The organism is Campylobacter sp. US53 (assembly GCF_004378995.1).
GTDB classification, from domain to species: Bacteria; Campylobacterota; Campylobacteria; order Campylobacterales; family Campylobacteraceae; genus Campylobacter_D; species Campylobacter_D jejuni.
On record NZ_RYYH01000001.1, the window covers coordinates 230,685 to 288,355 of the forward strand.

The window sequence follows — 57,671 nt, forward strand, 5'->3', positions numbered from 1 at the left end:
CATTATAATCCTTATCAAAAGCACAAAAAATACCGACTTTATTATTTTCTAATAAAGATAAGAAATTCTTTCCACTTCTTCCCATGATAATCCTTTGTTTTTACCTTGTAATTGCGCATAAATATAACGAGCAAGTAAATCGCTTTCTATGTTGATTTTTCTACCTACTTGATAGTCTTTAAAAAGCGTTTCTTTAAAAGTAATAGGAATAATAGTAAGCCTAATACCATTTTTTAAAATTTCATTGATAGTAAGGCTTACTCCATCAACGCCTATACTTCCTTTTTCTACCATAAATTTCATAGCTTCTTTAGGTAAAGATATATGAAAATCCACTCCATTTTCATCTTTTTGAATCTTTTCAAGTATGCCGATAAAATCAATATGTCCTTGCATAAGATGTCCATCAATTCTATCGCCATATCTTAAAGCAGGTTCTATATGAACTTTATCTTTTAAATTTTCTATAGCTACATGAGTGCGACTTTCACGAGAAAGTTCCACTTCAAAACCTCCCTCATAAAGTTTTGTTACACTTAAACAAGCTCCATTTACGGCTATGCTATCGCCAAGATTTGGGCGATATTTTGCTTTTAAGCTTAAAGTATTGTTTTGATAAGATTGAACTTTAGCAATTTCTCTTATGAGTCCATTAAACATTTTTTACCTTAAAAAATCTTATTTAATAATTTATTCACCGCTTTATCAACTTTATCGCCCGTACTTTTAGCACCATCACTCACACCGCCACCTACTACATTTTTAATAGAATTTAACACACTTCCTGCATTTAAATTCACTTTAAGATTTTCCGTAGTTCCTGTAATACTTCCTTTAAAATTGGCTCTATCGAGTTTAATATCAAAAGGCAAATTTAAAGCTCCGCTTTTAGAATTTAAAGCTCCTGATTGTATTAAAATATAAGAACGATCTGCTTGCATATTAAGATCAAGTTTGATATTTTCTTTTTTAATCAAAGCTTTAGCATTAGCAGTGCGATAAACATCATTGGTAATATCTTTTAGTGTTAAAATTTTTAAAGCATTGGTAATAAGATTTGGTTTTAATTTACCCTCTTTTATATCCAAATTAACCTCTCCTTCTTCGCTTAAAAGATTGTAATTTGCCTTCACATCTGCCTTACCTTGATAAACATCCATAAAATCTAAACCTTGAGCTAGGCTACTTAAATCCACTCCATTTAAATCAGCAAGCAAAAGGTTATCTTTAAGTGTGCTTTGAAGCCTCCCTTCAAATAAATTTGGACTATTTACAACAAAATTTAAATTCTTATCAAAACCTACCTTTCCATTAAATTCTGCCTTACCTTTAAGTTTTCTATCCAACAAAAAGCCTAGTTTTGAAAAATCATTTATCTTTAGATTAAAATCCGAATTTAAAAGCATTTTGCTTATATCAAAACTTCCTTGTAGTTTTGTAAGATCAGCTAAAGATGAATTTAAAACAGAATCAAATTGAGCGATATTGTTTTTAAAATTAATTTTGGTATTTAAATCATAACTTGTATTGTTTGGAAAATTTTTATTTAAAATTTTACTTAAAGTTGTAGCATTTAAAATACCTTTAGCTTCTAAATTTGCTTTACCATTAAGGTTATTAAAATCGATATTATCTAAATTAATTTTTGCATTAACAATCCCACTGGCATAATTTGGCATACCTGCTATAACAAAAAGTTTAGATAAATCAAGTTTATCAATGTTTAAATCAAGTTTTTTGCCATTTGAATCAGCCTTGATTACACCATCTGCCAAATTTGCATTTGCATTTAAATTTTGTATTTGAGTGCCTATAATATGAGCTTTTGCAGTAAGATCTGCCTTACCTTGTAATTTTTGTCCTGCTATAGCACTAAACTGAGATAAGTCATCAATAAAAGCATTTAAATCTGTATTTAACTCACTATTTTTTAAATTATAAGTTCCTTGAAGTTTTTTGATATTAAGCAAATTTGAAGCAAGCAAAGCATTGTAAGCAATATTGCTATTTTTTGCATTTGCTTTAGCATCAAAACTAAAAATTGTATTTGGAAGCTCTATTTTAGCTATTTTTTTAAGCTCATTGGTGTTAATCTTTGCATTGTTTATTTTTGCTTCAAGATCAAAATTAGAAAAATCCAAATCTGCATTTAGAAGTTTAGCATTTAAATTTCCAGAAACCAAAGCTCCATATCCTGCAAGAGCTAATAATTTTTCCAAACTTACTTCATTAATATCTGCAAAAATTTTATTATTTTTCAAACTTGCCTTTACCTCTCCACCAAGTCCGATAACTTGAGCATTTAAACTTGATAAGGCATTATTTACAACACTTGTTTGACCTATCACACCCAAACTACCATTTAGTCTAGTTTTTGTAAGTTTTTCAAGCTTTACAAGAGAAGGAATACTTAAATTAAAATCAGTACTTAAAGCATTCTTGCTAATATCATAAAGAGTTTTTTGGGTTTGTAAGTTAAGATAATCATTGTAAATTTTACTTACAGCATAAATCTTATCTTCTTTAACATTGGCCAAAATTTCTGCTTTAGGATTAGAATTTAAAGGCAAGTCTAAAGAAAAATCTTTTTTTATCGCCTCATAGTTTATATAACTTGTATCAAGTTTTATGATGATATTTCCATCAGGTTTTAAATTCTGTGCTGAAATTTTTGCTTGAGCATTTAAAAAACCTTTAGCATAACTAGGGTAAGATAAAAGATGAAGTATTTCTTCTATCTTAAGATTTTGCGCATCTAAATTTAAAGCAATAGGGCTGTAATTATACATTCTTGCATTTAAAAGCACATTTGAACCTAACAAATAGCCCTTTCCATCTAAAGTAAAATCACTTGCTTTACCTTGAATTTTACCGCCAAAAGAAAGGTTTTGATTTAAATTTAAACCTAAATTTTTAGCATAATTTTGCTTTAAAGAAATAAGATAGTCAAGATCAAATCCAAGCTTAAAAGGACTCAAAGCTCCCTGAAGATTAAAATCTGCCATATTTGCGATATTTGCTTGCAATTCAAGGCTTGAAAAACGTAAATTAAAATGCGTGATATTTACATCTAATCCCGCACTTTCTTTGATCTTTTTTTGCACTATATTTGCCACTATATTATTACCAAAACTTGTGAAAAGTATGGTATAAATAGCAATCAAAAGCACAACAACAAAAGCTATAACTCCATAAAAAATCTTTTTCATTTTTATCCTTTAGTTTATTTTATAAAATAACTTTAGTCTATAAAACTAAACTTTTATAAATATTTTAATTTAAAGTATTGACAAAATTCATTTTTTATAGTATGATATTATCACTCTAAATAAAAGAGTGCTAAAATCAATATTTTTAAGGATGGACAAAAATGAATTTTCAACCTTTAGGAAAGCGTGTTCTAGTTAAACGCGTAGAAGAAACTAAAACAACAGCCTCAGGTATAATTATACCAGATAATGCTAAAGAAAAGCCTTTAATGGGTGAAGTAGTAGCAGTAAGTAAAGAAATCACTGATATTGCAAATGGTGATAAAATCGTGTTTGCTAAATACGGTGGAACAGAAATTAAACTTGATAATAATGAATATTTAGTTTTAAACTTAGATGATATCTTAGGAATTTTAAAATAATTTATAAAAAAGGATAAAAAATGGCAAAAGAAATTATTTTTTCAGATGAAGCAAGAAATAAACTTTATGAGGGCGTTAAAAAACTTAATGACGCGGTAAAAGTAACTATGGGGCCAAGAGGACGCAATGTTTTAATCCAAAAAAGCTTTGGTGCTCCAAGCATTACTAAAGATGGCGTAAGTGTTGCTAAAGAAGTAGAGCTTAAAGATAGTCTTGAAAATATGGGTGCTTCACTTGTAAGAGAAGTAGCAAGCAAAACAGCTGATCAAGCAGGCGATGGAACAACTACTGCAACGGTTTTAGCTCATGCGATTTTTAAAGAAGGTTTAAGAAATATCACAGCAGGTGCAAATCCTATTGAAGTAAAACGTGGCATGGATAAAGCTTGCGAAGCTATAGTAGGCGAACTTAAAAAACTTTCTCGCGAAGTAAAAGATAAAAAAGAAATTGCACAAGTTGCTACAATCTCAGCCAATTCTGATGAAAAAATCGGAAATTTAATCGCTGATGCTATGGAAAAAGTGGGCAAAGATGGTGTTATCACTGTTGAAGAGGCAAAATCAATCAATGATGAATTAAATGTAGTTGAAGGTATGCAATTTGATAGAGGTTATTTAAGCCCTTATTTTATCACTAATGCAGAAAAAATGACAGTAGAGCTTTCAAGCCCTTATATCTTGCTTTTTGATAAAAAAATTGCAAATTTAAAAGATTTATTACCGGTTTTAGAACAAATTCAAAAAACAGGCAAACCACTTTTAATTATCGCTGAAGATATTGAAGGTGAAGCACTTGCAACTTTGGTTGTAAATAAACTTCGCGGTGTTCTTAATATTTCAGCCGTAAAAGCTCCAGGTTTTGGCGATAGAAGAAAAGCTATGCTTGAAGATATAGCGATTTTAACAGGCGGAGAAGTGATTTCTGAAGAACTTGGAAGAACTCTTGAAAGTGCGACCATACAAGATCTTGGACAAGCTTCTAGCGTAATCATCGATAAAGACAATACAACCATAGTAAATGGCGCAGGTGAAAAAGCAAATATTGATGCAAGGGTAAATCAAATCAAAGCACAAATTGCTGAAACAACTTCAGATTATGATAGAGAAAAATTACAAGAAAGACTTGCAAAATTAAGTGGCGGTGTTGCAGTTATTAAAGTAGGTGCAGCAACTGAAACTGAAATGAAAGAGAAAAAAGATCGCGTTGATGATGCTTTAAGTGCTACTAAAGCAGCAGTTGAAGAAGGTATAGTAATTGGTGGTGGTGCAGCGCTTATCAAAGCAAAAGCTAAAATCAAACTTGATCTACAAGGTGATGAAGCAATCGGTGCAGCTATCGTTGAAAGAGCTTTAAGAGCACCTTTAAGACAAATTGCTGAAAATGCAGGCTTTGATGCAGGTGTGGTTGTAAATAGCGTAGAAAATGCTAAAGATGAAAATACAGGCTTTGATGCTGCAAAAGGTGAATATGTTAATATGCTTGAAAGTGGAATTATCGATCCTGTTAAAGTAGAAAGAGTAGCTTTACTCAATGCAGTTTCTGTAGCTAGTATGCTTTTAACCACAGAAGCAACAATTAGTGAAATTAAAGAAGATAAACCTGCTATGCCAGATATGAGCGGTATGGGAGGAATGGGTGGCATGGGCGGAATGATGTAATATCTGCTCTAACCTCTTATCAGCAAGGATTTTCCTTGCTGATTACCAATTTAATTTAAAAACACTCCCTTGATTTTCTACAGATTCACAAATAATCTTAATATCATTATCATCACAAACTTTTTTTACCAAAGAAAGCCCTATACCAAATCCTCCTTGATCGGTATTAAATCTTGTATACCTATCAAAAATATGATTTAAATTTGACTTTGAAATTCCACAACCTGTATCCGCAATACTTAAAAAATTGGCTTTTAAAATTATAGAAATTACTCCACCTTTTTTATTGTATTTAATAGCATTGCTTATAAGATTATCAATCAATTTAGAAATTTGACTTTTAGGAGCAAAAATATTTGCTTGATTTAAATCAAGCTTTAGTGTAATTTTTTTTTGCTCAAAAAATACTTTAAAATATTCCAATCTTTCTTCAAGTAGTATTCTTAAATCAAATTTTTGTTTTTCTGTTTCTAAGGTATTAGGGAAATTATAAAAAACAAGATCAGAATACACTTGAGACAAACTTTTTGCAGCAAGCTTAATCCTTGTAAATTTAGCATTATCTCCTAAATTTTGATGCTCAAGTTGTTCTATACTCATCAAAATAACACTTAATGGGGTATTGAGTTCATGGGTTGAATCTTTAATGAAACGATTTAGTGTGCTGATTTTATCCTCTAAAGGCTTTAGAGCAATTTTTACTAAAATATAAGATATTAAGCCCAATATGCAAAAAGCCATAATAGCAAAACCAAAAACTTTCGTTCTAATCCAAAAAAGATCTTTGCCAACATCTTCACCCTGTATTAAAATTTGCAAACCATCGTTAGTATTTACTTCTTCATTGCTAGCATGTCTTAAAAAATAATGATCTGCACTCATAGGAGCAAGGAAAAAAACCTTATTATCACAAATACCTCTACCTTTAAGCTCTATCTTTGCCTTTCTTAAATCAAAATCTATATTACTAAAAACAATCTTTTTAGCATCAAATATAGCAAATTTTAGTGCTGTGCTTTGAGCAATATTTTTTGCACTTATATCTATAGGAGTAAAGCGAGAATTTAAGATACTTATAACAATATTTCTATGATTTTCTCTCAAAGTGGCACCCTTTAAAACAACTAATTCTTCATATAATTTTTGATACCATAATGCAAAAAAAATAGTTAAAAAAATACCTGTAGTTGTTAAGTAGATTAATAAAATTTGCCTAATGACTTTTTTAGCCATAGCAATATCCCCTGCCTCTTTGATTTATAATTTTTTCTTTTCCTAAAATTTTACGTAAATTTTTCACATAAGCCCTTAAACTTAACTCACTAGGCTCCTCATCATAATCCCAGAGTTCTTCAAAAATTCTCTCTGTGCTTAAAAAGTTGTTTTTATTTTTAAGTAATAAAGACAAAAGCTTAATTTCTTTACTCGGTAAAGTCAAGGCTTTATTATTATGGTAAAGAATTTGTGTAGTAAATTCAAATCTAAATCCATCTCCTAAATCTTCAAAATCTTCATTTTTATGTGAAAAAGCTCTTTTAAGCAAAGCTTTAACCCTGATAGATAACTCGGCAAGTTCAAAAGGTTTTTTTATATAATCATCACAACCTGCATCAAAGCCTTGTTTTAAATCATTTGTTGTGTTTAAAGAAGTCATGAAAATTGCTGGGGTTTGCTTTCCGCTTTTTCTTAATTCTTTAAGCAATGAAAATCCATCTCCTAAAGGAACTTTTACATCTAAAATCCAAAGATCAAAATATCTTTCATAAGCCATATCTAAAGCTTCTTGTGCATTATCGCATAAAAATACTTCATATCCTTCATCGTTTAAAAACTCTTCAATGATCTCACTCAAGCTCAAATCATCTTCTAAAAGTAAAATTTTAGCAGCCATAATTTAAATCTTTCTAAGTTCAAATCTCTTAAATATATATCATTGTATCAAATTTCTTATCAATTATTTAATAAAATTTCATTTTTATTTAATTTATTTTTATCTATAATCCTTTTATACAAATAAATTTTTCCTTAAGGAGTTAAAATGCTTCCAAAATGGGATAACAGCTATAGTGTGCACAATGCTAAAATTGATGAACAACATAAAAAGCTTTTTGAACTTGCTGCAAAAGTTGAAGTTGTATCAGATAGATCTGTAAGTAAAAATGAAGTCAAAGAACTTTTGGCTGAATTTTTTAATTATATGAAAGATCACTTTAATGATGAAGAAAAATACATGCAGCTAATAGGCTATCCAAATTTAGAAGAACATCGAAAAATACATAAAGAAATCATCCAAACCATGATTAACTTAATCAAAGATATCAAATCAACCAATGATCTTAAAGAAAAACTTTATATAGTGGCTAAAAAGTGGCTTTTAGAACACATACTATATGAAGACATGAAAGTTGAAAAATGGAGAAGTTCTTCTTTGTCTACAGATGATGGTGGCGATGTTAGCTTTGAAGCAGCAGAAGATGAAGATAATGAGCATCCACAATTTTATCTTTATACCTGTAATTGTCCTGGTAAAATTCACGATGTTCCTTATAGCATTCATCAAAAAATAGAATTACAAGGTCATAAATTTACTTGTAAAACTTGTAAACAAGCTATAAAATTTTACAAAAAACATTCTTAAGGAGGATAAAATGAAACGCAATGTAAAAACTTATTCTTTTAGAATGCCTTTAGAGCTTAAGGAGCGTTTGGATAATTTAAGTAAAAATCTTTCTAAACCAAAATCAGCCATAGTAAAAGAAGCCATAGAAGCTTATCTTAATGAAGTTGAAGATTTTTCTTTTGCTGTTAATGCCCTAGAAGAACTTAAAGATGGGGATTATCAAAAGGCAAGTAAAAAAATAGATAAAATTGTCAAAAATCTCCAAGAAGATTCTAACGATAACGAACTTGGTGATTTTGATTTTGCTATTGAAGCTTTAGAAGAACTTAAAGATGGGGATTATCAAAAGGCAAGTAAAAAAATAGATAAAATTGTCAAAAATCTTAAACAAACAAAATAAAAAACTTTATCACAATTTTTTTTGTGATAAAGACTTATTAATTTTTATATTAAAATACATTTATGAATATTAAAAATGGAGTTAAAAAAGTGGCTCCGGATGTAGGATTCGAACCTACGACCAATCGGTTAACAGCCGACTACTCTACCGCTGAGCTAATCCGGAACATTTAAAAGTAAAATGTGATTATAGTGAAATTAAAAAACTTTGTCAAGGGTTTTTACACAAAAATGCATTTTTTATGTAAAAAAATTAATTTACTCCTTAACAATAACACTTTTTAAATTTCTAAAATAAAACAAATTTACCCCATCTTCATATAAATAATCAAGCTTCATTCCATGTGTTTCTAAAATAGTATTTACAATATAAAGCCCTAATCCAAAACTTGATTTTTGTTTTGATCCTTGAGTAAAAGCTTGAGTATAGTATTCTAAAGTATTGTTAAGCTCAGGACCACGATTTTTGAAACAAATATAATCATCTATAATATCAATTTGCACAAACCCATCTTCAGAATGTTTAATACCATTATCTATCATATTTTTAATCGCCGTAGTAAAAAGTTTAAAATCCACATTTACAAAAAAACTTTCTTCCATAAAAATACGTATATTGCTATCATCTCGCATTGCAATTTCTTTGGCTTCATCTAAAACATCTAAAATATTGTATTTTTTTCTATTTATAAAAGCAGCCCCTGAAGTAATTTGCTCAATAGCAGCAAATTCATTAATTAAAATTTCAAGTCTAGTAAAAACCCCATTTAAGCGCTCTTTATATTTATTATCTTCTATCATTTCTAAAGTTAAAAGCCCCTTAGTAATAGGAGTTTTGAGTTCATGCATAATATTTCTTAAAAAAAACTGACGAGATTGGTTTAGCTTTCGAATTTGAACAATGGCTTGATAAAAAGCTTCACTTACTTGTGAAATTTCATCCACCCCAGTGCTTACATCTTCTATATCATTAAGCTTTCCTTGGGCAAATTTATCAATTTGTTTTTTAAGTCTTTTAAGTGGTTTTAATTTTTTAAATATATAAATATAAAGCAATACAAGAATACAAATCACAGCTACAGCTATGGCTTTGATAATAAAATACCTATAGGTTTGATAATCTTGATCCTTATAAAGATAAACCTTTCCATCATAAATAATATTTAAATACACCTGTCTATTATAAGAAATAATCTCGATTAAGCCATTATTAACCTCAACCCTAGCTAAAACATCACCTCTAAAAAGAATTTTACGGATCTGCTTTGCTTCTGTTATCTCATCCATTTTATTATAATTTTTTGTCTGCTCTTCAAATTCTTTTTCACTGATAACTCCTGCAAAATTTAAGAGCCTTGCATTAGCTATCAAAGAATATTTTGTATTTAATTCTCTAGTATAATTTTGCTGATCGTATTCTATAAGCCACAAAAAGCCAAGTATAACACTAACCCCAGCAAAAATAAAAATAAAAGTTATAGTATAAAAAATCGAAGATTTATTCATTGAGTAAGCTTATAACCTATTCCACGTATAGAGTGAATATATTTTGGAGTTTTTGGATCATCTCCCATCTTTTGACGAATTCTACTGATAATAACGTCTATACTTTTATTGCTAGAATCCTCACTAATAGAAGAACAATTATAAACAAGCTCTTCACGACTTACCACTCCACCCTCTTTTTTAATCAAATAGCTTAAAATATCAAATTCAGCATTAGTTAAAGTAAGCTCTTGTCCTTTCATGGTAATAATATGCTTATATTGATCATAAACAAGATCTTTTACACTTTTTGCTATGGCACTTTTTGTATTTGAAATACGTCTTAAATGACTTTTAATACGTGCTTGTAATTCTTTTGGATTATAAGGTTTTGGTAGGTAATCATCTGCTCCAAGCTCTAAAGCATTAACCTTATCTGTAATATCATGTCTTGCACTTGAAATAATAATAGGCGTATCATACTTTTTACGAATCTCTTCACACACTTCAAGCCCATCAAGTCCTGGCAAAGAAAGGTCTAAAATGATAAGCTGATACTCTTTTAATGCGAGCTTAGAAAGGCCTATATAAGGCTCATGAGCTATATCAACTTTCATATCAAATTTTTCCAAATATTCAGCTGTAATTTCTGCTAATTCTAAATCGTCTTCTATCATAAGAATATTTGTCATAGTTTTCCTTTATTTTAAACTTAATTTTAATTTTAAACTAAAATTTATAACGAAAGGAAAATCCTTCCGTTATTTTTATTTAAGCACAAGCAAAGTCGCAAAACCATTGCGATATACCCAAACTTTGGTAAATTCTTTTTTATTAACTTGTTTTAAAGCTTGTTCTAAATCTTTTAAATTTTTAATTTCACTTTGTCCAATACCTATGATAATATCACCCTCTTGGAAACCAGAATTTTTTCCTTTGCTCTTTTCTTTAACACTATCAACCAAAACACCATTAACATCTTTTGGAATTTGCAAACGATCCTTAAGTCTTGGATCTAAATTTCTCAAACTCAAACCATCAATCAGATCACTTTGTACGCCTTTAGGATTTTCTTTTTCACCTTTAAGAGTAAAACTTGCTTGCTTATTTTCTCCATCTCTTTCGTAACTTAATGAAATTTTTTGACCAATCTCTAAAGTTCCTATATAATTTTTAAGATCAATAGGACTTTTTATAATCTTATCATTAACTTTAGTAACTAAATCTCCACGCTTAAGCCCTGCTTCATCAGCACTTGAACCTTTTTGAACATCAGTGATTAAAGCTCCTTCTTGATTTTTGTAAGCTTTTTTAGTATCACCTTGCAAAGCTGAAATAGTCACACCTAAAAATCCTCTATCGATCTTGCCTTTTTCAATAAGTTTTTTAGCTATATCTTTAACCATATTTGAAGGTATAGCAAAACCTATGCCGTTATTTCCACCGCCACGAGAAAGAATAGCTGAATTAATACCTACTAAATATCCACGACTATCCACCAAAGCTCCACCTGAATTTCCTGGATTGATAGAAGCATCTGTTTGTATAAAATTTTCATATTGATTTAAACCTATATTGTCTTTGTTTAAAGCAGATATTATTCCACTTGTAACACTAAAACCGACTCCAAAAGGATTTCCAAGTGCAAAAACAACATCTCCTTCCATTAAATCATCAGAATTTGTAAAAGTAATAGCTGAAAGATTATTAGCCTCTATTTTTATAACAGCCAAATCTGTTTTTGAATCTTTACCTATAAGTTTTGCTTTATATTCTGTATCGCTTCCTGGTAAATTCACTGTAATCGTATCAGCATCATCTACAACGTGATTATTTGTTACTATATAACCATCTTTTGAAATAATCACCCCTGATCCCAAAGAACTCACCACTTCTTTATCATTTTTTCCTTTTCTTTGAGGAAAATCAAAATCAAAAAATTGTTTAAAATAAGGATCATTAAAAAAATCATCCAGAGGACTTGGACGATTCGCTCTTGTAATAGTTTTTGAGGTGGAAATATTAACCACTGATTTTTTTGCATCTTTAATAGAATCATGATAAGAAAGCACTGCATTTCCAGCAGCAGGATTCACACGATTAGCCGTTGTAGTCGATTCGTTAAAATTAATACTTACAGCAAATAAAGCACTTGCTAAACTTAATGATAAAAAAATCTTTTTCATTTCATTTCCTTTTTGTTCTTAAAGATAAATTATCTCGTAAAATATTTTACTGTCTTCATAGTATAAAACCGAAAATTTACAAAATTGTAAATAAAACCTTGAGTGATAAAAATTTATAAAACTTGATTGACTTAGGCTAAAGTTTATGTTATAATTTAATCCTTTATATAATCAAGTAAAATTTTTAAGGAAATATAACATGAATAGTTTATACGAAACTCTTGGAGTTAGTAAAAACGCTAGTGCAGATGAAATAAAAAAAGCTTACCGTCGCCTAGCTAGAAAATATCATCCTGATATCAACAAAGAAAAAGGTGCGGAAGAAAAATTTAAAGAAATTAATGCTGCTTATGAAATTTTAAGTGACGAAAAAAAACGAGCTCAGTATGACCAATACGGCGATTCTATGTTTGGTGGACAAAGTTTTCATGATTTTTCAAGAAATGCTGGTGGGGTAAATTTAGACGATATTTTAAAAGATCTCTTTGGAGGAGGCTTTGGTGGACGCTCAAGAGGGGGTTTTAACGGCTTTTCTTCAAAAGGCTTTAGCAGTGGTTTTGGAGGATTTGGAGGTTTTGAAGAAGAAAATTTAGACAGCAATCTAGAGCTTCACATTCCTTTCGAAAAAGCTGTTAAAGGCGGGGAACATAGTTTTAATTTTCAAGGCGAAACCATTAAATTTAAAATTCCACACGGTATAAAAGAAGGCGAGAAACTAAGAATTCGCTCTAAAGGAAAACAAAGCAGAAATGGAGCTAGAGGCGATTTAATCATTATTGTAAAAATAGAAGAAAGTCCTATTTACACAAGAGAAGATGATGATTTATATCAAAAGGTTGATATTTCTTTAAAAACTGCACTTTTTGGTGGAAAAATAAATATAAAAACACTCAAAGAAGGCAAGGAAGAAGCGACAATTAACATAACGCCTAATTCAAAAAATAACCAAAAAATTCGTTTAAAAGGTTATGGGGTGCAAAATAGAAAAAGTGATATTTATGGGGATATGTATTTGATTTTAAATGTTGTTTTGCCAAATTTAGATACCCTTGATGAAAAATTTATAGAACTCTTAAAAGAAAAATTACCTTAAAGAAAGGAATAAAATATGGAACACCATTATGATGAACCTGTATATTTAATCAGTGTTGTGGCTAAAGTTTTAAGCATACATCCACAAACCTTAAGGCAATACGAAAGAGAAGGATTGATAGAGCCAAGTAGAACCGATGGCAAAATAAGACTTTATTCTCAAAGGGATATTGACCGCATTAAACTTATATTGCGTTTAACAAGAGACATGGGAATCAATCTTGCTGGAGTAGATGTTATCTTAAAATTGAAAAACCAACTTCACGAATTTGAAAATTTAATTGATGAACTACGCTTAGAATTAAGCAAACAACAAGATAAAGAAGCGGCTAGCAAAGCCGTTGTTAAGCATAAAAATAGCTTTGATTTGATTTTTTATGAGAAAAAATAAAAAATAATGGATAATTTTTTAGAAATTTTTTTAATCACCGTTGCTATAGCTATAGTTTTAAATGTCATATTTAAAAAATTTGAAATTCCAACTATCATTGGATATATAGCTGCTGGAGAAATCATTTCTGAAATTTATCATTTAAGTGGCAAAGGCGAAATCACCCATATAGCCGAATTTGGTATAGTGTTTTTAATGTTTACCATAGGGCTTGAATTTTCTTTTAAGCATTTAATGGCAATGAAACAAGAAGTTTTTTTAAACGGCTCTTTGCAGATGCTTACTTGTGGCTTTGTTTTTATGCTACTTGCTATAGGAATTTTAGGACTTGGAGATAAAAGCGCTACCATAGTAGGCTTTGCACTAGCGCTTTCTTCAACCGCAGTGGTGCTTAAAATTTTAAATGATAATGGCGATATAAATGAGCAATATGGCAGAAAAGCATTGGGAATTTTGCTTTTTCAAGATATAGCCGTTATTCCTTTGCTTTTACTTGTAGATATTTTTTCATCCAACAATCAAAACATAGAAAAACTCCTTTTTACCACTTTAATTTCAGCACTTATTTTAATCACTTTATTATTTTTCATAGGTAAATATCTAGTGGATAGAATTTTTAGACTCATTATCCACACCTCTTCTCAGGAAATTTTTATTAGTACTGTTTTATTTATGGTTATTGGAGCAAGTTTTTTAGCAAATTATTTTGGATTTTCTTATTCTTTGGGTGCTTTTATAGCAGGTGCTTTGATAGCAGAAACAAAATATAAACACAAAATAGAAGCGGACTTAATCCCATTTAGAGATTTGCTTTTAGGGCTTTTTTTCATAACTGTAGGCATGCAAATTCAACTTGATGTAGTGGCGCAAAATTGGTTTTTAATCATAGTTTTAACCCTTCTTGTAATGGCTTTAAAATTTGGCATAGTTTTTGGCTTTTTATTTCTTTACACTAAAAAAAGAGTAGCGCTTAAAACAGCTTTTGCCATAGCACAAATTGGCGAATTCGCCCTAGCAATTTTTTCTCTTTTACAAGCAAAAAATATGCTTGATATCAAAACTTCACAAATTTTAATTGTTGTTTCTATCTTAACCATGATTATCACGCCTTTTATTTTAAACAATATAAGAAAAATTACCAATGTTGTAGAAGATATAGCACTTAATACCAACGCTGTGCAAAATATTGACAGCAATATCAAGCTTAAAAATCATCTTGTTGTTTTTGGCTACGGACGCTTAGGACAAGAAGTCGTACAAAAAATCAAAAACACAGGTGTACCTTATCTTGTTTTAGAAAGTGATTTAAATTTAGTAGAACTTGGAGTTAGTCGGGGTGAAAATGTCGTTTTTGCCAATGCTGCTCAAGAAGAAACCTTAAAAATTGCCAATATAGAAGAATGTGCCGTAGCTATTATCACAGTTACAAATGAAGCTAAACTTGAAATTTTATGTCAAGTGCTAGCTAATTATCCAAAACCTATAGACACTATCATTCATGTAAATGGAACTTTGAAAAAGATGCTTTTTTCTAGCATAGATGAAAATATACGCATCATTCGCTCTGAAAAAGTAATCGCTAGAAATTTAGTTCAAGAAGCACTAGAATGCCGCATTCATAAAAATACCTAAGGAAGAATTTTGACAAAAAATGAAGAAAAAGCCTTACGCGTAAAATACCTAAGAAATCTTGAAAAATTTTTCAATGGCGCCATATCTGCGCTTAAAAAAGAAGATTTTGATAAAACTAAATTTGAAGAAAGAATGTTAAAAAATGCTAAATTTTTTAAAAAAAATCCCGCGGTAAATCTTAACTCAACCTATGCAAAAAATCTTGAATTTTTTGTCAATGCTTGTTTAGATTTTTCCAAAGAAAAAAGCGAGCTTTTAAATCTTGCCAATGCTTTAGATAAGCAAAAAAAACAAGGTGAGAAAAAAGAAAAACATAAAAATTATTTAAAGGATTATGAATGATTAATGTATTTTTTGATATGGATGGAACTTTAATAGATAGCGCAAATGCCATTTCTTATGCAGTCAATGAAATAAGGCAGGATTTAAACCTAGCCCCACTTTCAAGAGAAATCATTATGCAAACCATCAATACTCCCAATATTGACTGGGCAAAAGAACTTTATAATATAGAAAATTTCCATCATTCTAGTTTTAAAGAAGGCTATGAAAAATATTTTGTCAAACACTATGAACAAAGCGTGGTGCTTTTTGAAGGAGTGAAGGAACTTTTAGAATTTTTAAAAAGCAAAAATTGTTTTTTAGCTATTGCCACTAACGCCCCGCAAAGCTCACTTTCAAACATACTTAAAAAACATCAAATCATTCCTTATTTTGATAAAATTTTAGGCGTAAGTTTAGGCATAGAACCCAAACCTCATCCTATGATGCTAGAGCTTTTAAAAAGTGAGGCACCATATAAAACAAGCGTTTTTATAGGGGATAGTCAAAAAGATAAAGAATGTGCTAAAAATGCTAATTTGCCTTATTTTCATGCCAAATGGTATCAAAAAGATTTAAAAGAAAATGAATTTAGCAACGCTAGTGAACTTAAAGGCTTTTTAGAAAAGTATTTATAAGTTTTTTAATGAAATTTTAGTTAAAATTAGAAACAAATTTTAAAAAGAGTAAATTATGAGTGAATTATTAATAGAAATTGGCACAGAAGAATTACCTGCTATTCCTTTGCTAAAAGAATTAGCTAATATAGAAAAAAAATGGAAAAATGTTTTAGAAGAATACCGCATGGTAAGTGATTTTAAATTTTATTATACTCCGCGTCGTTTAGTTTTTTTTCATGAAAATTTTGCAGACAAACAAGAAGATAGCTTTGCTGAATTTATAGGAGCACCTAAAAATGTCGCCTATAAAGATGGAGTTTTAACTCCTGCAGGACAAAGCTTCCTGCAAAAAGCAGGGATCAGTGAAAATGAACTCGCTTTTAAAGAAATCAAAGGCAAAGAAGTTTTATACCATCAAAAAGCTATTAAAGGTTTGCAAAGTCAAAAAATTTTAGGAGAAATGGTAGAAAAATTTCTAAAAAGTCTTAGTTTTGGCAAAAGTATGCGCTGGGGTGCAAATTCTTTTGAATTCATTCGTGCGATCCGTTCTATAGCTTGCATTTTAAATGATGAACTTGTTAATTTTCAAAGTTATGGGGTAAAAAGTGCTAAAAAAACTTTCATTCACAGAAGCGTAAGTTATGATTTGCAAGATTTTAACAATGCAAAAGAATATTTTGAACTACTAGAAAAAAACTATATCATCCTTGATCCAATCAAAAGAAAAGAAAAAATACTTGAGCAATTTAAACTCATAGAAAGTCAAAAAAATATACAAATTGGAGAGGATGAAGAACTTTTAGCTGAAGTAGTTGCTATCACAGAATACCCTAATGCACTTTTAGGAAGTTTTGAAGAAGAATTTTTAGAAATTCCTAGCGAAGTAATAATCACTTCAATGAGAGAAAATCAACGCTATTTTGCAGTTTTTAATGACAAAGGCTTAAGCAATCATTTTATAGTAGTAAGTAATGCAGTATGTAAGGATTATTCAAAAATCATACATGGAAATGAAAGAGTTTTGCGTGCAAGACTTAGTGATGCAATGTTTTTTTATCAAAATGATTTACAAAATGGCTTAAAACCTGAAAAACTTGCCAAAATGACCTATCTTGAAGGTTTAGGCACAATGCAGGATAAAAGTTTAAGAGAGATTAAAATTGCTGAAATTTTATGTCAAATGCTTCATAATGATAAAATCGAAAATATCAGCACAGCACTAAAATATGCTAAAGCTGACTTAGCCACACAAATGGTTTATGAATTTACTGATTTGCAAGGCATTATGGGAAGTTATTATGCGCAAAAAATGGGCTTAGATTATGAAATTTGCTTAGCTATCAAAGAACAATATCTTCCTAATTCCGAACAAGCTCCACTTCCAAGTACAGAATTTTCAAGCATAGTAGCCCTTGCAAACAAGCTTGATGCCCTTATAGGACTTTTTAGCATAGGAAAAATTCCAAGTGGAACAAAGGATCCTTATGCCTTAAGAAGAGCTGCCAATGGGATCATTAAAATCGCTCTAAATTTAAATAAAGAATTTGATATCCAAATTTTATTAGAAAAACTTTCAAGTCATTACAAAAGCTTTGATATGCAAATTTTAAAAGATTTTATTTTTGAAAGACTTTATACTTTTTATACAGTCAATGCTTCTTTTGTAAAAGCAGTTTTAAGCTCACAAAATACAGATCTTATCCATATCAATCAAAGCGTAAATGCTCTTATAAAACTTAGCAAAAAAGACAATTTTAATGAAAATTTTGCAACCTTTAAAAGACTAGCCAATATCGCCACTAAAAATTCTCATAAAGTTGATGAAAGTCTTTTTGTTCAAGAAGCAGAAAGCAAACTTTACAAAGCTTTTCAAGAAAAAACTAAAGCCGACTCTTTACAGGAAAAACTTGAAAATCTTTTTGCGCTCAAGCCTTTTATTGATGAGTTTTTTAATCAAGTGATGATTAATGCTGAAGATAAAAAACTTAAAAATAATCGCCAAGCTTTGGTTTATGAAATTTATGCGGAGTTTTTAAAAATCGCCGATCTTAAAGAGTTAAGCCTATGAAAGCCTTATGGCTTTTTTTAAGCTTTACTCTTTGGCTTTTTGGAGCTCAAAATTTAGAACTCATCAAAGGTCAAGCTTTATTTTTGGAACTAGATAAGAAAGATTTTTTATCTTTGAAAAATAATGATAAAAATATTCCCACCTTTACACATCCTAAAAATCAAGAAAAAATTCTAGCTATTTTTTCCTTACCTTACAAAAATCCCCCGCAAAATACAAAACTTATAGCATTTTATAAAGATAGAAAAGAAGAAATTTTCATAAAAACTTTAGAAGGTAATTATAAAAGTGAAAAATTGCAAGTTGAAAACAAAAAGATTTTTCCGCCAAAAACCGTACAAGAACGCATCGCTAAAGAACTAAAAGAAGCCAATGCGATTTATAGTTCTTATACTCCAAAAGCTTTATTTAACAGTACTTTTAATATACCTTTAAATTCTTTTATCACAAGTGATTTTGGCAAAGCAAGAACTTTTAATGAAAAAGTAGCAAGTTATCATAGCGGAACGGATTTTAGAGCCGCCACAGGAACGCCTATTTATGCAGCCAACTCAGGCATAGTAAAAATTGCAAAAGATCGTTATTTCGCAGGAAATTCGGTAGTGATTGATCATGGTTTTGGAATTTATTCACAATACTATCATCTTTCTAAAATCGATGTTAAAGTAGGACAAAAGATAAAAAAAGGCGAACTTATAGGACTTAGCGGGGCTAGTGGTAGGGTAAGTGGGCCGCATTTGCATTTTGGAATTTTAGCTGGAGGCAAACAAGTTGATCCTTTGGATTTTGTATCCAAATTTAATGCTATTTTTCAATGAAATTTAGTGACTTTTTCCACGCTTGGCTACATGAAAGCTATTATAAAAATGCTGTAAGTATAGGAAAAAACGGAGATTTTTTTACTGCTGTGAGCGTAGGAAATCTTTTTGGCACACTTTTAGCCAAGCATTTTTTAAATTTAATAGATAAAAAAATTTTACAACCCCCTTTAGAACTTGTAGAAATAGGTGCTAATGAAGGATATTTAAGTCGTGATTTTTTAGCCGCTTTGCTTGAATTAAGACCTGAAATTTTTTCTCAAATTTCTTTTTTCATCATAGAACCGCATGAAAAATTAAAAAATTTACAGAAAAAGACCTTAGAAGGAGTGGAATTTACTCACAAAAATAGTCTTAAAGAATGCCATTTTAAGAACGCTTTTTTCTTTTGCAATGAACTTTTTGATAGTTTTACTTGTGAACTTATAGATCATGATAAACTGGCATTTGTAGAAAATTTTAAACTTATTTTTAAAAATATGGATGAAAATTTGATCACAAAATGCAAAGCTTTAAATCTTACAAAAGGCGAACTCAGTTTAGAGCTTGAAAATTTTTTTAAAGATTTAGATCAAGCTTGCGAGAGATTTATATTTGCGGGATTTGACTATGGAACTTTGAATCCACAAAATTTTAGCTTAAGAATCTATCAAAAGCACGAAGTTTTTAGCCCTTTTGAAGTATCTTTAAAAGATTTTTTCGGCAAAAGCGATCTAACCTATAATGTTAATTTTACTCATCTTCAAAAACTCATCAAAGAATATGATTTCAAACCTTTAGCTTTTAAAAAACAAAGTCTTGCTTTCATGGATTTTGGTTTTGAAGATTTATTAGAATACACAAAAAATAAAAACATTAAAACTTACGAAAGTTTTTTATCTCAAGTTAAAATTTTATTTTTTAATTTTGATGAAAAATTTCATTTTTTCGAATTTCAAAAAAACTAAAATTTTATATTTTTCATACTTGCCAAACAAACTCCCTCCCTTAAACCCTCATCAATGACTAGAAGTTTATGTTTATCAAACAAAGCATAAAACAGCAAACAACCTGCACTCAAATAATTTTTTCTCATCGTGCCTACTTCTTTTATGGCCTTTTTTTCTTCCATATGAAAAAGTTTAATAGCATAGTTTAAAAAATCCTTATGGCAAAGTTTTTTACCATTTACTCTAGTTGCTTCATACTTTTCATAGCTTATATTTTGTTTTAATGCGCTAAGTGTAGTAGGAACTCCGGAATTTAAAACCACCGTTTTAGCCCCTAAAGAACGAAGTTCCTTTTTAATCATAGCCACCTCATCAAAAGCCATAAAAGCTAAATGCTTTAAATAGGGATTTACAATTAAAAAATGAATTTTAAGTTTTTTATCTTTAATATTGATGATAAATTTAGGATATTTTTTTATCAATTTTTTATAAGAAATACAAGATTTATAATAAGAATGGCAATTTTTTTCATAAAAACCAATAATACCAAAATCAAAACTTTTAAAACTTTTTCTAAAAGAAAGCTCACAAGAAGCCCCTCCTAAATCACAATACGCAAACTCTCCCCAAATTTTAAGCCTTCTTAAACCTGATTGCATACCCAAAACACTGATCTTAGCTTCACTTTTGGCATCTATAAGCTTAAAATCAATCCCAAATTCTTCTTTTAAATGGGCAAAAATTTCATTTGTATTACTTGCCTTTCTAAAAGCTGCAGTCGCTACAGCTCTTGCTTTGCTTAAATCTTGCTCTTTAGCTAAAATACTCAAAGCATTTTTTAATCTTTGTATGGCTTCTTTAGAAATTTCTCCACTTTGATTTAGATTTTTCGCTGCCCCAATAACAAATTCATATTCTTTTAATTTATTTAATTTTTCATCCATTTGTACTGCTCTTAAAGTATTCGAACCAAGATCTATACCTAACATGACTTTCCTTGTTTGATTTTATAGTATAATAGCAAAAAAGTTCTAAAGGAAAAATATGCTTTTAGGTGTAAATATCGATCATATCGCAGTGTTAAGACAAGCTAGAATGGTAAATGATCCTGATCTTTTAGAGGCTGCTTTTATAGCAGCTAAACACGGAGATCAAATCACTTTGCATGTAAGAGAAGATCGCCGTCATGCTCAGGATTTTGACTTGGAAAATATTATAAAATTTTGTAAAAGCCCTATCAATTTAGAATGTGCTTTAAATGATGAAATTTTAAATTTAGCTCTTAAACTCAAACCCCACCGCGTTACTTTAGTGCCTGAAAAAAGAGAAGAGCTTACTACAGAAGGGGGACTTTGTTTAAATCATGCTAAATTAAAACAAAGCATAGAAAAACTTCAAAATGCAAACATTGAAGTTTCACTTTTTATCAATCCTAGTTTAGAAGATATAGAAAAATCAAAAATTTTAAAAGCCCAATTCATAGAGCTTCATACAGGACATTATGCGAATTTACACAACGCACTTTTTAGCAATATCTCTCATACTGCTTTTGCCTTAAAAGAACTCAATCAAGATAAAAAAACCCTACAAGCTCAATTTGAAAAAGAATTACAAAATTTAAAACTCTGTGCTAAAAAGGGCGTAGAACTTGGCTTAAAAGTAGCCGCAGGACATGGTTTAAATTACAAAAATGTAAAACCCGTAGTAAAAATTAAAGAAATTTGTGAGCTAAATATAGGACAAAGCATTGTAGCAAGATCTGTATTTACAGGACTTAAAAACGCTATTTTAGAAATGAAAGAACTTATAAAAGATGAAAAAACTAGCCATTAGCATAGGCGATATAAACGGCATAGGACTTGAAATTTTAGTGCGTTCTCATGAAGAACTAAGCAAAATCTGTACACCTTTTTATTTTATCCACGAAAGCTTGCTTAATACAGCTTCAAAACTTTTAAATTTAAAACTTTTTAATGCAAAAATCGTAGCTTTCAAAGATGGAAAAGACTATGAGTTTAATTTTATAAAAAAAGAAAATTCTCTTGAAATTTACTCTTTTTGCCTTCCTTTAGGCTTTAAAGTGGATGAAAATTTTGAAATCAAAGCCGGAGAAATAGATGCAAAAAGTGGACTTTATGGTTTTTTAAGTTTTAAGGCGGCAAGTTATTTTGTCTATGAAAAACACGCCCATGCCTTGCTTACTCTACCTATACACAAAAAAGCTTGGGGAAATGCAGGGCTTAAATACAAAGGACACACCGATGCTTTAAGGGATTTTTTTAAAAAAAATGCCATTATGATGTTAGGTTGTAAAGAACTTTTTGTAGGGCTTTTTAGCGAACATGTACCTTTAGCTAAGGTGAGTAAAAAAATCACTTTTAAAAATTTAAGCATCTTTTTAAAAGATTTTTACAAAGAAACGCATTTTAAAAAAATAGGACTTTTAGGTTTTAATCCTCACGCTGGAGATTATGGAGTTATAGGTGGAGAAGAAGAAAAGATCATGGAAAAAGCTATAGCCTTTGTCAATGCCTTTTTACACTCTAAAAAAGATGAAAAATTTTTCAAAAAAGCCTTAAAAGATGAAAATTTACAAAAAGAATTGCTTTTAAATTTTAAAGGCAAGGGCGTTTATCTACCCTATCCTTTAGTAGCTGATACAGCTTTTACTAAGGCTGGCTTAAAAAACTGCAATCGTTTAGTGGCTATGTATCACGATCTTGCCCTTGCTCCTTTAAAGGCCTTGTATTTTGATAAAAGCATCAATGTGAGTTTAAATTTACCCATCATACGCGTCAGTGTTGATCATGGCACGGCCTTTGATAAGGCCTATAAAAATGCTAAAATCAACACTAAAAGTTATTTTGAAGCGGCTAAATTTGCAATCAATTTAAATTCTAAAGCTTAAATTTAGCCCTAGAATCAATCAAATCTTCTTTAGCCAAGCTGTCTATAAAATCTTGCAAATCTTTATTGGTATTTAAACTTTGAGTGAGTAAATTTTCATATTTATCAACTTTATTTTTAAAAATTTGCTCTAAAGCTTCTTTAGTTTTTGTATCTTTTTTTGCTCTTTGCGTAAGCTCTAATAAAGCTTTAGTATAAGCTTCTTGCATGCAATCACTTGCATTGAGTAAAGGTAAAATAGGATTTTCCCCTGCTTTTGTATTTTGCATATTTTTTATACAAATTTTTCTTTCTTTAATCATCTTTTTTGAAATGACTTTGAAATCTTTTTTTCATCTTTTCGTCTGCTTTTTTTGAAATATTTTGATACAAACTACTATAGATGTTATCTACTAAAGCAAGTTTTTTATTCTCAAATTCATTACGCACGCCAATTTCATTACATATCATAAGCTCATCATCACTTTTGCCATCATCTTTCACCTTAGAACAATCAAAACTAGGTTTTACTTCATCTTTGTAAATAAGCTCATCAAAACTCAAAGCCCCTAAACTCACCAAACTTAAACCGAGCAATAAAATAATTTTTTTCATTTTTACTCCTTTAAAATTTTTATTTTATTTTAACAAAAATATTTTGATTTTTTTAAGGAAATTAAGCCTTTATTTTATTATAATGCGTTTTTATTTTTTATAAGGAAATTAAAATGCAAAATTACAAAAAAGCTCTTTTTGCACTAGCTCTTAGTGCTTTTTGTATGGGTGTAACCGAATTTGTCATGGCAGGAGTTTTGGTTGATATTGAAGCGTATTTTAGCGTAGATGCAAAAACCGCAGGATATCTTACAACTTTATATGCCATAGGTGTTGTTATAGGTGCTCCTCTTATTACTATACCTTTAAGTCATTTTCATAGACATATACAACTTTTAAGCAATCTTGGAATTTTTGCTTTAGCAAATTTCATCATCTTTTTTAGCCAAAATTTCTATCTTACAGCATTTGCGCGTTTTATAGCAGGAACACAGCATGGGGTGTTTTTTGTCATTGCTACCTTAGCTGTAAGTGCTATAGTACCTAATGATAAAAAATCAAGTGCTCTAGCTATAATGGTCACAGGACTTACCGTAGCCTTAGTTACTGGAGTACCACTTGGAACTTTTATAGGACATTATTTTGGCTTTAAATTTATCTTTTTACTTATTTTTATCATTACAAGCCTAGCATTTTTTGGAGTATGGTATATGATGCCCAAAAATTTACATCCTAGTCCCACAAGTCTTAAAAATCTAATCCCTGCTTTTTCGCATCAAAATTTGTTAAAAACTTATACTATAACCATTTGTAGCTGTGGGGCTCAATTTGTTCTTTATACTTATTTGCAAAAATTACTTGTAGAAATAAGCGGTTTTAAAGTCCAAGATACAGCTTATATCTTGCTCTTATATGGAATTTGTGCAATTTGTGGGAATTTATGGGGCGGAAAAATAGTAGATAAAAAAGGTGCTATTTTTTCCTTGCGTCTTATTTTAAGCATACAAGTTCTAGTATTTTTAAGTGTATTTCTCACCATGTATTCTAAAATTTTAATCATTTTTAGCGTAGCCTTGATAGGATTTTTTGCCTTTTCAACCATACCTGCACTAAAAATGCTTAGCATTACTAAAGCTAAACGCCATACTTATAAAGTCATAGACAGCACAGTAAGTGTAAATGAAGCAGCTTTTAATGTAGGCATAGCCTTAGCAAGTTTTTTAGGTGGGATTGTTTTAGCAGGATTGGGTATAGAATTTAATGCTTTATTTTCGGCACTTTTTGTAAGCCCTGCTTTGATTTTTGCCTTACTTTTTGCCAAAGATAAATTAAATTATAAAAAATTTCAAAGAAAAAGTTTAAAAAAGATATAAATTGGAATAGAAATTGCTTGTTTATTTAATGTAAAGTTAAATAAAGGAGGAGAAAATGGTAGTAGATAATACTCAAAAAACATCAAATGCTATTTTTAGCACCACAACAAAGGTTAAAGAGAAAAATACTTCAGCAGATGAATTTCAAGCCACATTAAATGAAGTAAAAAACAAAGAAGAAAAGGAAGAAGAAAAAACAAGCTCAAGCAAATTTACTAATGAAGACATTGATCTTGGTGCTGTTAGAGAAGATTTTAGATCTTATGCTTGGCAAAAAATGAGAGAAGATCAATACAAAAAAAATGAGGAGACTTTGCTAAATAAGCTTTTTGCTACAATTGACGCAGGAAATGCCACAAACAATACAAAGGCTTAATATACAAATCAAAACTCAAACTACACAAACGAGAATTCCAATAATTCTCGTAAAATTTCTCATAACTCTGGATAAAATGAAAAAATTTATTATTTCCTCCATATGAAGAAAATATAGAAAAATTGACCAATTTAATTTATCAAATTCTGTTATAATTTTGCTAAAAACAAAGGAAAATAATGATTTTTATTGATGCTTGCTTTAAAAAACCTACACCCTACACCCCTATTTGGATGATGCGTCAAGCAGGAAGATATTTGCCAGAATATATGGAAGTAAGAAAACAAGCGGGTGATTTTCTCTCTTTATGCAAAGACTATAAAAAAGCTTCTGAAGTTTCTTTACAGCCTATTGATATTTTAGATGTAGATGCAGCAATCATTTTTTCAGATATCTTAGTTGTTCCTCTTGAAATGGGTATGAATTTATGTTTTGAAAAAGGAGAAGGGCCTGTTTTTGATAATCCTATTTCAACCCTAGAAGACTTAGAAAAACTTGACGATCAAAATGCACATAAAAAATTAAATTATGTCTATGATGCCTTAAAGCTTACTAGAGAAAAATTATCTCAAAACAAGGCTTTAATAGGATTTTGCGGAAGCCCTTGGACTATAGCTACCTATATGATAGAAGGAAGTGGAAGTAAAAATTATGCAAAGTGTAAAAAAATGCTTTATCAAAACCCAGAACTTTTACATAAAATTCTAAACAAACTAACTCAAGTTTTAAAACTTTATTTAGAAGAGCAAATTAAAGCAGGTGCTAATGCTATACAAATTTTTGATAGCTGGGCAAGTGCTTTAGAATACGATAAGTTTTTTGAATTCTCTTTTAATTATATGCTTGAAATTTCAAATTTTATTAAAAGCAAATACTCAAATATACCTGTAATTTTATTCCCTAAAGGCATTAGCGGTTATTTGGATAGAATCGATGGTAATTTTGATGTTTTTGGGGTTGATTGGAGCACTCCGCTTGATTTAGCACGTGATAAACTATCACACAAATACACTCTTCAAGGCAACATGGAGCCTTGCAGACTTTATGATAAAAATGCCATCAAAGAAGGAGTGGAAAAAATACTAAAAACCATGCAAAATAAAGCTCATATTTTCAACTTGGGACATGGGATCTTGCCTGATATTCCTGTTGAAAATGCAAAATATTTTATCAAGCTTGTACAAGAAAGTTCAGCTAAATGAAAATACTCTTTGGTCCTGTTAGCTCAAGGCGTTTTGGAAGATCTTTGGGTATAGATTTAAGCCCTAGTAAAAAACAATGCAATTTTGATTGTGTTTATTGTGAGCTTGATCCAAAAAAAGCCCAAGAAAAACAGGATGAAATTATCAGCATAGATAAAATTATCTCCGAAGTTAAAGTTGTGCTTGAAAAAAATGTTGAATTTGATTTTCTTACCCTTACTGCCAACGGAGAGCCTAGTCTTTATCCTTATTTAAATGAGCTTATTTTATCTTTACGCAGCATTGCTAAAGATAAAAAATTGCTTATTTTAAGCAATGGTACAGCTGTATTAGACGAAGGCAAATTTAATGCTTTGCTAAAACTAGATGTGGTCAAATTTAGCCTAGATAGTGCAGTTGCTAAAACTTTTTATCGTATTGATAGAGCTTTAAAAAACATTGACTTAGAAAAAATGATAGAAAAAATGGCAGATTTTAGAGCTAGGTTTAATGGAGATTTGATTATGGAAATTCTAGTTGTTAAAGATCTTAATGACAACGAAGAAGAATTTAAAGCACTCAATCAAGCTTTAAAAAAAATCATGCCTTTAAGGGTTGATCTAAGCACCATAGATAGACCTCCTGCTTATGCCGTTAAAAAAGTAAGCGAAGAAAAACTTTTAGAACTTTCTAAACTTATAGATTCTACTCCTGTACTCTTAGCCAAAAGGCATTATGAAGGTAAAAAACTAAGCTTCAATGAAGAAGAATTATTAAAAATGCTTCATTTACGCTCACAAAGCGAAATAGACATTGAAGTGAAATTTGATGAACAATCCAAAACTCTCTTAAATCAACTTATCAAAGAAAAAAAGGTAAAAATTCTCGATTTAGCTGGAGTTAAATTTTATAAAGCTTAGGCCTTTGGTAAATACTTTCTAAGTAAAGTTATAAGATCATTTCTACTTACATCACTTAAAACTTCGCTCACACAATCAAAATCCCTAACTTTTTCCTTTGAAAAAAAGATGATATGACTTTGTGGATGCTGTTTTTTATAAGCACTTAGCAAATTTCTCATTTGCTCAAGATCAAATTTAATTAATTCATAATCAAGTAAAATCAAACGATAAGTCTCCTTGCTTAATTCTTGTTTTAATTGACTAAAAGAATTTATACATACATTTTTATCGCATTGTTTTTCTATTATATTAAAAAATAAGGTTGCATCAAAATCATTTTGCTTAAAAAGCAATACATTATTTTGATAAGGGGTTTTAAATTTTAAAGTGCAAACCTTATCAAGCTTGTTTTGCAAAATATTTTCAAGATCTTTTTTTTCAAAAGGTAAAGTTAAAAAATACTCATAATGTGTATTTTTATGGCGACCCATCACTATAAAATCATAGTTTTTCTTTACATTTTCATTTAAAATTTTATCCTTGATAAAAATCAAATGAAAGTCATTAACATCAAAACTTAAATTTTTAAAACAAGTGCTTTCTATGCCAAAATACGAAAGTAAATTTGCAAGTAAAAAATTCTCAAGCTCATCATTATTAACTATAGCCACACTTGCTTCAAACTGCAAAACCTTTCCGTGAGATGTCCCTATAATGCTTTTATGATGCTCTAAAGCCTCATTTAATTCTAATCTAATTTGATCTTTTTGAGAATTTAAGGCATTTAAAATCAAAGAATTAATTTCTTTATTATACCCTTCATTTAAGCAACGCATTGCATTGGATATATTTCCAAGCTGATATAAATTTTCCTCCAATAAATGCAAATATCTATCTTTTTCATGGGATATTTTAGTTAAATTTTGACCCGTAGCTTCAAATTTTTCCTTTAACAAATCAAGCGCGCTATCAATATCAATCTTTTTTTGAAAATTTAAAAAATCACTTTGCATGCAAAAAATTTTTTGATGTATTTTGTTTATATTTCTATTTTGTCTAAAAGCAAAAATAAAAAGTGTTAAAGATAAAACAAAAATGCTAGAAAACATACCTATTTTCAGTTGTTCAGCAACACTATCAAGCTTTGAGATATCAATACTTAAATACGCTAAAATTAGATTAAAAATAAAAATTATCCCTGCTAATATCAAATCAATTTTCCTTTATCTTTTGCGCCACTTTCTTGCCTACAAGCATTGCAAGATCTTTAAAACCAGCCTTATATATAGATTCAAAATTTCCATAATACGCTAAAAGTTTTTGTATAACCCCTGAACTAAGTCCTAAATTTACAAGATTAGAACTTTTCAAGTCCTGTTTTTTCTTAGTATTTTGATGAAAGCTGATAGCAAAACGATGCGCTTCATCTCTTAATTTCTGTAAGAATTGTAGTTTTTTATCGTTAATACTTAAGCTAAATTCTCCTTTTAAGGAATGAATTTTATCCTTAGCACCGCCTTTAGCTCTATGTGCTTTTGCATCGATTTTTTCTTTTGAAATAGCTAAAATATCGACATTTGCCCCACTACTTACAATGATTTCTTTAGCCAAATCAAGCAAAGCCTTTCCTCCATCTATAAGCCATAAATCAGGAGGGGGTATTTTATCAAAGTCCAAAGCCCTACGCATTAAAACTTCACGCATTTGTTCATAGTCATTTTTATGTTTTAAATGAAATTTGCGATATTTTGACTTATCCCAAGAATTTGCACTATAAGTTACCATAGCTCCAACATTTGCCACGCCTTGCAAATGAGAATTATCAAAAATTTCTATATCATTTGGTAAATTTTCAAGCTCAAAATAAGACTTTAATTCTTTTTGTATAGTAAAACCATGATTTTTTTGCTCTTTTTCTATATTTAAAAGGGCATTTTGAAAAGCCAAATCACAAATTCTTCTTTTTTCTCCTATTTTAGGGATTTTAATACTGATTTTTTTATCAAATCTTTGGCTTAAAATTTCTTCTAAAAGCACTCTATCTTCAAATTCTTCATAAACATAAATAACATTTGCAAGCAAAGGAATATCCATGCTAAAATTTTCTAAAATCAGTTGCTTATAAATTTCATTTTTATCCCATTGTATATCATTTTTTATAGGAGTAATCTTAGAATTTACACTGATAATTTTTCCATTTTGCACTACAAAACGCAAGGTTGAAAGCATAGAATTTTTAAAAGCTAAAGCAAACACTTCAAAATCTTCTAATTTTGCAATATCTATTTCAACCTTAACTTCTAAATCCTTAATCGTTACAATCTGATCTCTTACTTTAGCTGCTTCTTCATAATTTTCATTCTGTGCTAAAACAAGCATTTGTTTTTCTAAATTTTTTATTAAAATACTAGGATTTAAAAGCGCGTGCATAGCCTCATCTAAAATTTCAAGGTATTTTTCCCTGCTAATGCGTTTATCACAAGGCGCAAGACAACGAGAAATTTGATAAAAAATACAAGGGGATTTACAACTTGCTTTTTGCTTTAAAGGATAGTATAAATAAAGCGCATCTAAAAGCTCTCTAGCGCCTTTAAAAAAAGGGCCAAAATATTTAATTTTGCTTTTTTTTACTAATTTTCTAGTGATCTCAAAGCGTGGAAATTCTTCTTCAAAATCCACATAAATATAAGGATAAGTTTTATCATCTCTTAGTAAAATATTATATTTTGGATGCAGTTGTTTGATAAAAGAATTTTCCAAAATCAAAGCATCGGCTTCTGAATTAGTAGTGATAAATTCCAAATGCACTGTTTCTTCAATCATTTTTTGAATTCTTAAAGAATTTCTTGGGTTTGCATGTAAATTTGGAGTAAAAGCGAAATAAGATTTGACACGATTTTTAAGATTTTTAGCCTTACCTACATATAAAAGCTTTCCTTCTTGATTAAAATATTGATACACTCCAGCACTATTAGGAAGAGTTTTTAACTCATTTTCTAAATTCTCTTTAGTCAAGATTAGAACCTTTTTTTATAAGCTCTCTTAAATCTTCAAATTTCTTAAATAATTTTTCATCTTCAAAGCAATTTTTAAATTCACCCTTAGAAAGCTCCAAATAAGAATTTTTAGAGAGTTTTTCATCATTTTTGTTTTTATTTACTGCATAAGTGTATTTTTGAGAAAAGATTTTTATATCTTTTATATCAACAAATCCACTTAAAGGATATTTTTGTCCATACGCTTTTATGAGAAATTTAATATAAATTTTGCTATCATCATGATTTAATTCTTGATAAGCTGCTGGATGTAAGGTTATTATATTTAAAATATGATTTTTTACATAAATTTTAGCAATCAAACGTTGCTTAGCAAGCGGAAAAGAACTTAAAAAATCTTTGCAAAAAAATAAGGTTTTTAAAGGCTTATAATGAGGTTTATCCATCAATTCATTAATAACAGCACTAGCGTTTTTAGTCATCTTAATATTATTTCTTTTTCCCATAAGATGATTTTAGCATTTCTTTTCTTAATTTTCTTCTGTGCTTGCGGATATAAAGGCAACCCTCAATACACAAGCTATGAACAAAATGGTTCGGTAAAAACCATTAAAAAATACGAACAATTACATAGGTGGTAAATAATGAAAAAAGCAGATATTTTAGTTTTAGACTTTGGCTCTCAATACACTCAGCTTATAGCAAGACGCTTAAGGGAACAAGGAGTTTATGCAGAAATTTTACCTTTTAATGTGAGCTTAGCTGATATTAAGGCGAAAGAACCAAAAGGTATTATTTTAAGCGGAGGTCCAGCAAGCGTATATGCAACTGATGCGTATTTTTGCGATAAAGGTATATTTGACTTAGGTTTACCTATTCTTGGAATTTGTTATGGTATGCAGCTTATGGCACATCATTACAAAGCTACAGTAGCACCTGCAGGACATAAAGAATACGGCAAAGCAAACATAGAAGTTAAAAAAGATAGCGCTTTATTTAAAAATCTTCCAAAAAAACAAACCGTTTGGATGAGTCATTCTGATAAGGTAGAAAATTTACCTAATGGTTTTGAAGTTTTAGCCACAAGTGAAAATAGCCCTTTTTGTGTTTTTGGCAACGAAGATAAGAAATTTTTTGCTCTGCAATTTCACCCAGAAGTGCAACACAGTGAATTTGGCAAAAATATCTTAAAAAATTTTGCTAAATACGCTTGTAATTGTGAAAGCGTTTGGAATATGGGTTCTTTTGCAAAAACTCAAGCAGAAAAAATCCGTGAAGAAGTAAGCAGTGATAAAGTGCTTTGTGCAGTAAGTGGCGGAGTAGATAGTAGTGTAGTTGCTGCACTTTTAGCTAGTGCTATAAAAGAACAAGTTATAGTAGTTTTTGTAGATAATGGACTTTTAAGAAGCGGAGAAAAAGAACAAGTTGAATTTATGTTTAAAAATACCTTAGGTATCGATCTTATCAGTATTGATGCAAGTGAAATTTTCTTAAGTCGCTTGGCTAATGTTAGAGATCCTGAGCAAAAAAGAAAAATCATAGGAAATACCTTTATAGAAGTTTTTGAAGAAGAAGCAAAAAAACATAAAGATGTAAAATATCTCGCTCAAGGCACACTTTATACTGATATCATAGAAAGTTCTGTTGTAGGTGCAAGCAAAACCATTAAAAGCCATCATAATGTAGGGGGCTTACCTGAAAAAATGAATCTTAAACTCATAGAGCCTTTAAAAGAAATTTTTAAAGATGAAGTGCGTGCTTTAGGGCTTGAGCTTGGACTTAGCAAAGAAGTGGTTTATCGCCATCCTTTCCCTGGGCCAGGGCTTGCTATACGTATTATGGGAGAAGTAAATCGCCCTAGCTTAGAACTATTGCGCAAGGCTGATGTAATTTTACTTGAAGAACTTAAAAGTACAGGTTGGTATGATAAAACTTGGCAAGCATTTTGCGTGCTTTTAAATGTTAAAAGCGTTGGGGTTATGGGGGATAACCGCACTTATGATAATGCAGTTTGTATACGCGTTGTAGATGCAAGTGATGGTATGACGGCTACCTTTTCACATTTACCTTACGAAGTTTTAGAAAACATAAGTCGCCGTATCATCAATGAAGTAGAAGGTATAAACCGCGTTGTTTATGATATCTCAAGCAAACCACCTGCAACCATAGAATGGGAATGATCCATTTTTTCTAGCTCTTATTTTTATTATAAAATTTTTATAAAAATAAGGCTAGAATTTATTCAAGAAATTTCAAGGAAGAAATATGCATGGAAAAATAGCTATTTATATGGATTCTACAGGACGTGGAACCGTTACAAACTCAGCAAATACCTTTTTTGACTTCAATCGCCAAATTTGGAATGATAAAAAAAGTATGCCAAGTGTTGGCATGCTTGTGGAATTTAGAACTCTTTCTAGCGAAAAAAAAGCAGAAGACGGCAAGCCCGTTCAAACAAGCAAAACCATAACAGGTATAAAACCTTCAAAATTTCAAGAATTTAAAGAAGGGGATTTTATCACTGAGCATGATTTTTGGAAAACTGATAATGATGATGAATTAGAAGACTTGCAAAACTCAAGAAGAAGTGCTTATATAACAGAACTTTATAGAACAACAGACTTTGACACTATAGAAAAAATTCCTCTTTCTTTTACTATACCTCAAGCTATACAAAAATATTTTGCCCATGAAATTTTATCCGTAGAAACGCTTCAAGCCAATCTACAAGATGAAAAGGAAATTCCTTGCATACTTGATTATCTTATACTTAAAAGATTTTTATTTAAAGCTTATGATACTTTAATTTTTATGGATAATAGCATAGACCAAACCCAATTTAGCGCATTAAAAAGCATCATGATGCATTTAGAGAATTCATACAAGCAAATGATAGTTGATCAAAAACCAAATATCACTAAAATTTTTAACGAAACTTTTTTATCTTTGCAGTGTCATTACCAAGCTTTAGTAGCCACCATAGATACAAGAAAAAATCGTCTAGCCTCGCTTGAAGCACAAATGAAAACTTTACAATCTGAAATAAATCTTAAAAGCAATGCGGCCAATGCAGACCCTGAAAAACTTAAAGCTCGACAAGAAAGATTAACTAAACTACAAAAAGAAGCAGAATACTACAGAACAACACTAAAAAGACTTGATGCTATAAGGGAAGATTTTTATAAGAAAAATTACAATATTTTCGAAAATGCTTTTAAACTTTCACGAGAAAAGCTCTTTAAAAAAATTGTCACAGGTTTAAATCTATGCGCAACCATAATGGATGTTAAAATTTGGCACTTATCTTTAAAATCATCAGGGGTTAAAAATTCTTATTTTACTATGAGTAATATAGAAAATTCTTTCTGTTCTCTTTCTTTTGCAGAACATTACTTAAGTCGCTTAAATAAATCCGCTCTAAATCCTTTTGATCAAAAACTTTTAGTGTATATTCAAAAAATCACAAGAGAACAAAGAAAAAAATTTTTAGTTGTCACATCGGATTTAGATTTATTATGCAAATTAAAAATTGAAAACTTTTCACAAAATCCGTATTATTTAGTAAAATACGCACCTAAAAAAGTAAATTATCAGTCTTTAATGCGTGATAACACCTTTGATATAGTCTATATTGATGAAAAACATGTTTGGGAAAATGTTGCCGATATTATTTTACAAGGAAAGCATTTTGACAAATCAGGAAAAACCAAATTTAAACTGATTTAAGACATAGAAATTTAAGCTAAATTAAGTTATAATTTCCTTGCCTAAACAGTTTGTGGTATTTAAAGTGATCCAACACATTTTTATTAACTGCGATTGTGTGATTTACCGTGTTCTGTGGCATCGTTTGAGCTTTGAAAAAAGCGAGAAGTTGCAGCCTTTAAAAATTACCTAGCGGTTTTCTTTGACTTTTTGGGGTCAATCTTTGTTAAACGGCTGTTTGGGTTTAAAAGGAGATATAAATGAAAATAATGATTTTGGGTAGTGGTGCAAGAGAATACTCTATTGCTTTAGCCTTAAGAAGAGTAGACAAAAATTTAGAGTTTTATTTTGCTCCTGGAAATGGCGCTACCGAAAGTCTTGGAACAAATTTAAACCTAAAAGATCCAGTAGTTTTAGCAACCTATGCAAAAGAAAAAGGTTTTGATCTTTGTATAGTAGGAAGTGAAAGTTTTTTAGCTGAAGGGGTTGTAGATATTTTTAAACAACAAGGACTTGCTATTTTTGGGCCAAGTAAAGCTGCTGCAATGCTTGAAACCTCAAAATCTTTTATGAAAAGCTTTCTTAAAAAATACCGTATCAAAACAGCCAAATTTTTAAACACGAATGACATTGAAAAAGCAAAAAATTTTATATATAGTTTAACCCCTCCTATAGTAGTAAAAGCCGATGGACTTTGCGCAGGAAAAGGTGTTATCATAGCTAAGACTCATAAAGAAGCCATAGAAGAAACAGCTAAAATGCTGAGCGGAGAAAGCTTTGGAGATGCTGGAAAACTCGTTGTAATTGAAGAATTTTTAGATGGTTATGAATTAAGCATTTTTGCAGTATGTGATGGCAATGATTTTGTTTTACTTCCTGCAGCACAAGATCACAAAAAATTACTCGACAATGATCAAGGACCAAATACTGGTGGAATGGGTGCTTACGCTCCTAGCTCTTTAGCGAATGAAAGCTTGCTTAGAAAAGTTCAAAAAGATATTATTTTACCAACTTTAGCAGGCATGAAAAAAGAAGGAGCGGAATTTTGTGGTGTTTTATTTATAGGCGCTATGATCGTTGGAAATAAACCTTATGTATTAGAATTTAATGTTCGCTTTGGCGATCCTGAATGTGAAGTTTTAATGCCTTTAATCGAAGATCCTTTAGAGCTTATTTTAGCTGCTACTCAAAGACGCTTAAGACACGCAAAAATCAAAATCAAAAAAGAATTTGCAGTAGGGGTTGTATGCGCTAGTGAAAACTATCCTTACAAAAGTTCACCAAAAAGTGAAATTACTGTAAATAACATTCCTGAAAACTCTCATATCTCTTATGCTGGAGTAAGCCTAGAAGATGGCAAATTAATGGCTGATGGTGGAAGAGTTTTGGTTTGCGTTGGCACAGGAAAAAGTATAGAAGAAGCACAAAAAAATGCTTATAAACTTTGTGATAATGTAAATTTCAAAGGAAAGCAATACAGAAAAGACATCGCTCATCAGGTTCTTAAATGAAAGAAAACTTACAAGACCGCTTAGAGCGTGAAAATCTAAAAATAGCAAGTTTTGGAAAAAGAGTTTTAGCTTTTTTAATCGATGATATGGTTATTTCTTTGATTGTGTTTATCATTTTTTATGATCGTCTAATCCAAGCAAAAGATTTATTTGAAACAACTCAAATTATAGGAAATTTTTATCTTGGCTTCATCTTACTTCATTTTAGTTATCAAGCAATTTTTACTTATCTTTATGGGGCGAGTTTGGGAAAAATATTATGCAAAATTATCATCTTGGATGAAAATCTTCTTGACAAACCCAATCTCATCCAAAGTTGCATCAGATCTGCCATAAGACAGGTTAGTGCTATGGCGTTTATGCTTGGGTTTGCTTGGGCTTTAAGCAATGATTTACGCAAAGCTTGGGAAGATTATCTAGCAAGGACAATAGTAGTCGATGTGGCGTAAATTTTCCCTATTACTAGGAACTAGCATAGCTTTAAGTGCAGCACAAGTTGATATTTACGCTCTTGATGCAAAAAAAGAAGGTGATATTCTTACTGCAAACAATGATGTTATTATTTTTTCTGATTTTTATTTCATCACTGCCAATAAAGCAATTTACAATGAAAAAACCGGAGATGTTGAGCTTTTTGGCGATGTTAACATCCTAAGGGGACAAAACGAAAGATCGCATTCTGATTATGCTAAAATCAACCTAAATTCCAATCAAGCCGATTTTAGTAATTTTTTCTTTTCCAATAACAATCTTGAAGTATGGTTTCAAAGCAAAACAAGCCATCTAAATGATAAAGTCTTTGAAAGCAAAATTTCAGCAGTTTCAAGCTGCAATGTTGAAGATCCTGATTGGGAAATTCGTTTTTCAAAAGGCTGGCTTAACCGGGAAACCAATTTTGTTCATCTTTACAATGCAAGATTATATGTTAAAAATACCCCAGTTTTTTATCTACCTTATTTTGGATTTAGCGCTGATACTCATAGACAAAGCGGGCTTTTAATCCCAAAAATCGTTTTAAAAAGTAGCGAAGGCTTATACTATGAACAACCTATTTATATAGCCACTCAAGAAAATTGGGATTTAGAACTTGATCCACAAATTCGAACAAACCGTGGTTTTGGACTTTATTCTACTTTAAGATTTCTTGATTCTCCATATTCAACAGGAGAATTAAATTTTGGTGCTTTTAGGGAAAATAGCTCCTATTTTCACGATGAAAATTTGAAAAATCAAACCCACTATGGAATAGAACTAAAATACTCAAGAGATGATTTAATTAAATCTTTACTCAGTGATAATTTTCAAGAAGGCCTATGGATAGATGCAACCTATCTCAACGATGTGGATTATTTAAATTTAGGAAGTAGGGATTATCGAGATCTTAACTCGCTTGTAACCTCCAAAATCAATTATTTTTTAGCCGATGAAAACAATTTTTACGGAGCTTATGCAAGATATTATATCGACACATCTAAACTTAACAACAATACAACCTTACAAGAATATCCAAGCTTTCAATATCATAGATTTTTAAATAACCTTTTTGATGAACGCTTGCGTTATTCATTTGATGCTTCATTTCATAATTTTTACCGACCTTCTGGTTCTTATGCAAATGAGCTAAATTTAGACTTGCCTATCTCGTATCACAATGCTTTTTTTGGAGATTTTTTACACTTTACTTTTACAGAAAAATTTTATGCTTCTTTTGTAAATTATAGCAACGATCCCGAAAGAAACCATGAGCATTATTTCAGAAACACTCATGATTTTAATCTCTACGCCGATCTTTCAAAAGCTTATGAAAATTTCTTTCATACTTTAAATTTAGGGGTGAATTACGTTTTACCAGGAGCAAAATCAGGTAAAATCACGCAAGATTATCTTGAAGAATACGACAAAGAAAACGAACATACAAGTCTTTATGCTGTGCAGTATTTCTATAACAACGAAGGACAAAAAAAACTCAAACACAGAATTTCACTTGACTATCTCAATAAACAAAACGAATTCTATGAACTTGAAAATCTTTTAACTTATTATTTTAATGAAAACATCAATCTCAACAGCGAAGTGCTTTACTCTTATGAGCAAAGTCGCTTTACCAATGTCATCAGCCAAATAGAAGTCAATACAAATTCAAAATTTAATTGGATGTTTTCTCATGCTTATCAAAACGATGAGTATGGAAAATATAGCTTTATTGGTACAAGAGCAAATTATATTGCCACACCTAATTACAATTTATTTGGTGGAATTTGGTTTGATACTCAAAGAGCTCATGCAAACATGTGGGAACTTGGCTACACCTACCAAAGAAAGTGTTGGAACTATTCTGTAATGTATAGAGAAAGAATCGATCCACAACTCACAAGTGGTGGTATCACAGCTAAAAATCAAAGCGGAGTTTATTTTATTTTCAACTTCTATCCTTTAGGAGGAGTAAAATACGATTTCTCTTTAGCAGAAAGTGAAAACAAAATTTAAAAAGGATGAAATTTGCTAAATATTTTAAAAAATTTTACGAATTTATTATCTGGTAAAAAAGGAAAAATAATGCAATACAGCATAGAAATTAACAAAAATACAGAAATATTTGATATAGATAAAATCGCCAAACAAGCTGCCGGTGCTGTTTTAATGAGACAAGGCAAAAGCGTTGTTCTAGCTACAGTTGCAAGAGAAGAAAAACAAGTTGAAGAAGATTTTTTACCTCTAACCGTCCAATACATCGAAAAAGCTTATGCCGCAGGAAAAATTCCTGGTGGTTATGTCAAAAGAGAAACCAAGCCAAGCGATGCAGAAACCTTAACAGCACGCATTATTGATAGAAGCTTACGCCCTCTTTTTCCAAAAGGCTATGCTTATCCGACTCAAATCGTTGTGATGGTTCTCTCAGCTGATCCTAAAGTAGATTTGCAAGTAATGAGCTTAAATGCCGCAAGCGTGGCACTTTATCTTAGTGATATACCTATGAAAGCTCCAGTATGTGGTGTGCGTATAGGAAAGATAGATGGAAATTTCATACTCAATCCAAACAATGAAGAGCTTCAAAATAGCACCCTAGACCTCTATGTAGCAGGTGTAAAAGATGAGCTTTTGATGATAGAAATGAGAACCTTACCTGATCAAAAAGAAAATGAAATCTTTATCGAAGCTCCTTATGCTGATGTTTTAACTCAAACCACTTCACAAAATATGAATGAACTTAGCGAAGATGAAATTTTAGAAGCTCTAAATTTAGCTCAAAAAGCTATATTAAATGGTTCAAATGCTTATGAAGAAGCCTTTAGCAAACACAAAAAAAATTCTCAAATCGAACTAAAAAATGAGATTGAACATCCTGAAATTTTAGCTTTTATAGAAAATAATTTCCAAAAACAAATCAAAGAAGCTATCAATCAAATGGCAAAAAGCGAAAGAGCAAGCGAACTAAATAAAATCGCTAAAGAAATTTTAAATCTTGAAATCGCTAAAGACTGGAGCGAAGAAAGTGTCTTAAATACCTTAGCTAAAGTCAAACGCAAACTTATTCGTGAGCAAATTTTAAATGAAGGCAAAAGAGCTGATGGTAGAAGTTTAAACGAGGTTCGTCCTATCAGTATAGAAACCAATATCTTGCCAAACGCTCATGGCTCTTGTCTTTTCACTCGTGGACAAACTCAAGCTCTAGTTGTTGCAACCTTAGGCGGAGAAAACGATGCTCAAATGATAGACTTGCTTACAGAAAAAAATCCTATAAGCGAACGCTTTATGGTAAATTATAATTTTCCAGGTTTTTCAGTAGGCGAAGCAAGTCCTATCAAAGCTCCAGGAAGAAGAGAACTAGGACATGGAAATTTAGCCAAAAGAGCACTTTATCCAAGCGTGGATGAAAACTATCCTTATGTAATCCGCTTAGTCAGTGAAATTTTAGAAAGCAATGGCTCAAGTTCTATGGCAACGGTTTGTGGCGGATCTTTAGCCTTAAAAGCAGCAGGAGTGCCAAGCTTAAAACTTGTTGCAGGAGTAGCCATGGGGCTTATCTTTGAAGATAACAAGCATGCTGTTTTAACAGATATTATGGGACTTGAAGATCATGATGGGGATATGGACTTTAAAGTAGCAGGAAGCAAAGACGGCGTTACTGCTCTTCAAATGGATATAAAACTAGGTGGAATCGATCAAGAAACACTAAAACAAGCTTTATATCAAGCCAAAGAAGGAAGAATTCACATCCTAAATATCATGGAAGAAGCTGCAAAAGAAATCATAGTCAATGAAGAAATTTTACCTAAATTTGAGCTTTTTAGCGTTGATCCTTCAAAAATCGTTGATATCATAGGACAAGCTGGAAAAACCATCAAAGAAATCATAGAAAAATTTGGCGTTTCTATAGACTTAGATCGCGAAAAAGGTGAAGTAAAAATAGCAGGTAGTCAAAACGAGCAAATCAAAGCCGCAAAAGACTACATCATAAACATCACAAGCTCTCAAAAAGGAACTAAAAAAGGCTCTAAAGACAAAGATATATCAGGCTTTGAACTTGGGCAAGAATTTCAAGGTATTGTTAAAAAAATCGCTCCTTTTGGAGCCTTTGTGGAACTTAAAAATGGTGTTGATGGTTTATTGCATAGTTCAAAAAGCAAGCATCTTAATTTAAGCGAAAACCAAAGCTTAAAAGTTAAAATTAGCGAAATTAAAAACGGAAAAATTTCTGTGGATTTGTGTGAGTGAGTGAATTTCTAACTCATCCTTTTGAGCCTTTTTTTGACAAAGATTCTAAAATCTTAATTTTAGGATCTTTTCCTTCTATTAAATCAAGACAAGACGGCTTTTATTATCAACACCCAAGAAATCGTTTTTGGCCTATACTAGAAACACTTTTTGATGTAAAATTAGAAAATATCACAGAACAACAAGCCTTTTTAAGAAAAAAACATATCGCTCTTTGGGATGTACTTCAAAGTTGCAAGATAAAAAATTCAGATGATAAAACCATAAGTTATGCAAAAGCCAATGATTTAAACCTAATCCTTTCTCAAACCAAAATTCAAGCCATTTTTACTACAGGACAAAGTGCTTATAGATTTTTTGTTAAATTCCACCCTCACTTAGAAGCCATAGCTCTACCCTCAACTTCTCCTGCAAATTTAAATTTTTCTTTTGAACAGCTTTTACAAAACTATGAAATAATCAAAAAATTTACAAAATAAAAGAATATTTTAATTTTTTAGATTTTAGAATAATTATAAAATTTTAAGGAGCTAAAAATGCCTTTTGTAAATATACGCATCACCAAAGAAAACGGAGAACCTACAACAGAACAAAAACAAGAGCTTATCGCAGGAGTAACGGATTTGCTTGCTAAGGTTTTAAACAAAAATAAAAGCTCGACTGTGGTAATTATCGATGAAATCGATACGGATAATTACGGACTAGGTGGAAAAAGCATTACCCAAGCAAGAAAAGAAAAAAGCTAGTTTACATCTAGCTTTTGTGTGTTATCCTTAAATTCAAATTCCACTCTCTTAGCCCCAAAACCTTTAGCAATAGCTTCTAAAGTATCTTTAGCACTTTTATGAATTTTGCTTTCTAAATTTTGGATAAGATTTAAAGACAAGTCTTTAACCTCATCTTTGGCTTCTTTTATGAGTTTGTTTTTATCACTTTCACTAAAACTAATCCCCGTACTATTGATAGAATCAGGCAGTAAAAAAGGTAAAAATTTAGCATTTTTTTCATCATAAAATTTCATATCTATGATGCTGTGTTTGTATCTACACTCTGGCATGATGATCTTATAAGCATCGTCCCCTAAAGGCAAAATATCAAAGTTTTTATCCCTTAAATCATACAAGAAAGTGATCTCAAATTCAAAAATCAAAGCAATCTGCCTTTCACTCAAAGACCACCCTAAAAGATTTTTCCAAATTCCATTAAAAGCACTATCTTTTTTAGTGACAATCTCCTTGCTAAAAACCTGAAAAACACTTAATTCTCCTATGGATTTAAGCTGCATGATATCGCTAAAACTTTGCGTGCTTTTTTCTTCTATTTTAGGGCTTTTATACTGCCTAAAAAGCACTACAAACAAAAGCACAAGTAAAATCATCACTAAAACAAATAAAATCATTTCCATTTTAAACCTTTCTAAATTTATAAACCTTGATTTGAAAAGATATATTTTTTCTCAAACGCCAAGAAAATAAAAGCATTAATGATAAAAATCAAACACACAAAAGTAAAAACAAATTCCACGCTAAAATGAGAAGCTATAAGCCCTCCGCCAAAAGCACCGCAAAAATTTCCCAAAAATTGACAAGTTTGATTAAAACCAAAAATCACACTTAAATTTTTAGCACTCACACTTTTTTTAAGCAAGGCATTCACACAAGGCAAAAGCCCTCCAAGTCCTACACCTATAAGTAAACGCACGAAAATAAGCATATAAACATTACTTGCTACAGCCTGTAAGTAAAAGCAAATTCCACAAAATATCAAAGCTCCAAAAATAATTTTACTAGGCCCTATCTTATCAGCGATTTTTCCAAGTTTTGGTGCGAAAAAAAGATTACTAATCCCACTTGCAGCCACCACTATACCCGCCCAAAGAGCCAAATTTCCACCTTGATGAATTTGCTCAACATAGATACTTAAAATCGGCATCACTCCAAAAGTACCAAATTGTATCACAAAAGTAGTGATAAAAAGAACGATGATAAGGGTTTTGTTTTCTTTCACTTTTTGAGTATTTTTCTTCGCCTCTTTTTGAATTTTTCTCTCATGGATGAAAAAATAAATCGTCACAAAAGAGCAAGCGATCAAAAAAGCCACCACATCAAAAACCGCACTAATGCTAAAAAATTCAGCCACAAAGCCACCAAACAAAGGTCCAAGTAAACTTCCACTTATAGAAGCCGTAGAAAGAGTTCCTAAAGCATAAGCCACTTTTTCTTTAGGCGCTATCACGGCGATAAACACAACAGCGGCAGAAGTAAAACCTGAAATTATCCCTGTTAAACCCCGCACAAAAACCACTTCTAAGGCACTATGAGCAAAGCTAAGCCATAAGGTTAAAACCGACATTCCAAAACTTGCACGAAGAAGCATATTTTTATAACCATACTTTGCGCCCAAAAAAGCCCACAAAGGTGAAAAAACAGCCATAAAAAGCGGAGTGACCCCAAAAGCAAGTCCTGAATAAAACGCTATTTCACTCGTATCAACATGTCCTAGTTCTTTGATATAAAAAGGCAAAATCGGAGCGATTTGACTAAGCCCCATACTTGTGGTAAAAACACCAAACCAACACACGAGCAAAGTTCTATTGAAATTTTCCATGGATTTATTGTATGATATTTTTTATAATTTTTAATTAAAACTCAAGGATAAAAATGAAAAAAATACTCTTTATATGCTTAGGCAACATATGCCGTTCGCCTATGGCAGAATTTATCATGAAAGATCTTGTCAAAAAAGCAAATTTAGAAAAAGAATTTTTTATAAGCAGTGCTGGAACTTCAGGAGAACACGATGGAGAAGATATGCACTATGGCACCAAAAACAAACTTGCTCAACTTAATATAGAACACAAAAACTTCACAAGCAAAAAACTCACTCAAAAACTTTGCGATGAAAGCGATTTTTTAATCACCATGGACAATTCTAACTTCAAAAATATTTTAAAAAACTTCACCAACACCCAAAACAAAATTTTAAAAATCACTGATTTTAGTCCTAGTCTAAACTACGATGAAGTCCCTGATCCTTGGTATAGCGGGAATTTTGATGAAACTTATAAAATTTTATCCCTAGCTTGTAAAAATTTACTTGTTTTTTTATCAAAATAATTTAAAACAACTATATATTACTTCTCGTTTACTTTTCAGGCTTATACTTCTAAATGAACCGAAAAACATTCATAAGAAAAACTCCTTAAAATTACACGCCTAGCTTAAATCCCTTTAGCTAGGCTTTTCTTTAGATGTTTTTATCCTTCGGATTTAAAATTTTTACTATTTTAAGTGCTTCTTAAGAAAAAACTCCAAATTTATGTGCTACAATTATGATGTTTTATTAATTTTGACAAGGAGAATTCTCATGAAACTAGTTAAACTTAGTTTAGTTGCAGCTCTTGCTGCAGGTGCTTTTTCAGCAGCTAACGCTACTCCACTTGAAGAAGCGATTAAAGATGTTGATGTATCGGGTGTATTAAGATACAGATACGATACAGGTAATTTTGATAAAAATTTCATTAACAACTCAAATTTAAACAACAGCAAACAAGATCACAAATATAGAGCACAAGTTAACTTCAGTGCTGCTATAGCTGATAACTTCAAAGCTTTTGTTCAATTTGACTATAATGCTGCTGATGGTGGCACTGGTGTTGATAACGCAACAAATGCCCAAAAAGGACTTTTTGTTCGTCAATTATACTTAACTTATACAAATGAAGATGTTGCTACAAGCGTAATCGCTGGTAAACAACAACTAAACACTATCTGGACAGACAATGGTATCGATGGTTTAGTTGGAACAGGTGTTAAAGTAGTAAATAACAGCATCGATGGTTTAACTCTAGCTGCTTTTGCTGTAGATAGCTTCATGGCTGAAGAACAAGGTGCAGATTTATTAGGACACAGCAATATTTCATCTACTAATAATTCAGCTCCTTTTAAATACGACTCAATTGGAAATCTTTATGGTGGTGCTGCTGTAGGTTCTTATGAATTCTTAGGTGGACAATTCAACCCACAATTATGGTTAGCTTATTGGGATCAAGTAGCATTCTTTTATGCTGTAGATGCAGCTTATAGCACTACCATCTTTGATGGAATCAACTGGACACTTGAAGGTGCTTATTTAGGAAATAGCATTGATAGCGAACTTGATAAAACTACACATACTAATGGTAACTTATTTGCTTTAAGAGGTAGTGTTGAATTAAATGGTTGGGATGCTAGTCTTGGTGGTTTATACTATGGTGATAAAGAAAAAGCTTCTACAGTTGTAATCGAAGATCAAGGCAATATTGGTTCTTTACTTGCAGGTGAGGAAATTTTCTATACTACTGGTTCAAGACTAAATGGTGACACTGGTAGAAATATTTTCGGTTATGTAACTGCTGGATATACTTTCAACGAAACAGTTCGCGTTGGTGCTGACTTCGTATACGGTGGAACAAAAACAGAAACTGTTGATCATTTAGGTGGCGGTAAAAAACTTGAAGCTGTTGCAAGAGTAGATTACAAATACTCTCCAAAACTTAACTTCTCAGCATTCTATTCTTATGTGAACCTAGATGAAGGTGTAAACACTAAAGAAAGTGCTGATCATAGCACTGTAAGACTTCAAGCTCTTTACAAATTCTAAGAAGTTTTTAAGTTAACTTTAAGGCGGGGTTTTGCTCCGCCTTTTTTTATGCCTGATTTTTAAAACTTAAATTTATATAAAAAAGATTTTCCCAAGCTAAAAAGCTTTAGGAAAATTAAGACTTAAACCAATTAGCGATTTTTTCAAAAAGTCCTTTTTGCTCTTGATGCATACCATCTTTGATACCAAAACTTTCACTTAGTTTTTCTAAAAGTTCTTTTTGTTCATCATTTAAAGAAGTTGGGAATTTGATAGAAATTTGAACAATTTGATTTCCTATGCGAGAGCTATGAACATCTTTTACCCCTTCTTTTTCAAGAATAAATCTTTGTCCGTCTTTAGCACCCTTTGGTAAATTTAAAGTCGCTTCACCGCGTATAGTAGGCACTTTTATACTCTCTCCTAAGATAGCTTGAGTAAAAAACACTGGAAATTCTATATATATATCATCATCATCTCTGATAAAAGTATCATCTTCAGCAGCAATGATCTTAACATACATATCCCCTCTAGTACCATTTTTTGGGATATTTCCTTTAGCATTGACACGAAGTTTCATACCTGTATCTACACCTTCTGGGATATTAAGTTCTACACTATCTTTGCTTTCATTATAACCCAAACCTTTGCAATCGCTACATTTTTCACTAGCTTTTTCTCCACTTCCTTGACAATCAGGGCAAGTTTGTGCAAAAGTAATAAAACCTTGAGAAATTCCAACCTGTCCCCTACCTTGACACTTTGGACAAGTTTGAAGTTTTCCATCTTTAGCCCCTGTTCCATTGCAAGTTTTACAAGAGCATTTATAAGTAAAGTCTATATTTTTCTTACAACCAAAAACCGCTTCTTTAAAACTTAATTTTAAATTAACGATAAAATCTGAAGGGATTTTCTCATCATTTGAACTTTTTCTACGACGTGATGATGAACCAAAGCCTTCTCCAAAAAAACTAGAAAATATATCTCCTAAATCCTCAAAACCACCAAAACCTGAACTACTAGAACCAAATCCACCGCCTTTTAAAGCATCTTTTCCATATCTATCATAAATAGCTCGCTTTTCATCATTACTTAAAACCTCATAGGCTTCATTAACAAGCTTAAATTTCTCTTCTGCTTCTTTATCGCCTTGGTTTCTATCGGGATGATATTTTAAAGCCATTTTTCTATAGGCTTTTTTTATGGTTTCTTTATCAGCATTTTGCGTGATTTCAAGAATTTCATAATAACTTATTTCCACATTATTCCTTTAAAAAATTTAAAATTTTGCTAGAATTTTAATCTTAAAAATTCAAAAATCTAATTTTAGCAAAAATAAAATCAATAATTTATCAAATTTTAAATAAAATTATGCAAATATTATAAATCTTAGATAAAATTTAAAGGATACTAAAATGATTAATGTGTTGATGATAGAAGATGATCCTGATTTTGCGCAATTATTATCTGAGTATTTAGCACAGTTTAATATTAAAATCACAAATTTTGAAAATCCTAAAAGCGCCTTAAATGTAGGCGTTCAAGGCTATGATTGTCTAATATTGGATTTAACTTTACCAGGAATTGATGGTCTTGAAGTTTGTAGAGAAATCAGACAAAAAAGCAATATTCCCATTATCATCTCATCAGCTAGAGGCGACTTAAGCGATAAGGTTGTAGGTCTTCAAATTGGTGCCGATGATTACCTACCAAAGCCTTACGATCCAAAAGAAATGTATGCAAGGATTATGAGTCTTATTCGTCGCACAAAAAGAGTTGAACACGCAAATAATGAAAATATTAACTCCGCTTTCAAAATCGATGAAAGAAGGCATGAGATCACCTATGAAGATAAGGTTTTAACACTTACTCCTGCTGAGTTTGAAATTTTAGAATATCTTATCCAGCAGCACGGATATAGCGTTTCAAGAGAACAGCTTGTAAGTCGCTGTAAAAATCTAAAAGATAAAGATTCTAAAAGTCTCGATGTTATCATCGGTCGCTTAAGAGTAAAAATAGGAGATAGTTCAAAATCTCCAAAACATATTTTTTCTGTTAGAGGTATAGGATATAAACTAATAGGATGACAAAAAATTATTCTATTTATACCAAGCTAATTATTTTATTTGTTGTTACTTTTTTCTTAGTTTGTGTGCTTTTTATCGTTCTTTTGAAAATAGAAGGAAGTGCTTACAACGAAGAAGAAAGTTTAAAACAAGAAAATCTTATAAAAAATTTACTCATCTCCTATGAAAACACTTCAGGCACTAAAATAGGTTCCTATCTTGAAAATAGCGGTTTTAATACTATACAAAATCCCTATCTTGTAAAAAGCATAAGAAATAATGGACAATCACTTTTTAAAGCAAATGGAGAATTTTGCACCCTTTCTTCTTTAAAATATCATAGCAATCTTTATTTTGATGTTCAATGTAAAGATTTTGATGGCTTGTATGAAGAAAATACTAGTGATAGAGTTTATAATCTTTTATTAATAGGATTTTTTTCTTTTTCTTTGATGGTTGTTTTTATGTATTTTTCGGTATTAAAATCTTTAGAACCTTTAAAAAAATTAAGAAGGCAAGTTGCTAAAGTTGCAAATGGGGAGCAACCTGATTTTTTAGACTATCAAGAAGATGAAGTAGGTAAAATCGCCTTTGAATTTCAAAAAGCTTTCAAAAAAAATCAAGAATTAATCCAATCAAGACAACTGTTCCTAAGAACAATTATGCATGAGTTAAAAACCCCTATAGGAAAAGGGAGAATCATTTCTGAAATGATCAAAGAAGACAGACAAAAAGAAAGACTTATCGCTATATTTTTACGCATGGATTCTTTGATCAATGAATTTGCCAAAATCGAAAATTTATTTTCAAAAAACTACAACTTACACTTTAAACCTAGTCGTTTTAGCACTATACTTGAGGAAGCTAAAGAACACCTTATGAGAGATGATTTTAATAAAGTTGTAAAAGTCGATATAAGATATGATGCTTTAATCAATGTTGATATGGAAATTTTCTCTGTAATTTTAAAAAATCTTATCGATAATGCCTTAAAATACTCAAACAATGGCACTTGTGAGCTTTTTTGTTGCAAAGAATGTTTTACCATTAAAAATCCAGGCAAGCCTTTAGCAGAGCCTATAGAACATTATCTTGAAGCTTTCACAAGAGAAAAACACAATCAGGTCAAAGGTATGGGGCTAGGACTTTATATAGTTTCAGAAGTATGCAAACTGCATAATTTTGATTTGATTTATTTTTATGATGATGGAAAACATTGCTTTAAAATTTTCTTTGGAGATAAAGAAAAATAATGGCAAAAGGCCTAGAAAAATTCAACGAACTTGTTGAAAGTTTCGCGAATTTACCTACCATAGGAAAAAAAACCGCCATAAGGCTTGCTTATCACCTTTGCATAAATAATCAAATCGATGGTATGAAACTTGCACACAATATAGAAAATGCTATCCGCTTTATAAAACCTTGTGAGCAATGCGGTGCTTTAAGCGAAAATGAGCTTTGTGAAATTTGTAGTGATGAAGAAAGAAATAAAAACATCTTATGTATAGTTGAAAGTCCAAAAGATATACTAACACTCGAAGAGAGTCAAAGCTACAATGGGTTATATTTTGTTTTAGATGACTTAAGTGAAGAAAAACTTGAAAAACTAAAGCAAATCATACTTAAACTAAATACCTCTGAACTCATTTTTGCGTTGACACATAGCATTAATTCTGATGCAACTATCTTTTTTATAGAAGATAAATTTAAAGGCTTAAACCTAACTTTTAGTAAAATCGCTCAAGGAATTCCAAGTGGTGTAAATTTAGAAAATGTGGATTTAATCTCTTTAAATAAAGCTATGAATTTTAGAACAAAAATTTAGTAATTTTTATAAGAAATATCAGCTAATTCTTGCAAAGAAAAATCCGCAATCTTTTCATAAGTAAAACCTTCCTTGCTTAAAAAATCAAGAAAAGTTTTTTCCATGATTTTAGCCCCTTGTATAAGCTCATCTGAGATCTTAAAACTCATTGCTTCAATACGCTTTGGCACACAAGCTAAGATGTGCGTTTTAGGCAAATCTCCTGCAAGTTCCATGTACTGTAAGGTTTGAAGCATTTCTATTTCATGGGCACTTCCACTCCAGCTAATTTTATTAGGCATGGCATCATAAGGAAAGAAAAACACATCTCCTATACTCGCATCTTGTGCTTCTATGCAGTCTAAAACAATAAGTCTATCGTATCGAGCGATGATGTAGCTAAGTTGCAAAGCCAAGGTTCCACCATCAACAAAATCTAAAGTAAATTCAGGATGAGTGAATTTGTAGTTTTTTTCAAGTTGCTTGCAAAGATGAACGCCTAAGCCTTCATCTGCAAACATGATATTGCCTATTCCAAGGACTAAGAATTTCAATGCTTTTCTTCTTTTACATATTTATATCCGCTAATAATAGCATCCATAGCACCATCTTTACCTTTTACTGCGTTAAAAATCGCCATGTAAATATGTACTGGTATAAAAATCATAATCACCCACATCAAAATTCTATGATAAGTTCTTACATCAGCCAAGCCGCCCATTGCAGCTTCAAGCGGTCTTAAAATATGATATAAAAGCCCACCTAAGCCCTCATGATAAGTATGAGTATAAAGAATAAGCCCTGTAAGAATGATACCTAACATCACAAGATAAAAGAAAAAATAAGTTACAAATTGCAAAGGATTATAAACCCCTTTTAAATGCGGGTGTTTTCCTAAGAAAATGTAAAATTTTACTTGTTCTATCCATAATTTGATATTAAAAATATCCCATACACTTCTGCGTTCTTTTGCACTTACCTTATCGCAGAAAAACAAATATACCTTAAAAATAATACAAGCAATTAAAATAAAACCCACCGCTTGATGTACTAAACGATATTTTGCTTGCATAAAATTTACGGGTTCACCGTTACTAATAGGACTTTGAAACACATAAGAAAGATAATACCCTGTGCCAATAAGAATCACTATAGCAATAGCTCTTACCCAGTGCGTTAAACGCAAACCTATGCTAAATTCATATTCAGCTTTTCTTTGCAATTTTTCTTCTTTGTTTTGCATGAAAGCCTCCTTTATAAATTGACATTCACTTTATATTCGCTTAGATTATTACCCTTAGCATCCATTACATGCACCGCACAAGCAATACAAGGATCATAAGAGTGAATTTTCCTAATGATTTCAAGCGGTTGTTTTACATCAGCGATTTTAAGTCCTATCAAACATTGCTCATAACTTCCACCTACGCCATTTGCGTCTTTTGGACTTGCATTCCAAGTAGAAGGCACCACAGCTTGCCAGTTTTCAATGACGCCATTTTTAATTCTACACCAATGACTTAATGTTCCGCGTGGCACATGCCCCATATAGCGTCCTTTGTATTCTTTAGAATTATCGATCACATAAGGAGCACAAGTACTCTGGTCTACTTTTAAATTTTCAACTAAATTATTAAACGCTTTTAAAGTATTATTTGCAACGATTTTTGCTTCAATACAACGAGCAGCTGTTCTTCCAAGTGTGCTAAATACAGCATTTAAAGGAAGTCCTGTTTCTTTTAAGAACTCATCTACCACAGGAACAACATTTTGATTACCTTTAGCATAATTTACAACGATATTTGCTAAAGGTCCTACTTGCATAGGATTTCCTTCATAGCGTGGAGCTTTAATCCAGCTATATTTACCCTTAGTATCAAACACTTTAGAATGGACATTATTTCCATGATGATCTACGCTTTCTCCATCTACAAGTCCTGTATAATTTGGATTTGTTTTGCCATCATAAGGATGTAAAGGTTCATTGTCTGCATACCAAGAATGAGTTGCCTCTTCAGTAATCTTAGCTTCTTCTACTTCATAAACCTTGCTTAGATCTCCATTTTTGATAATACCACTTTCAAAAAGCCATTCATCTCTTCCGATTTGGAATTCTTTAAAGGTATAAAGATTATTTACCCCTATATCATTTAAAACACTTGCTTCATGTGCATAAGCTTTTCCTGCCATCACAAGATCAGGATAATACGCACGATTAACAAAGTCTTGCACTTCTTGGAATTTAACCATATATTCACCCATTCTTGCAGGATCAAGTAAATCCATAACGCAAGTTACACCACCAACGGTTAAGCTTTGTGGATGTGGGTTTTTAGCTCCAAAAATCGCCATACATTGAGCAATGATTCTTTGAATTCTTAAACATTCTAGATAGTGAGAAAGAACGATTAAATTTTGCTCAGGAGTTAAACGATAAGTTGGATGACCATAGTACGCATTAGCAAAAGGTCCTAAATTTCCTTTATCTACAAAAGTTTTAAGTCTTTGTTGCACTTCAAGAAGTTTATCCGCACCTGTTGCATAAGGATTTGAAGTGTATTTAAAAGCTTCATCGCTTGCTTTTTTAACATCAGCACTTAAAGCACTTACCACATCAGCCCAATCAAGCCCATGAAGTTGATAAAAATGCACAATATGATCGTGTAAAAATAAAGCTGCATTCATTAAAGTTCTTGTTAAAAGCGCATTTAAAGGCGGAGTAATACCTAAAGCATTTTCAACAGCAACTATACCTGCTTTATAATGTGAAAAAGTACAAACTCCACAAATTCTTTGCGTCATAAAACCCGCATCTCTTGGATCACGCCCTTTTACTATGGTTTCAATACCACGCCACAAAGTAGAGCCCGCATAAGCTTCTTTTACCACATTGTTATCATCAACAACAACTTCAACTCTTAAATGCCCTTCAATTCTTGTAATAGGATCTACGATTATTTTTTGACTCATTTTTATTCCTTATCTTTTTGCATGGAAGATATAACTGCGTGTGCTGCTATAGCAACGCCTGTGAGTGTAAGCACACCTATACCGATTTTATCTGAAACACTATCCGCACCCAAACCAAAAACAGTATCAAATTTACGACTAGCCATAGGCTCTTCAAAAGGTCCCATAGTATCCCAAAAATTAGGCTCAGAACAACCTATACAACCATGCCCTGCTTGAATAGGCCAAGAAGTGTGCTGGTTAAATCTCTCTCTTGAGCAGTTATTAAAAGTATAAGGTCCTTTACAACCTACTTTATAAAGACAAAAACCTTGTTTTGCTCCTTCATCTCCAAAAGCATGTACAAATTCACCCGCATCAAAATGTCCGCGTCTTTCACAAAGATCATGAATTCTTAAACCATAAGCCCATTTTGGTCTATTATACACATCAAGTGCTGGCAACTCACCAAATAATAAATAATGAAGTACATTACCCACTATATTTTTTTCGCTTGGAGGACAGCCTGGAACATTGATCACAGTTTTACTTGTTACTTTGCTTAAAGGCTGCGCGTTGCTAGGATTTGGTCTTGCGGCTTGAATTCCTCCAAAGCTAGAACAGGTTCCTATAGCAAAAATCGCCAAAGCATTTTCACTTGCCATTTTTGAAAGCTCATAGCCTGTTTTTCCATGTGCGCCTATGGTTAAAAAATGCTCCGTATCACCCATAGGGATACCACCTTCAACCATTAAAATGTATTTATTTTTATGCTTTTGAATGGCACTTTCTAAATTTTCTTCAGCTTGCCAACCTGCTGCAGCCATCACTGTTTCGTGATATTCTAAAGAAATATAATCAAAAATCAAACTATCAATCGTTGGAGTATCACTTCTTAACAAACTCTCACTACAGCCTGTACACTCAGCCATATGAAGCCACACAACAGGAAGCCTATCAGCAAGCTCAGCAGCTTTTGCCACCATAGGAGTAAAACTCGCTGGCAAAGCCAAAAATGCCGTCATAGCACCTGCCCATTTCATAAAATCCCTTCTAGAAAAACCTGACTTTTCTAATGCTTTTGTAATACTATCATTGTCTTTCAAAGAAGGAAGCTTTTCAAGAGTCGATAAACGCGACTCTATTTGATGATAATCAATCATTATATTTCCTTTGTAACATGAAATTTATTCTCTATAATAATAAAATAAAGGAAGTTAAAATAAAGTTAAAAACTTACTATCATAAGCAAATATTAGCATCACTCTTAATTAAAGCTTAATCATAAGCCTTTTTTAAGTTTGCGAATCAAAAATCTTGCAGGGTGAATAGCGTGGATGTATTTTTTTTCTAAACACAAGGGTTCATTATTTATCAATGCACACAAATACCTTGCCGCTAAAACACTTGTACTAAAACCCCTTGACCCATGAGCAAAATTAAAATACAAATTACAAGACATTTTAGCTGGTTTTTGCTCCTTATTTTTTGTCCATAATAAAGCTTTATATTCTTCTTTATAAAACGCTTCATCATAAGCATTTCCAACTATCATAAAGCGATCACTCGAATAAGATCTAAAACCTACTTTAGAACCTATGATTTCTAATTTTGTATTTTTATCTATAAATTCGGCTATATTTTCTATATTTTGTTTATCATCTTCTTCTTTTGATTCTAAACTTGCATTAAGCCTATCATAACTTGCTCCAATCACTTGCAAATCATCTTTTATAGGGCAAATATAAGCCTTAGAAGATAAAGGAAATGGGGTATCTAAAAAAGGTTTTAGATGTGTAACTTGACCTCTTACTTTACTTAATTTCATCTCATCATAAAAAACAAAGTCTTTTGTATCTGCACCCATAGCATAAATCAAAACCGCATAATCACTTTTAACAATATTATTTTTAAAATTTAAACTAAAACACTCATTTTCAAATTTATAAGCTTGAAATTCATGATTAAAATATATACAAGCTTTGCTTTTTTCAAAAAGATTTTTAACCAAATTTTTTGGAAAAATCACTCCACCCCCTTCTAAAAAAGCTTGATTTTTTGAAATTTTAAACAAAATATTTTCTCTTTGTGCGTTAAATCTTTCTTGCATCAAATCATTATGTGCAAACTCCATCACACCTTTAAATTTTAAATCTAAAATTTGTCTATAAAAACGGCTTGCTTCTATAAAAGAAAGCTCTGAAAACTCCCCTAAATTTACCTTAGGCTTTAAGATTAAAGAGCTTAAAATTCCACTTTCATTTCCGCTTGCACCCTTGCCTAATTCTAAATGTTTTTCAAAAACATCTATTTCAAAACCCCTTAAACTAAGCTCATAAGCTAAAACAGCACTTGATATACCCGCACCAATAATAGCTACTTTTTTATTTTTTAAAGATGAAAATGTTCTTGAAAAATACGCTTCTTTGTCTTTAAACTCAAGCTCATTTTCCAAATAAGCTTTAATCATTTCTCTTTTTCTAAAACCTTTGGTTTTTTCTACTCTAAAACCATATTTTTTTAAATTTTTTTGTAAAAAACCTGCCGAAGAAAAGGTGCAAATTTGTGTATTTTTTTTAGAAAGTCTTGCCACTTCAAAGATTAAATTTTCATCAAACATTTGCGAGTTTTTATTTGGAGAAAATCCATCTAAATACCAAACATCAGCTTTAAAATCCAATTCTTTTAAAACAGCTATATCTTCAAAAACAAGATCTAAAAAACAATCTTCAAAATAAAAACGATAAATTCCTTCTTTAGCCTTAGGATAAAATTTTAAAAATTGTTCTAAAAGCTCTTTAAACTCTTCATAAAATCCTAGTTTTTGATAAATTTCTCTTAATTGTTCTTTTTCGATATAAAAAGCTTCTACGCTAATATAAAAAAGTTTTTTAGGACGCTTAGAAGGGGTAGTTTGTAAAAAGCGTTTCAAAGTAAGAAAAAAATTTAAACCTATACCAAAACCACTCTCTGCGATAATAAAATTTTCTTGATTTTTCCATTCAAAAGAATGAGTATAAACAAATTTACTTTCATTTAAGCCATCTTTGGAATTAAAATAAAAATCATCAAAATCCAAAGAAAAAGGAGTATTATCCTTAAAGATTAGCTTAGCTTTTTTCATCGGTTGTTATAAAAATAACTCTCAACTCCATCAGCAATACCCTTAACTAATAAATCTTGAAAAGCTTTATTGGCGATTCTTTTGCCTTCATTTGGATGTGTGATATAGCCAATTTCAATTAAAATTGCAGGCATTTGCGCACCTACTAAAACCCAAAAAGGTGCTTCTCTTACACCGCCATCTACGATTTTATACTTTTTGCGTGTTTGAGTGAGTATATTTTTTTGCACATCAATGGCTAGTTTATTTGAAGCAACGATTTTTTCACGATTTAAGAAATTTAAAATACTTTGTTTTGAGAAATAATTAATCTCTTCAAAATCCCCTTGATTTTCTTTTTCTGCTGCCTTTTTACTTCTTTCACTTCTTGCAGGACTTAAAAAGAAAGTTTCCACGCCTTCGCTACTTTTAGCTTTTGTGGCATTTGGTGCTGCATTAGCATGTATAGAAATAAACAAATCCGCTCTTTTATCATTGGCATATTTGGTTCTATCACGAAGATTGATAAATTTATCCGAACTTCTGGTATAAAGCACTTTATAACCGCGTTTTTTAAGTTCATTTCCAAGTTTTAAAGCCGTGCTTAAAACTATATCTTTTTCTTTTAAACTTCCTTTTTTATCACTTAAGGCACCGCTATCTTTTCCACCATGCCCCGCATCGATAACCACAAGCTTTCCTGATTTGTAATTTGTATTTAAAGTTTTACTAGAACTTTGATTTGCTTTTTTACTCACATTTTGATTTGTAGTTTGTGTATAAAAACCTAAAGTGAGATTTTTATTATCCAACTCCTTTAAGAGTTTAAATTCTTTAGGAGCACTCAAAACCACACGAACAGTTTTTGGATTGTATTGAGTAACTGTAATCACATTTTGTCCAAAAGTAAAGCTTTTTCTATTGCCTTCTAACACACCCTTAAAACTTACAACATATCGGAATTTTTGATCTTTGGTATCAAATACTGCTATTTCTTTTTCATCTAAATCATCGCTTAAATTTAACACCACAGCATTAGAAATTTTATCCACATCTAAAACATATAAAGGCTCTTGATTTTCTTTTTCGTTATTGGTTTTTTTATCTTGTTTTTTTGTTTCTAAAACTTTGGTTTTAATTTCTGTTTTTTGATCTTGCTTTTTCTCTGAAATTTTACTAACTTGCTCAGTCTTTTTTTGGCTAGCAGTTTCTTTTGAAAAAATTAATTTTTCTTCTTTAAAAGATATATCAATAGGAATTTTTTCTTTAGCATAAACCACTATGCGTATGGTTTTGGGATTAAATTGTGAAATTACTAAACGATAGTCATCAAATTTAAACTCTTTTTTACCCCCTTCTAAAACCCCATCAAAATCACTAATAAAACGATAGTTTCCTTTTTCGTCTAAAGCAAAACTTTTTAATTGATCCTTATCCAAATCTGCATTTAGTTCAAACTCTACACCTTGGTTTGTTTTACTTGACTTTAAAACATAAATTTTATCATCGCTTTTTGCTTTAGAAACGATACTACTCTTTGGTGCTTGCGAAGTTTTAGAATTTGTTTTTTCTGTATTTTTTATTTGTTCGTTAGATGATTTTTTTTCATTTTTTTGAACTGTTTTTATAGGTTCAAAAGTTGATTTTTCAGTGTCTTGAGAAATATTTTGAACCTTAATATCTTTAATAACAGCCTTTCTTAAAGCATTGATACTTGCTTCACTTATACCACTTTCTTTTAACTCATTAGCATATGACTTGTCATCTAAATTTAAAGTATTTGAACTGATGATCAATCTTTTTAAAATTTCAATTTTAGCTTTTTCATCTTCATTAATAACACTTTGTATATAAAGGCTTTTGAGCTGATGGTGAAATTTTACTTGTACTTCACTTTTAGAACCGATAAAATTTTTATCGAAATTTGCAAGTTCATTTTCATAAGCTCCAAAAAGAGTTGTGAAAACAAATACTAAAAATACAAAAATTTTAGCCATTATTCACCATTAACCAATTTTTCCATAAGTTCTTTAACACTGATAAGCTTATCTAAACGATATCCATTTGCACCTGTAAAGAAAAGTCCTGTTTCTTTTTTACCTGACCACGCATCAAAAAGCCTATCTGCTATACAATACCCTACTTTAGTCGCCTCTTTTCCGCGTCCACAAGGTGCTACACAATTGCTTATACAATTGATCTTTGGACCCATTCTTTTATCTACCAAATTTAAAAGATTGGTTCTAACCCCACGTGCAGGATAGCCCACAGGAGATTTAATAAGCTCTATATCTTCTTCTTTAGAAGCTAGCAAAACGCTTTTAAACTCTTCACTCGCATCACATTCAAAAGTTCCTATGAAACGCGTTCCCATTTGAACACCACTAGCCCCTAAAGAAATAGCGTTTTCTATATCTTTTTTATCCCAAATTCCACCCGCAGCAATCACAGGAAAAGATCCCCAATTTTTAGCCTCTTCTACCACAGGAGCGATTAATTTTTCTAACTGATAATTTGGATCTAAGCACTGTTCATAAGTAAAACCTTGATGACCTCCACTTTTTGGCCCTTCTAAAACCACTGCATCAGGCAAGCGATTGTAACGGCTTTGCCATCTTTTGCAAATAATTTTTAAAGCCTTTGCAGATGAAATGATAGGCACTAAAGCCACATCAGGAAAATCTGCAGCAAATTCAGGTAAATTTGTGGGAAGTCCAGCGCCTGAAACAATCACATTAAAACCAACTTCACAAGCATCGCGTGCTATTCTTGCATAATCATTACTTGCACATAAGATATTACACCCCAAAGGTGCATCACCACAAACTTTTCTTGCATTATTAATCAAAGCTTGCAAACCCTTGCGTGAGTAAAAATTTTCACTTCCATAAGGCTTAGCATTTAATTCTTTACTTGCATACTTTCTTTCTTCATAATATCCTGTTCCCACAGAAGAAATAATCCCAAGTCCACCATTTAAAGAAACCGCAGATGCCAGTCTATCCCAGCTTATGCCTAGTCCCATTCCCCCTTGAAAAATGGGATATTTTATAGTATGTTTTCCTATTTGTAAGGGTT

52 protein-coding genes, 1 tRNA gene and 2 pseudogenes (2 of these 55 cut by a window edge) are annotated in these 57,671 nt (G+C 31.1%); 31 read left to right on the plus strand and 24 right to left on the minus strand.

Features of this window, described 5'->3' with window-relative positions; translation table 11 throughout:
* The 3 genes in view from ELQ05_RS01180 to ELQ05_RS01190 are tightly spaced (at most 8 nt apart) and all read right to left on the minus strand, a layout consistent with a single transcriptional unit that may run on beyond the window.
* Positions 1-85: the start of a polyphenol oxidase family protein gene (locus tag ELQ05_RS01180; protein ID WP_070317013.1), read on the minus strand. The gene continues 596 nt to the left of window position 1, outside the view; 85 of the gene's 681 nt are visible here — the first part of the coding sequence; its start codon is at positions 83-85; the stop codon falls past the left edge of the window.
* Entirely contained in the window at positions 49-660 is a 612-nt protein-coding gene (gene ribE / locus ELQ05_RS01185; RefSeq protein ID WP_088303489.1) for a riboflavin synthase, read from the minus strand. Before ribE ends, ELQ05_RS01180 begins: the two co-directional genes overlap by 37 nt.
* A gap of 8 nt (positions 661-668) precedes the next feature.
* Positions 669-3,209: a hypothetical protein gene (locus ELQ05_RS01190; protein ID WP_134239857.1), complete on the minus strand. Its 2,541-nt coding sequence runs from the start codon at positions 3,207-3,209 to the stop codon at positions 669-671.
* Positions 3,210-3,370: 161 nt separating this feature from the next.
* Between ELQ05_RS01190 and groES the strand changes: the two genes are divergently transcribed.
* Both groES and groL read left to right on the plus strand, forming a co-directional pair.
* A complete protein-coding gene (gene groES / locus ELQ05_RS01195; protein WP_002825273.1) occupies positions 3,371-3,631 on the plus strand; it encodes a co-chaperone GroES in 261 nt (86 codons plus the stop codon).
* 20 nt (positions 3,632-3,651) lie between these two features.
* Complete coding sequence (gene groL, locus ELQ05_RS01200) at positions 3,652-5,289, plus strand: chaperonin GroEL (RefSeq protein ID WP_002853460.1); 1,638 nt, start codon at positions 3,652-3,654, stop codon at positions 5,287-5,289.
* 42 nt (positions 5,290-5,331) lie between these two features.
* Here groL and dccS read toward each other — a convergent pair whose 3' ends face one another.
* Together dccS and dccR are read right to left on the minus strand one after the other, a co-directional pair.
* Entirely contained in the window at positions 5,332-6,522 is a 1,191-nt protein-coding gene (gene dccS / locus ELQ05_RS01205) for a two-component system sensor histidine kinase DccS (RefSeq protein WP_002887839.1), read from the minus strand.
* The gene (gene dccR, locus ELQ05_RS01210) at positions 6,515-7,180 is read right to left on the minus strand and encodes a two-component system response regulator DccR (RefSeq protein WP_002853205.1); all 666 of its coding nucleotides are present in this window, start codon (positions 7,178-7,180) and stop codon (positions 6,515-6,517) included. The genes dccS and dccR overlap by 8 nt, the downstream gene beginning before the upstream one ends.
* Before the next feature lie 147 nt (positions 7,181-7,327).
* Here dccR and ELQ05_RS01215 point away from each other — a divergent pair, with 147 nt between their 5' ends.
* Together ELQ05_RS01215 and ELQ05_RS08350 are read left to right on the plus strand one after the other, a co-directional pair.
* A complete protein-coding gene (locus tag ELQ05_RS01215; protein WP_002866222.1) occupies positions 7,328-7,927 on the plus strand; it encodes a bacteriohemerythrin in 600 nt (199 codons plus the stop codon).
* Positions 7,928-7,937: 10 nt separating this feature from the next.
* Positions 7,938-8,177: pseudogene (locus tag ELQ05_RS08350) on the plus strand (ribbon-helix-helix domain-containing protein); the annotation flags it as partial.
* Positions 8,178-8,399: 222 nt separating this feature from the next.
* Here the strand turns inward: ELQ05_RS08350 and ELQ05_RS01225 are convergent.
* The 4 genes from ELQ05_RS01225 to htrA form a co-directional block, all read right to left on the minus strand.
* Positions 8,400-8,474 (minus strand) — tRNA-Asn (locus ELQ05_RS01225).
* A 92-nt stretch (positions 8,475-8,566) separates the two neighbouring features.
* Positions 8,567-9,814 carry an ArsS family sensor histidine kinase gene (locus ELQ05_RS01230; protein WP_002853920.1) on the minus strand — a complete coding sequence of 416 codons (1,248 nt, stop codon included), beginning with the start codon at positions 9,812-9,814 and terminating at the stop codon, positions 8,567-8,569.
* The gene (locus ELQ05_RS01235) at positions 9,811-10,485 is read right to left on the minus strand and encodes a response regulator transcription factor (RefSeq protein WP_002777451.1); all 675 of its coding nucleotides are present in this window, start codon (positions 10,483-10,485) and stop codon (positions 9,811-9,813) included. Before ELQ05_RS01235 ends, ELQ05_RS01230 begins: the two co-directional genes overlap by 4 nt.
* A gap of 75 nt (positions 10,486-10,560) precedes the next feature.
* Positions 10,561-11,979 (minus strand): serine protease HtrA, encoded by a 1,419-nt coding sequence (gene htrA, locus ELQ05_RS01240; RefSeq protein ID WP_070317010.1) that lies wholly within the window; start codon positions 11,977-11,979, stop codon positions 10,561-10,563.
* A 199-nt stretch (positions 11,980-12,178) separates the two neighbouring features.
* Here htrA and ELQ05_RS01245 point away from each other — a divergent pair, with 199 nt between their 5' ends.
* The 8 genes from ELQ05_RS01245 to ELQ05_RS01280 are packed head-to-tail and all read left to right on the plus strand — an operon-like array spanning position 12,179 to position 19,868.
* Positions 12,179-13,072: a DnaJ family protein gene (locus tag ELQ05_RS01245; protein ID WP_002876803.1), complete on the plus strand. Its 894-nt coding sequence runs from the start codon at positions 12,179-12,181 to the stop codon at positions 13,070-13,072.
* A 15-nt stretch (positions 13,073-13,087) separates the two neighbouring features.
* Positions 13,088-13,462 carry a heat shock transcriptional regulator HspR gene (gene hspR, locus ELQ05_RS01250; protein ID WP_002861924.1) on the plus strand — a complete coding sequence of 125 codons (375 nt, stop codon included), beginning with the start codon at positions 13,088-13,090 and terminating at the stop codon, positions 13,460-13,462.
* A 6-nt stretch (positions 13,463-13,468) separates the two neighbouring features.
* A complete protein-coding gene (locus ELQ05_RS01255; protein WP_002859297.1) occupies positions 13,469-15,094 on the plus strand; it encodes a cation:proton antiporter in 1,626 nt (541 codons plus the stop codon).
* A gap of 9 nt (positions 15,095-15,103) precedes the next feature.
* Positions 15,104-15,436 (plus strand): hypothetical protein, encoded by a 333-nt coding sequence (locus ELQ05_RS01260; RefSeq protein ID WP_011049906.1) that lies wholly within the window; start codon positions 15,104-15,106, stop codon positions 15,434-15,436.
* The gene (locus ELQ05_RS01265) at positions 15,433-16,053 is read left to right on the plus strand and encodes an HAD family hydrolase (RefSeq protein WP_096703114.1); all 621 of its coding nucleotides are present in this window, start codon (positions 15,433-15,435) and stop codon (positions 16,051-16,053) included. Before ELQ05_RS01260 ends, ELQ05_RS01265 begins: the two co-directional genes overlap by 4 nt.
* Positions 16,054-16,108: 55 nt before the next feature.
* Entirely contained in the window at positions 16,109-18,103 is a 1,995-nt protein-coding gene (gene glyS / locus ELQ05_RS01270) for a glycine--tRNA ligase subunit beta (protein WP_134224578.1), read from the plus strand.
* Complete coding sequence (locus ELQ05_RS01275) at positions 18,100-18,921, plus strand: M23 family metallopeptidase (RefSeq protein WP_096703110.1); 822 nt, start codon at positions 18,100-18,102, stop codon at positions 18,919-18,921. Before glyS ends, ELQ05_RS01275 begins: the two co-directional genes overlap by 4 nt.
* Positions 18,918-19,868, plus strand: coding sequence for an SAM-dependent methyltransferase (locus ELQ05_RS01280; protein WP_070317005.1), 951 nt, complete (start codon positions 18,918-18,920; stop codon positions 19,866-19,868). Before ELQ05_RS01275 ends, ELQ05_RS01280 begins: the two co-directional genes overlap by 4 nt.
* Here the strand turns inward: ELQ05_RS01280 and ELQ05_RS01285 are convergent.
* Positions 19,865-20,839 (minus strand): exopolyphosphatase, encoded by a 975-nt coding sequence (locus ELQ05_RS01285; protein WP_096703108.1) that lies wholly within the window; start codon positions 20,837-20,839, stop codon positions 19,865-19,867. The two genes, ELQ05_RS01280 and ELQ05_RS01285, sit on opposite strands and share 4 nt — an antisense overlap.
* Before the next feature lie 55 nt (positions 20,840-20,894).
* Here ELQ05_RS01285 and ELQ05_RS01290 point away from each other — a divergent pair, with 55 nt between their 5' ends.
* The gene (locus ELQ05_RS01290; protein WP_070317003.1) at positions 20,895-21,683 is read left to right on the plus strand and encodes a pyridoxine 5'-phosphate synthase; all 789 of its coding nucleotides are present in this window, start codon (positions 20,895-20,897) and stop codon (positions 21,681-21,683) included.
* Positions 21,664-22,758, plus strand: coding sequence for a 4-hydroxythreonine-4-phosphate dehydrogenase (gene pdxA / locus ELQ05_RS01295; protein ID WP_070317002.1), 1,095 nt, complete (start codon positions 21,664-21,666; stop codon positions 22,756-22,758). Before ELQ05_RS01290 ends, pdxA begins: the two co-directional genes overlap by 20 nt.
* Here the strand turns inward: pdxA and ELQ05_RS01300 are convergent.
* A pseudogene (locus ELQ05_RS01300) lies at positions 22,748-23,351 on the minus strand (hypothetical protein). The gene pdxA and the pseudogene ELQ05_RS01300 sit on opposite strands and share 11 nt — an antisense overlap.
* Before the next feature lie 113 nt (positions 23,352-23,464).
* On the opposite strand from ELQ05_RS01300, the gene ELQ05_RS01305 reads away from it, so the two are divergent.
* The 4 genes from ELQ05_RS01305 to ELQ05_RS01320 all read left to right on the plus strand — a co-directional run bounded on the left by ELQ05_RS01305 (position 23,465) and on the right by ELQ05_RS01320 (position 27,141).
* Positions 23,465-24,664 carry an MFS transporter gene (locus tag ELQ05_RS01305; protein WP_134239858.1) on the plus strand — a complete coding sequence of 400 codons (1,200 nt, stop codon included), beginning with the start codon at positions 23,465-23,467 and terminating at the stop codon, positions 24,662-24,664.
* 55 nt (positions 24,665-24,719) lie between these two features.
* Positions 24,720-25,040, plus strand: a complete 321-nt coding sequence (gene ciaC / locus ELQ05_RS01310) for an invasion antigen CiaC (RefSeq protein WP_002866237.1) — start codon at positions 24,720-24,722, stop codon at positions 25,038-25,040.
* Positions 25,041-25,219: 179 nt separating this feature from the next.
* Positions 25,220-26,242, plus strand: coding sequence for a uroporphyrinogen decarboxylase (gene hemE / locus ELQ05_RS01315; protein ID WP_134239859.1), 1,023 nt, complete (start codon positions 25,220-25,222; stop codon positions 26,240-26,242).
* Positions 26,239-27,141 carry a radical SAM protein gene (locus tag ELQ05_RS01320; RefSeq protein ID WP_134239860.1) on the plus strand — a complete coding sequence of 301 codons (903 nt, stop codon included), beginning with the start codon at positions 26,239-26,241 and terminating at the stop codon, positions 27,139-27,141. The genes hemE and ELQ05_RS01320 overlap by 4 nt, the downstream gene beginning before the upstream one ends.
* On the opposite strand, the gene ELQ05_RS01325 is transcribed toward ELQ05_RS01320, so the two are convergent.
* The 3 genes from ELQ05_RS01325 to ELQ05_RS01335 are packed head-to-tail and all read right to left on the minus strand — an operon-like array spanning position 27,138 to position 30,625.
* The gene (locus tag ELQ05_RS01325) at positions 27,138-28,334 is read right to left on the minus strand and encodes a hypothetical protein (protein WP_088303500.1); all 1,197 of its coding nucleotides are present in this window, start codon (positions 28,332-28,334) and stop codon (positions 27,138-27,140) included. The two genes, ELQ05_RS01320 and ELQ05_RS01325, sit on opposite strands and share 4 nt — an antisense overlap.
* A gap of 1 nt (position 28,335) precedes the next feature.
* Positions 28,336-30,138, minus strand: coding sequence for an excinuclease ABC subunit UvrC (gene uvrC / locus ELQ05_RS01330; protein ID WP_134239861.1), 1,803 nt, complete (start codon positions 30,136-30,138; stop codon positions 28,336-28,338).
* Positions 30,131-30,625 carry a hypothetical protein gene (locus ELQ05_RS01335; protein WP_002866244.1) on the minus strand — a complete coding sequence of 165 codons (495 nt, stop codon included), beginning with the start codon at positions 30,623-30,625 and terminating at the stop codon, positions 30,131-30,133. The genes uvrC and ELQ05_RS01335 overlap by 8 nt, the downstream gene beginning before the upstream one ends.
* Positions 30,626-30,763: 138 nt before the next feature.
* On the opposite strand from ELQ05_RS01335, the gene guaA reads away from it, so the two are divergent.
* The 8 genes from guaA to ELQ05_RS01375 all read left to right on the plus strand — a co-directional run bounded on the left by guaA (position 30,764) and on the right by ELQ05_RS01375 (position 40,797).
* On the plus strand, positions 30,764-32,299 hold the full coding sequence (guaA, locus tag ELQ05_RS01340; RefSeq protein ID WP_070316996.1) for a glutamine-hydrolyzing GMP synthase: 1,536 nt from the start codon (positions 30,764-30,766) through the stop codon (positions 32,297-32,299).
* 85 nt (positions 32,300-32,384) lie between these two features.
* A complete protein-coding gene (locus tag ELQ05_RS01345; RefSeq protein ID WP_134239862.1) occupies positions 32,385-33,845 on the plus strand; it encodes a hypothetical protein in 1,461 nt (486 codons plus the stop codon).
* Between the two features lie 239 nt (positions 33,846-34,084).
* Positions 34,085-35,335, plus strand: coding sequence for a phosphoribosylamine--glycine ligase (gene purD, locus ELQ05_RS01350; RefSeq protein WP_070316994.1), 1,251 nt, complete (start codon positions 34,085-34,087; stop codon positions 35,333-35,335).
* Positions 35,332-35,784, plus strand: a complete 453-nt coding sequence (locus tag ELQ05_RS01355) for an RDD family protein (RefSeq protein ID WP_002855813.1) — start codon at positions 35,332-35,334, stop codon at positions 35,782-35,784. The genes purD and ELQ05_RS01355 overlap by 4 nt, the downstream gene beginning before the upstream one ends.
* Positions 35,774-37,822 (plus strand): LPS-assembly protein LptD, encoded by a 2,049-nt coding sequence (locus ELQ05_RS01360; RefSeq protein WP_096703105.1) that lies wholly within the window; start codon positions 35,774-35,776, stop codon positions 37,820-37,822. Before ELQ05_RS01355 ends, ELQ05_RS01360 begins: the two co-directional genes overlap by 11 nt.
* 69 nt (positions 37,823-37,891) lie before the next feature.
* Entirely contained in the window at positions 37,892-40,051 is a 2,160-nt protein-coding gene (locus ELQ05_RS01365; RefSeq protein ID WP_134239863.1) for a polyribonucleotide nucleotidyltransferase, read from the plus strand.
* Positions 40,048-40,530: a DNA-deoxyinosine glycosylase gene (locus ELQ05_RS01370; RefSeq protein ID WP_070316992.1), complete on the plus strand. Its 483-nt coding sequence runs from the start codon at positions 40,048-40,050 to the stop codon at positions 40,528-40,530. The genes ELQ05_RS01365 and ELQ05_RS01370 overlap by 4 nt, the downstream gene beginning before the upstream one ends.
* A 57-nt stretch (positions 40,531-40,587) precedes the next feature.
* The gene (locus ELQ05_RS01375) at positions 40,588-40,797 is read left to right on the plus strand and encodes a 2-hydroxymuconate tautomerase family protein (RefSeq protein ID WP_002853198.1); all 210 of its coding nucleotides are present in this window, start codon (positions 40,588-40,590) and stop codon (positions 40,795-40,797) included.
* Here ELQ05_RS01375 and ELQ05_RS01380 read toward each other — a convergent pair.
* Positions 40,794-41,456: a DUF4230 domain-containing protein gene (locus ELQ05_RS01380; RefSeq protein WP_002853958.1), complete on the minus strand. Its 663-nt coding sequence runs from the start codon at positions 41,454-41,456 to the stop codon at positions 40,794-40,796. The two genes, ELQ05_RS01375 and ELQ05_RS01380, sit on opposite strands and share 4 nt — an antisense overlap.
* A gap of 17 nt (positions 41,457-41,473) precedes the next feature.
* Positions 41,474-42,658, minus strand: a complete 1,185-nt coding sequence (locus tag ELQ05_RS01385) for an MFS transporter (protein ID WP_134239864.1) — start codon at positions 42,656-42,658, stop codon at positions 41,474-41,476.
* Between the two features lie 53 nt (positions 42,659-42,711).
* On the opposite strand from ELQ05_RS01385, the gene ELQ05_RS01390 reads away from it, so the two are divergent.
* Entirely contained in the window at positions 42,712-43,167 is a 456-nt protein-coding gene (locus tag ELQ05_RS01390; RefSeq protein WP_087684571.1) for a low molecular weight protein-tyrosine-phosphatase, read from the plus strand.
* Positions 43,168-43,417: 250 nt separating this feature from the next.
* Entirely contained in the window at positions 43,418-44,692 is a 1,275-nt protein-coding gene (locus tag ELQ05_RS01395) for a major outer membrane protein (RefSeq protein ID WP_134239865.1), read from the plus strand.
* Between the two features lie 115 nt (positions 44,693-44,807).
* Here ELQ05_RS01395 and dnaJ read toward each other — a convergent pair whose 3' ends face one another.
* Positions 44,808-45,932 carry a molecular chaperone DnaJ gene (dnaJ, locus tag ELQ05_RS01400; protein ID WP_070293786.1) on the minus strand — a complete coding sequence of 375 codons (1,125 nt, stop codon included), beginning with the start codon at positions 45,930-45,932 and terminating at the stop codon, positions 44,808-44,810.
* Positions 45,933-46,086: 154 nt separating this feature from the next.
* Between dnaJ and ELQ05_RS01405 the strand changes: the two genes are divergently transcribed.
* From ELQ05_RS01405 to recR, 3 genes are read left to right on the plus strand one after another with little or no spacing between them, the layout of a single operon-like run.
* Positions 46,087-46,758 carry a response regulator transcription factor gene (locus tag ELQ05_RS01405; protein WP_002861955.1) on the plus strand — a complete coding sequence of 224 codons (672 nt, stop codon included), beginning with the start codon at positions 46,087-46,089 and terminating at the stop codon, positions 46,756-46,758.
* Positions 46,755-47,990 (plus strand): ArsS family sensor histidine kinase, encoded by a 1,236-nt coding sequence (locus ELQ05_RS01410; protein WP_002933646.1) that lies wholly within the window; start codon positions 46,755-46,757, stop codon positions 47,988-47,990. The genes ELQ05_RS01405 and ELQ05_RS01410 overlap by 4 nt, the downstream gene beginning before the upstream one ends.
* The gene (gene recR, locus ELQ05_RS01415; protein ID WP_002901297.1) at positions 47,990-48,562 is read left to right on the plus strand and encodes a recombination mediator RecR; all 573 of its coding nucleotides are present in this window, start codon (positions 47,990-47,992) and stop codon (positions 48,560-48,562) included. Before ELQ05_RS01410 ends, recR begins: the two co-directional genes overlap by 1 nt.
* On the opposite strand, the gene ELQ05_RS01420 is transcribed toward recR, so the two are convergent.
* The 7 genes from ELQ05_RS01420 to ELQ05_RS01450 all read right to left on the minus strand — a co-directional run.
* Positions 48,559-49,095: a HyaD/HybD family hydrogenase maturation endopeptidase gene (locus tag ELQ05_RS01420; protein ID WP_002933633.1), complete on the minus strand. Its 537-nt coding sequence runs from the start codon at positions 49,093-49,095 to the stop codon at positions 48,559-48,561. The genes recR and ELQ05_RS01420 overlap by 4 nt on opposite strands.
* A complete protein-coding gene (gene cybH, locus ELQ05_RS01425) occupies positions 49,092-49,784 on the minus strand; it encodes a Ni/Fe-hydrogenase, b-type cytochrome subunit (protein ID WP_087684564.1) in 693 nt (230 codons plus the stop codon). The genes ELQ05_RS01420 and cybH overlap by 4 nt, the downstream gene beginning before the upstream one ends.
* 11 nt (positions 49,785-49,795) lie before the next feature.
* Entirely contained in the window at positions 49,796-51,511 is a 1,716-nt protein-coding gene (locus tag ELQ05_RS01430; RefSeq protein WP_096703103.1) for a nickel-dependent hydrogenase large subunit, read from the minus strand.
* Positions 51,512-51,513: 2 nt separating this feature from the next.
* Positions 51,514-52,653 (minus strand): hydrogenase small subunit, encoded by a 1,140-nt coding sequence (locus ELQ05_RS01435; RefSeq protein ID WP_002860472.1) that lies wholly within the window; start codon positions 52,651-52,653, stop codon positions 51,514-51,516.
* Between the two features lie 119 nt (positions 52,654-52,772).
* A complete protein-coding gene (gene mnmC, locus ELQ05_RS01440) occupies positions 52,773-54,614 on the minus strand; it encodes a bifunctional tRNA (5-methylaminomethyl-2-thiouridine)(34)-methyltransferase MnmD/FAD-dependent 5-carboxymethylaminomethyl-2-thiouridine(34) oxidoreductase MnmC (RefSeq protein ID WP_134224570.1) in 1,842 nt (613 codons plus the stop codon).
* On the minus strand, positions 54,611-56,590 hold the full coding sequence (locus tag ELQ05_RS01445; RefSeq protein ID WP_087684559.1) for an N-acetylmuramoyl-L-alanine amidase: 1,980 nt from the start codon (positions 56,588-56,590) through the stop codon (positions 54,611-54,613). Before ELQ05_RS01445 ends, mnmC begins: the two co-directional genes overlap by 4 nt.
* On the minus strand, positions 56,590-57,671 hold the 3' portion of the coding sequence (locus ELQ05_RS01450) for a nitronate monooxygenase (RefSeq protein ID WP_070295729.1). The gene runs 10 nt beyond the window's last position; only the last 1,082 of its 1,092 coding nucleotides appear in the window; its start codon lies beyond the right edge, outside the window — the gene reads right to left on this strand; it ends in the stop codon at positions 56,590-56,592. Before ELQ05_RS01450 ends, ELQ05_RS01445 begins: the two co-directional genes overlap by 1 nt.

What these genes read in the sequence shown, in the direction of transcription:
- ribE (WP_088303489.1), bottom strand. Translation starts at nt 660, where the DNA reads ATGTTTAATGGACTCATAAGAGAAATTGCTAAAGTTCAATCTTATCAA.
- ELQ05_RS01190 (WP_134239857.1), bottom strand. Translation starts at nt 3,209, where the DNA reads ATGAAAAAGATTTTTTATGGAGTTATAGCTTTTGTTGTTGTGCTTTTG.
- groES (WP_002825273.1), top strand. Translation starts at nt 3,371, where the DNA reads ATGAATTTTCAACCTTTAGGAAAGCGTGTTCTAGTTAAACGCGTAGAA.
- groL (WP_002853460.1), top strand. Translation starts at nt 3,652, where the DNA reads ATGGCAAAAGAAATTATTTTTTCAGATGAAGCAAGAAATAAACTTTAT.
- dccS (WP_002887839.1), bottom strand. Translation starts at nt 6,522, where the DNA reads ATGGCTAAAAAAGTCATTAGGCAAATTTTATTAATCTACTTAACAACT.
- dccR (WP_002853205.1), bottom strand. Translation starts at nt 7,180, where the DNA reads ATGGCTGCTAAAATTTTACTTTTAGAAGATGATTTGAGCTTGAGTGAG.
- ELQ05_RS01215 (WP_002866222.1), top strand. Translation starts at nt 7,328, where the DNA reads ATGCTTCCAAAATGGGATAACAGCTATAGTGTGCACAATGCTAAAATT.
- ELQ05_RS01230 (WP_002853920.1), bottom strand. Translation starts at nt 9,814, where the DNA reads ATGAATAAATCTTCGATTTTTTATACTATAACTTTTATTTTTATTTTT.
- ELQ05_RS01235 (WP_002777451.1), bottom strand. Translation starts at nt 10,485, where the DNA reads ATGACAAATATTCTTATGATAGAAGACGATTTAGAATTAGCAGAAATT.
- htrA (WP_070317010.1), bottom strand. Translation starts at nt 11,979, where the DNA reads ATGAAAAAGATTTTTTTATCATTAAGTTTAGCAAGTGCTTTATTTGCT.
- ELQ05_RS01245 (WP_002876803.1), top strand. Translation starts at nt 12,179, where the DNA reads ATGAATAGTTTATACGAAACTCTTGGAGTTAGTAAAAACGCTAGTGCA.
- hspR (WP_002861924.1), top strand. Translation starts at nt 13,088, where the DNA reads ATGGAACACCATTATGATGAACCTGTATATTTAATCAGTGTTGTGGCT.
- ELQ05_RS01255 (WP_002859297.1), top strand. Translation starts at nt 13,469, where the DNA reads ATGGATAATTTTTTAGAAATTTTTTTAATCACCGTTGCTATAGCTATA.
- ELQ05_RS01265 (WP_096703114.1), top strand. Translation starts at nt 15,433, where the DNA reads ATGATTAATGTATTTTTTGATATGGATGGAACTTTAATAGATAGCGCA.
- glyS (WP_134224578.1), top strand. Translation starts at nt 16,109, where the DNA reads ATGAGTGAATTATTAATAGAAATTGGCACAGAAGAATTACCTGCTATT.
- ELQ05_RS01275 (WP_096703110.1), top strand. Translation starts at nt 18,100, where the DNA reads ATGAAAGCCTTATGGCTTTTTTTAAGCTTTACTCTTTGGCTTTTTGGA.
- ELQ05_RS01280 (WP_070317005.1), top strand. Translation starts at nt 18,918, where the DNA reads ATGAAATTTAGTGACTTTTTCCACGCTTGGCTACATGAAAGCTATTAT.
- ELQ05_RS01285 (WP_096703108.1), bottom strand. Translation starts at nt 20,839, where the DNA reads ATGTTAGGTATAGATCTTGGTTCGAATACTTTAAGAGCAGTACAAATG.
- ELQ05_RS01290 (WP_070317003.1), top strand. Translation starts at nt 20,895, where the DNA reads ATGCTTTTAGGTGTAAATATCGATCATATCGCAGTGTTAAGACAAGCT.
- pdxA (WP_070317002.1), top strand. Translation starts at nt 21,664, where the DNA reads ATGAAAAAACTAGCCATTAGCATAGGCGATATAAACGGCATAGGACTT.
- ELQ05_RS01305 (WP_134239858.1), top strand. Translation starts at nt 23,465, where the DNA reads ATGCAAAATTACAAAAAAGCTCTTTTTGCACTAGCTCTTAGTGCTTTT.
- ciaC (WP_002866237.1), top strand. Translation starts at nt 24,720, where the DNA reads ATGGTAGTAGATAATACTCAAAAAACATCAAATGCTATTTTTAGCACC.
- hemE (WP_134239859.1), top strand. Translation starts at nt 25,220, where the DNA reads ATGATTTTTATTGATGCTTGCTTTAAAAAACCTACACCCTACACCCCT.
- ELQ05_RS01320 (WP_134239860.1), top strand. Translation starts at nt 26,239, where the DNA reads ATGAAAATACTCTTTGGTCCTGTTAGCTCAAGGCGTTTTGGAAGATCT.
- ELQ05_RS01335 (WP_002866244.1), bottom strand. Translation starts at nt 30,625, where the DNA reads ATGGGAAAAAGAAATAATATTAAGATGACTAAAAACGCTAGTGCTGTT.
- guaA (WP_070316996.1), top strand. Translation starts at nt 30,764, where the DNA reads ATGAAAAAAGCAGATATTTTAGTTTTAGACTTTGGCTCTCAATACACT.
- ELQ05_RS01345 (WP_134239862.1), top strand. Translation starts at nt 32,385, where the DNA reads ATGCATGGAAAAATAGCTATTTATATGGATTCTACAGGACGTGGAACC.
- purD (WP_070316994.1), top strand. Translation starts at nt 34,085, where the DNA reads ATGAAAATAATGATTTTGGGTAGTGGTGCAAGAGAATACTCTATTGCT.
- ELQ05_RS01355 (WP_002855813.1), top strand. Translation starts at nt 35,332, where the DNA reads ATGAAAGAAAACTTACAAGACCGCTTAGAGCGTGAAAATCTAAAAATA.
- ELQ05_RS01360 (WP_096703105.1), top strand. Translation starts at nt 35,774, where the DNA reads ATGTGGCGTAAATTTTCCCTATTACTAGGAACTAGCATAGCTTTAAGT.
- ELQ05_RS01365 (WP_134239863.1), top strand. Translation starts at nt 37,892, where the DNA reads ATGCAATACAGCATAGAAATTAACAAAAATACAGAAATATTTGATATA.
- ELQ05_RS01375 (WP_002853198.1), top strand. Translation starts at nt 40,588, where the DNA reads ATGCCTTTTGTAAATATACGCATCACCAAAGAAAACGGAGAACCTACA.
- ELQ05_RS01380 (WP_002853958.1), bottom strand. Translation starts at nt 41,456, where the DNA reads ATGGAAATGATTTTATTTGTTTTAGTGATGATTTTACTTGTGCTTTTG.
- ELQ05_RS01385 (WP_134239864.1), bottom strand. Translation starts at nt 42,658, where the DNA reads ATGGAAAATTTCAATAGAACTTTGCTCGTGTGTTGGTTTGGTGTTTTT.
- ELQ05_RS01390 (WP_087684571.1), top strand. Translation starts at nt 42,712, where the DNA reads ATGAAAAAAATACTCTTTATATGCTTAGGCAACATATGCCGTTCGCCT.
- ELQ05_RS01395 (WP_134239865.1), top strand. Translation starts at nt 43,418, where the DNA reads ATGAAACTAGTTAAACTTAGTTTAGTTGCAGCTCTTGCTGCAGGTGCT.
- ELQ05_RS01405 (WP_002861955.1), top strand. Translation starts at nt 46,087, where the DNA reads ATGATTAATGTGTTGATGATAGAAGATGATCCTGATTTTGCGCAATTA.
- ELQ05_RS01410 (WP_002933646.1), top strand. Translation starts at nt 46,755, where the DNA reads ATGACAAAAAATTATTCTATTTATACCAAGCTAATTATTTTATTTGTT.
- recR (WP_002901297.1), top strand. Translation starts at nt 47,990, where the DNA reads ATGGCAAAAGGCCTAGAAAAATTCAACGAACTTGTTGAAAGTTTCGCG.
- cybH (WP_087684564.1), bottom strand. Translation starts at nt 49,784, where the DNA reads ATGCAAAACAAAGAAGAAAAATTGCAAAGAAAAGCTGAATATGAATTT.
- ELQ05_RS01430 (WP_096703103.1), bottom strand. Translation starts at nt 51,511, where the DNA reads ATGAGTCAAAAAATAATCGTAGATCCTATTACAAGAATTGAAGGGCAT.
- ELQ05_RS01435 (WP_002860472.1), bottom strand. Translation starts at nt 52,653, where the DNA reads ATGATTGATTATCATCAAATAGAGTCGCGTTTATCGACTCTTGAAAAG.
- mnmC (WP_134224570.1), bottom strand. Translation starts at nt 54,614, where the DNA reads ATGAAAAAAGCTAAGCTAATCTTTAAGGATAATACTCCTTTTTCTTTG.
- ELQ05_RS01445 (WP_087684559.1), bottom strand. Translation starts at nt 56,590, where the DNA reads ATGGCTAAAATTTTTGTATTTTTAGTATTTGTTTTCACAACTCTTTTT.